Origin of the sequence: Streptomyces sp. NPDC002838, assembly GCF_040295365.1 — a bacterium.
Lineage (GTDB): Bacteria > Actinomycetota > Actinomycetes > Streptomycetales > Streptomycetaceae > Streptomyces.
This window is the reverse complement of the sequence record NZ_JBEOVF010000030.1, coordinates 1-54,829: the sequence shown is the minus strand read 5'-3', so window position 1 is coordinate 54,829 and position 54,829 is coordinate 1. Positions and strand designations below refer to the sequence as shown.

The following is a 54,829-nucleotide window of genomic DNA, read 5'->3' as shown; positions in this document are numbered from 1 at the left end:
CAGGACGTCCACACCCGCGCTGGCGAGGCCCGCGACCACCGCGGCCTCCAGGAACTCCCCGGACGCACGCGGGTCCCGCCCGACCACCGCGGTCGGCCGGTGCCCCTCGAAGGTGCCCGCCTCGGCCAGTACGTGCGCCGCGGCGACGGAGAGGCCGAGCGCCATCTCGGCCGTCAGATCCGCGTTGGCGACACCGCGCACGCCGTCCGTGCCGAAGAGTCGTCCCACTTGTCCTCCTGAGGAAGCGTCAGTTCCGGACGCGGTGCCGGTGCGCTCGTGACGCTCCGGGCGGCTCCCGCGTCCCAGGCATGCCATGCATTCCATGCCTGAACATCCGATAGCACAAGGCAATGAGCGTCTTGTGCCGTTATACGCCCAAGCCCCTGTGATAGACGAACGCCCCGGCGGCACTGTGGCGTGCCGCCGGGGCGTTCGGAGTACCGGAGTACGAGCAGAGGCAGCCGGCGCTTAGCGCTTGCTGTACTGCGGGGCCTTGCGGGCCTTCTTCAGACCGGCCTTCTTGCGCTCGACCGCACGGTCGTCGCGGCGGAGGAAGCCGGCCTTCTTGAGCGCGCCGCGGTTGTTGTCGACGTCGGCCTCGTTCAGCGCGCGGGCGACACCGAGACGGAGCGCACCGGCCTGACCGGAGACACCGCCACCGGAGATGCGGGCGATGACGTCGTAACGGCCCTCGAGCTCGAGCACCTTGAAGGGCTCGTTGACTTCCTGCTGGTGCACCTTGTTCGGGAAGTAGTCCTCGAGGGTGCGACCGTTGATCTTCCACTTGCCGGAGCCCGGAACGATCCGGACGCGGGCGATGGCGTTCTTACGGCGGCCCAGGCCGGCGGCCGGCTGGGGCTCGCCGAAGCGGGAGGCCATGGACTCCGAGGTGTACTCGCCCTCGACGGGCGTCTCGGACTCGGTGGTGTAGCTGTCGATGTCAAGCTCTTCGAGCGGCTGCTCGGCAGTGGTCTCGGCCACGATTCTCCTCAGATTCTGTTCAGTCTTAGGGGGTGGCCGGACTTACTGCGCGACCTGGGTGATCTCGAACGGCACCGGCTGCTGTGCGGCGTGCGGGTGCTGGTCACCCTTGTAGACCTTCAGCTTCGAGAGCATCTGACGGCCCAGAGTGTTCTTGGGGAGCATGCCCTTGACGGCCTTCTCGATGGCCTTCTCGGGGTTCTTGTCGAGCAGCTCGTCGTAACGGACGGAGCGCAGACCACCCGGGTAGCCGGAGTGGCGGTAGGCCATCTTCTGGGTCCGCTTGTTGCCGGACAGGTGCACCTTGTCGGCGTTGATGATGATGACGAAGTCACCGGTGTCGACGTGGGGCGCGTAGATCGGCTTGTGCTTGCCCCGCAGAAGGGACGCGGCGGTGGTGGCGAGACGACCCAGGACAACGTCCTGAGCGTCGATGACGTGCCACTGGCGCGTCACATCGCCGGGCTTGGGGCTGTACGTACGCACGGTTCGTAGCCTTCGCTTCGAGTGAATGGTCCTGACAGGTCACCGAAGCGATCACGACAGCCTTGACCGCACTGCGGTGACGCAAACCGCGTGCTGGTCGCTGGTCATCGGCCCGGTCGACCGGTGTAAGGGCCCGTCCCGTGAGAATGAGCAAGCCAATACACAACGAAAAGGCAGAATACCTGGGGTGCCCCGGACGGGTCAAAACGAGGCCACCGCCGTCGGCTGAGGCGAGTCTACGGGCATACGGCGCTCCCGTGCCCGCCCGTGACACAAGACCGTGCACGTCAGCACACACAACGTGAACGCGTCCTTGAAGGCTCTGCGCCGCACCGGCTCCAGATAGGGCCAGGTCAGCCCCGGGACCTGCGGGGTCAGGGCGAGCCAGAACCAGGGACCGCGGGCGACCGAACCGGCGTACGGCAGCCCGGCGAGCAGCAGCGGGACGACGACCAGGAGGTAGTGGTCGTACGACGGCCGGGAGACCATGAACGCCGAGAGCATGAGCGCCGCGGCCGTCTCGGGGAGCCGCAGCGGACCGGGACCGCCGCGGCACCAGCGCCGGTACGCGCACAGCACCCCGACGAGCGCGGTGACCGCGGCGGCCGCCCCGGCCAGCGGCTCCGGCACCCCCAGCCGCGGCAGCACCGCCGCCGGCGAGGCCTCATACAGCCGTACGAAGCCGTCGTCGCCGCGCAGCAGGAACGGCAGGGTGCGGGTGAAGAACCCGGCCGGGTCGGGCATCAGAAGCCCGGAAGCGGCGGACGCGACCACCGGCACCAGGACCAGCACGGCCAGCGCCCGCCACCGGCGCGCGAACAGGAACAACACCGCGAGGGGTGCGAGCAGGGGCTTCAGCGCGACCGCCGCGCCGACGACCGCGCCCGCCGCCACCCACCGGCCCCGGCTCGCCAGCAGCAGGGCGAGCGGCAGCGCCAGGGCCGCCGTGGCCGTCCAGTTGGCGAGCAGGACCAGATGCGAGAAGGGCGCGAAGCCGGCCGCGAGACCTGCCAGACCCAGGGCGGCGAATCGGCTGCACAGCGGTACGTCGTGCAGCCGCAGGGCGCAGGCCCAGCCGAGGGCGAGGCACCCGGTCACCGCGAGCGGCACCAGAACGCGCAGCGCGGACTGCGGCAGCAGGACCTGCCCGGCCGCCGCCAGCACCGCGCTCGGAAGATAGAGGAAGTGCGGATCGTCATACGGCGAGCCGCCCGCCAGCCAGGTGCGCGCGGCCCGCACGACGACCGCGTTGTCCATCCCTCCGTCCGAGGTCAGCCGCGCTGTGCGAGCCGCCGTCGCCGCCAGCACCACCCCCAGCACCACCCAGAGATGCCAGCTAGCCCTTCGTACCAACCACCCGGAGATGTCGCTTTTGCGCTCACTCATCGACCGAACGCTAGGTGCTCCAGAGCCTCTTGAGGCGGACCGGCACACCCCTTGTCCCGTCTAAGATGCGCCCCATGAGCTTTGGGCAGCAGGGGGGACCCCAGTCCCAGTGGGATCCCTGGAAACCGCATTCCCAGCAGCCGTGGTCCAGCGGGGCCGGGGACACCCCGGACTGGGCCGCGCTCGCCGAGGCGTCCGAGACGCGCAACAAGCGCCGTCGGCTGCTGTTCATCGGCGGCGGCGCGCTCGCCACGGTCGCGATCGGTACGGCCGTGGCGATGGGCGTGGTGTCGGCGAACGGCAGCGACGAGGCGTCGAACAAACCGTCCTCCCTGCCCGCGGGCGGGGACATCCCGAGCCCCACCGCGACCGGGGCGCCGTCCTTCGCGCCGACCAGTGCCCCGCCCCCGCTGGATCCGAAGGACTTCGTCTCCAGCAAGACCAAGGACACGGCCCCGCTCAGCCCACAGATCCTCTTCCCGGGCACGCAGCTGACCATGGGCTCGACCGTGTACAAGAAGGGCCCGACGGCCGACACGAAGAGCTGCGCGGCAGCCGCCAAGGGCACTCTCCCGAAGGTCCTCACCGACAACGACTGCACCCGTCTGATGCGCGTCACTTACACCAAGGACGGCATCGCCGTCACGGTGGGCGTGGCGGTCTTCGACACCGCGGCGCAGGCCACCAAGGCCAAGAAGGACGCCGACGACAAGAGCATCGTCGCGTCGCTGTCCGGGGACGGCGTCAAGGCCTTCTGCAACTCCGCGGTCTGCCGCACGACGACCAACTCCTACGGCCGCTACGCCTACTTCACCATCGCCGGCCTCACCAACGGCAAGGACGTGACGACGAAGGACACCCCCGTCTTCACCACCGGCGACGACCTGGCCGAGTTCGCCTTCCGCCAGATCCGTCGCCGGGGCGAGGCACAGGCCTCGGCAGCGGCGAACGAGTAGCACGCGACCGGGGGCCGGTTCAGCAGCAGCCGGCCCCGGGCAGCGACCGCTTGTTCCGCGCCTCCTTGTTCCGCGCGGCCAGCAGCTCGTCCGCCGGGTACCCGACCTCCTCCAGCGTCAGCCCGTGCGGCCGCACGACATGCACGGCCGAATCCCGTACGCCGGCCGCGAGCACCTTCCCCGGCCAGTCCGGCCCGCGATGCCCGTCCCCCACGAACAGCAGCGCCCCGATGAGCGAGCGCACCATGTTGTGGCAGAAGGCGTCGGCCCGCACGGTGGCGGTGATGATCCCGTCGGCGCCCTTACGGAGGCTCAGCTCCTGGAGCGTACGAATGGTGGTCGCGCCCTCCCGCCGCTTGCAGTAGGCGGCGAAGTCGTGCTCGCCGAGGAGCCTTTGGGCCGCCTCGTTCATGGCGTCGACGTCGAGGGGCCAGTCGTGCCACAGGACGTGGTTCCGCAGCAGCGGGTCCACTCCCCCGGGGTTGTCGGTGACGCGGTAGGCGTAGCGCCGCCAGACGGCCGAGAAACGGGCGTTGAAGCCACTGGGCGCCTCCCTGAGCGCCCACACCCGTACGTCCTTGGGCAGGCGCCCGGCGAGCCGCTTGAGCAGCTTCCCGTGGTGCTCGACCCAGACCTCGCGCGGCAGATCCACATGGGCGACCTGCCCCCGGGCGTGCACACCGGCGTCGGTACGCCCGGCCACGGTCAGCTCGTACGTCGTGTCCCTCGACCGCGTCACGGTCCGCAGGGCGTCCTCGATCTCACCCTGCACGGTCCTGCGCCCACCGGCCTGCTTGGCCCACCCGGAGAACTCGGTCCCGTCGTAGGAAAGATCGAGACGCACACGTACGTATCCGGGCTGTACTTCGTCACTCACCCCTGGATCCTCTCAGCAACGCAGAAGCGGGCCCGCCCCGCAGGGGGCGGACCCGCTCGACGCAGGGCGTCAGCCTCAGGCGTCCTTGGACTCTTCCGCCGGAGCCTCGGCAGCCTCGTCGGCCTTGGTCACGTCGACCTTGGTCTCCTCGGCCTTGGTCTCCTCGACCTTGGCCTCGTCGGCCTCCTTGACCGCCCGCTTGGTGGCGGCCTCGGCCTCACCGGTCGCCTGCTGCGCGACCGTCAGCGCCTCGACCAGCTCGATGACGGCCATGGGCGCGTTGTCGCCACGGCGGTTACCGATCTTGGTGATGCGGGTGTAACCACCCGGACGGTTCTCGTAGCGCGGGCCGATCTCGGTGAAGAGCGTGTGGACGACGCTCTTGTCCGTGATGACCTGGAGCACCTGGCGGCGGTTGTGAAGGTCGCCCTTCTTCGCCTTGGTGACCAGACGCTCGGCGTACGGGCGCAGGCGGCGGGCCTTCGCCTCGGTGGTGGTGATACGGCCGTGCTCGAAGAGCGACTTCGCGAGGTTCGCGAGCAGCAGCTTCTCGTGCGCGGCACTGCCGCCCAGACGGGCACCCTTGGTGGGCTTCGGCATTTCCTTCTCCTTGGTATCTGCCCCGGCCGTATTAGGTACCGAGGTCAGGACCCGATGAGCGGACGCTCATCGGCAACAACCACCGCGCCCCGTCAGGGGCGCGGGTCTGTATCAAATATGCGGCTCCGCCGCGTGGGCGCGACCAGCCACAACGGTCCCGCAGCCAAGAACCGGCAATCGGTCCCGAGCTCTTAGTACTGCTCGGTCTCGACGAAACCGGCGTCGGCGTCGTCATCCGCCCCGAAGGCGTCAGCCGCAGCCGTGGGGTCGAATCCAGGCGGGCTGTCCTTCAGGGCGAGGCCCATACCCGCCAGCTTCGCCTTGACCTCGTCGATCGACTTCGCACCGAAGTTACGAATGTCGAGCAGGTCCGCCTCGGAACGAGCCACGAGTTCACCCACGGAGTGGATGCCCTCACGCTTGAGGCAGTTGTACGACCGAACGGTGAGCTCCAGCTCCTCGATCGGCAGCGCCAGATCGGCGGCCAGGGCGGCGTCCGTCGGGGACGGACCCATGTCGATGCCCTCGGCGTCGATGTTGAGCTCCCGGGCCAGCCCGAACAGCTCGACCAGGGTCTTACCGGCAGACGCCATCGCGTCGCGCGGACGCATCGCCTGCTTGGTCTCGACGTCGACGATCAGCTTGTCGAAGTCGGTGCGCTGCTCGACACGGGTCGCCTCGACCTTGTACGTGACCTTCAGAACCGGCGAGTAGATCGAGTCGACCGGGATACGACCGATCTCCTGACCGACCTGCTTGTTCTGCACGGCGGAGACGTAACCACGGCCACGCTCGACCGTCAGCTCCATCTCCAGCTTGCCCTTGCCGTTGAGCGTGGCGAGGACGAGGTCGGGGTTGTGCACCTCGACACCGGCCGGGGGCGCGATGTCGGCGGCGGTGACGAGACCCGGGCCCTGCTTGCGCAGGTACATCACGACAGGCTCGTCGTGCTCCGAGGAGACGACCAGCTGCTTGATGTTGAGGATCAGGTCGGTGACGTCCTCCTTGACGCCCGGCACGGTGGTGAACTCGTGCAGGACACCGTCGATCCGGATGCTGGTGACAGCCGCACCGGGGATCGACGACAGGAGGGTCCGACGCAGGGAGTTGCCGAGGGTGTAGCCGAAGCCCGGCTCCAGCGGCTCGATCACGAACCGGGAGCGGAATTCGTCGACGACCTCTTCGGTCAACGAGGGACGCTGAGCGATCAGCATGTGTGGATCAGATCCTTCTTTCGTGGACGCCCGCTATTTGACGTCCGACGGAACCGTGCCTCAAAAGAGGACGGGTACTGCAAGGGTACGGGCGATACGGCCCTTTTACGGTGCCGTACCGCCCGAATCCCTCAAACCGACAAGCGGCCGTGCGTCAGACGCGACGACGCTTCGGCGGACGGCAGCCGTTGTGCGGGGTGGGGGTGACGTCCTGGATGGAGCCGACCTCGAGACCGGTCGCCTGAAGCGAACGGATGGCGGTCTCACGACCGGAACCCGGACCCTTGACGAACACGTCCACCTTGCGCATGCCGTGCTCCTGCGCGCGGCGGGCGGCCGACTCGGCGGCCATCTGCGCGGCGAAGGGGGTGGACTTGCGCGAGCCCTTGAAGCCGACGTGGCCGGCGGAGGCCCAGGAGATCACGTTGCCCGAGGGGTCCGTGATCGAGACGATGGTGTTGTTGAACGTGCTCTTGATGTGCGCGTGGCCGTGAGCGACGTTCTTCTTTTCCTTGCGGCGCACCTTCTTGGCAGCGCCCTGACGTCCCTTGGGGGGCATCTATTACTCCTACGGGAGGTGGTCGGTCCTACAGCGAAGACCGTGGACAGGTGTCCGCTGCGGACTACTTCTTGCCCGGCTTCTTCTTGCCGGCGATGGCGCGACGCGGGCCCTTGCGGGTGCGGGCGTTGGTGCTGGTGCGCTGACCGCGGACGGGCAGGCCGCGGCGGTGACGCAGACCCTGGTAGCAGCCGATCTCGACCTTGCGGCGGATGTCGGCCTGGATCTCGCGACGGAGGTCACCCTCGGTCTTGATGTTGTTGTCGACGTACTCGCGGATCGCGACGAGCTGCTCCTCGGAGAGGTCGCGAACACGGGTGTTCGGGTCCACGCCGGTCTCAGCCAGCGTCTGCTGCGAGAGGGTCCGGCCGATGCCGAACACGTAGGTGAGAGCGACCTCCACACGCTTTTCGCGCGGGATGTCAACACCGGAAACGCGTGCCATTCAATGGCTCCAGTTGATCCTCGGAGGTCTTCCACAGAACCGACTCCCGGCCGCCGTACCAGGTACGAACCGGGTCCCCGGCCTCCGAACCGGGGGTATCAGGCGCCTGAGCGCGCCTGGGTCCTGCGTATGAACATATTCAGCTCGCGTCGCGCGAAGTTCTGCGAATCGCAGAGGGTGGGTCGTGCGTCAGCCCTGGCGCTGCTTGTGGCGCGGGTTCTCGCAGATGACCATGACCCGGCCGTGACGGCGGATCACCCTGCACTTGTCGCAGATCTTCTTGACGCTCGGCTTGACCTTCATGGGGTGAGGTTCTCCGGGTCAGTTGCCGGCGGTCCCGCTCGCGCGGGACGTGGGCAAGATCTACTTGTACCGGTAGACGATCCGGCCACGCGTCAGGTCGTACGGAGACAGCTCCACCACGACCCGGTCGTCAGGGAGGATGCGGATGTAGTGCATGCGCATCTTGCCGCTGATGTGTGCCAGGACCTGGTGGCCGTTCTGGAGCTCGACCTTGAACATGGCGTTCGGAAGAGACTCGACGACAGTGCCCTCGATCTCGATGGCACCTTGCTTCTTGGCCACGCTTCGCCCTTCGAATCGACTACCTTGATCGACTCCTGTGTCCCACTGGCACATCCCCTACGAAGGGGCATGCGGACATGCGGGTGCACGAGAGCCGACGAGTCAGTCTACGTCAGGCCTCCCGGAAAGACGAATCGAGAGAGTCTGCCCCACGCTGGAGATCCTTAAGCGGCGAACTCGCCCGCTCGGCATTCGCGGCACCGGCCACGGCGATCCAGCCCGTCCGTCTTGGGGATCCCGCGGCAGCCCCCGGGACGGGAGGGCAGGGGCGGCGGGGGCGAGAAAAACCGAGCCCACCACCCGCGCCGGCGAACGTCAGGCCAGCGGATCCGGAGCAGCCACAACCCCGTGCTCCGCCAGCTTCGCCTTACCCCCGTCAGGCGCCGTCAGCACCAGCGGCCCTTCCTCCGTCAGCGCGACCGAGTGCTCCCAGTGCGAGGACCACGTGCCGTCCGTCGTGATGACCGTCCAGTCGTCCGACAGGACCTCGGTCTTCGGGGTGCCGAGGGAGACCATCGGCTCGATGGCGAGGCAGAAGCCCGGGACCAGCTTGGGGCCCTTGCCGCGGCGGCGGTCGACGTAGTTCAGCAGGTGCGGGTCCATGTGCATCTCGGTGCCGATGCCGTGGCCGCCGTAGTCCTCGATGATGCCGTAGCGACCGCCGCCGGGCTTCGGCTGGCGGCGGATGTACGTCTCGATGGCCCGGGAGACGTCGACCAGCCGGTTGCCCTGCTTCATGGCCGCGATACCGGCCCACATCGACTCTTCGGTGACCCGGGAGAGCTCGACCAGCTCCGGATCGTGACCGGAGCCCACGAAGGCCGTGTAGGCCGCGTCGCCGTGCCAGCCGTCGATGATCGCGCCGCAGTCGATGGAGATGATGTCCCCGTCCTTGAGGACGACCTCGTCGGACGGGATGCCGTGCACGACGACCTCGTTCACCGAGGTGCAGATCGTCGCGGGGAACCCGCCGTAGCCCAGGAAGTTCGGCTTCGCGTCGTGCTCCGCGAGCACCTTGCGCGCCACCTGGTCCAGATCCTTGGTCGTGGCCCCGGGCACCGCGGCCTCACGCGTCGCCGCGTGAATGGCGGCGACGACCAGCCCCGCCTCACGCATCTTGGCGATCTGCTCGGGGGTCTTGATCTGCACCATGGGGGCGAGGGCCTTTCTTGGAACCGGAGAGGGCCGGAGAGCGTACGGGTGCCTTCAACGATACGTGCCGTCACACAGCAGCCGCGGCCCCCTCAGGGAACCGCGGCTGCAGCGACGTACAAACGACTACTTGCCGTCGTCCTCACGCTTGAGCGCCTCCATGGCACGAGCCGTGACCTCTTCCACCTTGCCCAGCGCGGAGATGGTCACGACCAGCCCCTGCGCCTTGTAGTAGTCGATGATCGGCTCGGTCTGCGTGTGGTAGACCTCCAGCCGCTTGCGCACGGTCTCCTCGGAGTCGTCGTCCCGCTGGTACAGCTCCCCGCCGCAGACGTCGCAGACGCCTTCCTTCGCCGCCGGCTGGTACGACACGTGGAACACGTGCGCCGAGTCGTTCCGGCAGATGCGGCGGCCGGCGATCCGCTTGACGACCTCTTCCTCGGGGACCTCCAGGTCCAGCACCGCGTCCAGCTTCATGCTCTCGGACTGCAGCATCTCGTCCAGCGCCTCGGCCTGCGAGACATTGCGCGGGAAGCCGTCGAGCAGAAAGCCGTTCTCCGCGTCGGGCTGCTCCATGCGGTCCTTGGCCATGCCGATCGTGACCTCGTCCGGCACCAGGTTTCCCGCGTCCATGTAGGACTTCGCCAGTTTGCCGAGCTCCGTCTGCTGGCTGATGTTGGCGCGGAAAAGGTCGCCCGTGGAGATGTGCGGGATCGACAGGTTGTTGGCCAGGAACGCAGCCTGCGTTCCCTTACCGGCACCGGGCGGCCCGACGAGGACGATACGCATCAGCGGAGGAACCCTTCGTAATTGCGCTGCTGGAGCTGGCTCTCAATCTGCTTCACCGTCTCGAGACCGACACCCACGATGATCAGGATGCTGGTACCGCCGAACGGGAAGTTCTGGTTTGCCCCGAAACCAGCCAACGCCATCGTCGGGACGAGAGCGATCAGGCCCAGATACAGCGAACCCGGCCAGGTGATCCGGTTGAGTACGTACGACAGGTACTCAGCGGTCGGTCGGCCAGCCCGGATGCCCGGGATGAAGCCACCATACTTCTTCATGTTGTCCGCGACTTCCTCGGGGTTGAACGAGATGGCCACGTAGAAGAACGCGAAGAAGACAATCAGGAAGAAGTACAAAGTGATGTGCGCGGGCGCCGCCGTGTCGGCCAGGTTCTGCGTGATCCAGGTCGCCCATCCCGCTTGGGAATTGGAGAACTGGACGATCAGTGCCGGAATGTAGAGCAGCGACGACGCGAAGATGACGGGGATCACACCCGCCTGGTTCACCTTCAGCGGGATGTACGTCGACGTACCACCGTAGGAGCGGCGGCCGATCATGCGCTTCGCGTACTGCACCGGGATGCGGCGCTGGGCCTGCTCGACGAAGACGACCAGGCCGACCATGACCAGGCCGACGAGGATGACGGTGCCGAACTCGATCCAGCCGTCGGCCAGGGAGCCCTGCTGCTTGATGGCCCACAGCGCGGCCGGGAAGGTCGCGGCGATGGAGATGAACATGAGGATCGACATGCCGTTGCCGATGCCGCGGTCGGTGATGAGCTCACCCAGCCACATGACGACGGCCGTGCCGGCGGTCATGGTGATGACCATCGTGATGGTGACGAAGATCGACTGGTCCGGCACGATCTGGTTGCCGACCGGGCAGCCGGTGAACAGCGCACCGCTGCGGGCCGTGGCCACCAGGCCGGTGCCCTGCAGGATCGCGAGCGCCACCGTCAGGTAACGGGTGTACTGCGTGATCTTCGCCGTACCCGACTGGCCCTCCTTCTTGAGGGCTTCCAGACGTGGAATCACGACGGTCAGCAGCTGAAGGATGATGCTCGCCGTGATGTACGGCATGATGCCGAGCGCGAAGATCGTGATCTGCAGCAGCGCGCCACCACTGAACATGTTGACCAGACCGAACAGACCCTGGCTGGAGCTCGCCTGGTCGATACAGGTCTGTACGTTCCGGTAGTCGACACCCGGGATCGGGACATGCGTGCCTGCCCGGTAGACCACGATGATGCCGAGCGTGAAGAGCAGCTTCTTGCGCAGGTCGGGCGTCTTGAACGCCCGGGCGAACGCGGTGAGCACGGTGCCTCCTGCGACCCCCGCGCTACTGCGTCAAGGGTGACGGTCTTGAGGTTCGACGAATACGTAACGGTCAACTGCCGCTTCGAGTGCCCCGTAAAGAGCCCCCTGTGAAAGTTGGCAGTGCAGGCCACCTTACCCGCGAGACTGCCACCCTTGGAACGACCAACCGGGGATACCCCATTTGTGGGGCATCCCCGGTGGGATCATTCAAGTCATCGAGACGCCTGTGGTGTTCAGACGAGCTCGGTGACGGTACCGCCGGCAGCGGTGATCTTCTCCTTGGCGGAGCCGGAGACGGCGTCGACCGTCACCTGCAGCGCCACGGAGATCTCGCCCTGGCCGAGGACCTTGACGAGGCTGTTCTTGCGAACGGCACCCTTGGCCACCAGCGACTCGACGGTGACCTCGCCACCCTCGGGGTAGAGAGCGGCCAGCTTGTCGAGGTTCACGACCTGGTACTCGGTCTTGAACGGGTTCTTGAAGCCCTTCAGCTTCGGGAGGCGCATGTGCAGCGGCATCTGGCCACCCTCGAAGCGCTCCGGAACCTGGTAGCGGGCCTTGGTGCCCTTGGTACCACGACCGGCCGTCTTACCCTTCGACGCCTCACCACGACCGACACGGGTCTTGGCGGTCTTGGCGCCCGGGGCGGGACGGAGGTTGTGGATCTTGAGCGGGTTGTTCTCCGCCATGATCAGTCGACCTCCTCGACCGTCACGAGGTGGCGGACGGTGTGCACCATGCCGCGGAACTCGGGGCGGTCCTCCTTGACGACCACGGTGTTGATCCCCTTGAGACCAAGCGACCGCAGGGTGTCACGGTGGTTCTGCTTGCTGCCGATGTACGACTTCGTCTGCGTGATCTTGAGCTGAGCCATTACGCAGCACCAGCCCCGGCACGCGCACGCAGCAGAGCCGCGGGAGCGACGTCCTCGAGGGGCAGACCGCGGCGGGCCGCGATCTCCTCGGGACGCTGCAGACCCCTCAGGGCCTCCACGGTCGCGTGCACGATGTTGATCGCGTTGGACGAGCCGAGCGACTTCGACAGCACGTCGTGGATACCGGCGCACTCCAGGACGGCACGCACGGGACCACCGGCGATAACACCGGTACCCGGCGAAGCCGGCTTGAGGAGAACGACGCCGGCAGCCTTCTCACCCGTGATCGGGTGCGGGATGGTGCCCTGGATCCGGGGGACCTTGAAGAAGTGCTTCTTGGCCTCCTCAACGCCCTTGGCGATGGCGGCCGGCACCTCCTTCGCCTTGCCGTATCCGACACCCACGGTGCCGTCACCGTCGCCCACCACGACCAGCGCGGTGAAGCTGAAGCGACGACCACCCTTCACAACCTTGGCGACGCGGTTGATCGCGACGACGCGCTCAACGTAAGCGGTCTTCTCGGCGGCAGCTGCGCCGCCGTCACGGCCCTTCCGGTCCCGCCGCTCGCCGCCACCGGCACCGCTTCCGCGGCGCTGGGGTCCAGCCATTGGAATTACCTCTCTCTGTTTCCGCTAGCTACGGAACCGGCTCAGAACTTCAGTCCGGCTTCGCGGGCGGCGTCCGCCAGAGCGGCGATGCGCCCGGCGTACTGGTTGCCACCACGGTCGAATACGACGGCCTCGACACCGGCGGCCTTGGCGCGCTCGGCGACCAGAGCGCCGACCTGCTTGGCCTGCGCGGACTTGTCGCCCTCGGCACCGCGGATCGAGCTGTCCAGAGTGGACGCCGACGCCACGGTGTGGCCCTTCAGGTCGTCGATCACCTGCGCCACGATGTGGCGGTTGGAGCGAGTCACGACCAGACGGGGACGCTCCGCCGTACCGGCGACCTTCTTGCGGATCCGGATGTGGCGACGCTTGATGGCAGCACGCTTGTAGGCGTCACCCTTGAGGATCTTCTGCCCGTATGCCATGGCTTACTTACCCGCCTTTCCGACCTTGCGGCGGATGACTTCGCCCTCGTACTTGACGCCCTTGGCCTTGTACGGGTCGGGCTTGCGCAGCTTGCGGATGTTGGCCGCAACCTCGCCGACCTTCTGCTTGTCGATGCCCTCGACCGAGAAACGGGTCGGGGTCTCCACCTTGAAGGTGATGCCCTCGGGCGCCTCGACGGTGATCGGGTGGCTGTAGCCGAGCGCGAACTCGAGGTTCGAACCCTTGGCCTGCACGCGGTAACCGACACCGCTGATCTCGAGCTTCTTCACGTAACCCTGGGTCACGCCGGTGATCATGTTCGCCACCAGCGTGCGGGACAGGCCGTGCAGGGCCTTGTTCTGACGCTCGTCGTTGGGCCGGGTGACGTTCAGGACGCCGTCCTCGGCCTTGACGATCTCGATCGGCGCGGCGACGGTGTGGGTCAGCGAGCCCTTGGGGCCCTTGACCGCGACCGTGCGGCCGTCGATGGTGACGTCCACGCCGGCGGGAACCGCGATGGGGAGCTTGCCGATGCGCGACATAGCTGTTTCCTCCGTTCCCTTCCGTTACCAGACGTAGGCGAGAACTTCTCCGCCTACGCCCTTCTTGCCGGCCTGCTTGTCGGTGAGGAGCCCGTGGGACGTGGAGATGATCGCCACGCCGAGGCCGCCGAGCACCTTCGGCAGGTTGGTGGACTTCGCGTACACCCGGAGACCGGGCTTGGAGATCCGCTTGATGCCCGCGATGGAGCGCTCACGGTTGGGGCCGAACTTCAGCTCCAGGACGAGGTTCTTGCCGACCTCGGCGTCCTCGACCTTCCAGCCCGTGATGAAGCCCTCCTGCTGGAGGATCTCCGCGATGTGAGACTTGATCTTCGAGTGCGGCATCGCCACGGTGTCGTGGTACGCCGAGTTCGCGTTCCGCAGACGTGTAAGCATGTCTGCGATCGGATCAGTCATGGTCATGAATTGGCCTTCGGCCTCTCTCGCCGGGGTTTCCTGGTGCGCCATCCCTCTCCCCGATCCGAGACGGGACGGGTGCGGCGCGGTGGACCTACGGCGTAGTAAGTCGTATGGGCGTCAGGCGCCCAACCCCCCAAGCCTAAGCCATGGAGGGGCGGGCACCTGACCGAGCCCTTTACTTACCGAGAGCCTCTGGAATCCCTGATTAGGGGGATTACCAGGAGCTCTTGGTCACGCCCGGCAGCTCGCCACGGTGAGCCATCTCACGAAGGCACACGCGGCACAGGCCGAACTTGCGGTACACGGAGTGCGGACGGCCGCAGCGCTGGCAGCGGGTGTACGCACGCACACCGAACTTGGGCTTACGAGCAGCCTTGGCAATCAGAGCCTTCTTCGCCATCTCGCTTACGCCTCCTTGAAGGGGAAGCCGAGGTGACGCAGAAGGGCACGGCCCTCTTCGTCGTTGGTCGCCGTGGTGACCACGGTGATGTCCATACCCCGGACGCGGTCGATCTTGTCCTGGTCGATCTCGTGGAACATGACCTGCTCCGTGAGACCGAAGGTGTAGTTGCCACGGCCGTCGAACTGCTTGGGGGACAGACCGCGGAAGTCGCGGATGCGCGGCAGCGCGAGCGACAGGGTGCGGTCCAGGAACTCCCACATGCGGTCGCCACGAAGCGTGACATGGGCACCGATCGGCTGACCCTCACGCAGCTTGAACTGCGCGATGGACTTGCGGGCCTTGGTGACGGCCGGCTTCTGACCGGTGATCGTGGTGAGGTCGCGGATGGCGCCCTCGATCAGCTTGGAGTCGCGGGCGGCGTCGCCCACACCCATGTTGACCACGATCTTGACGAGGCCGGGAACCTGCATGACGTTCTCGTAGGAGAACTGCTCACGCAGCTTGCCCGCGATCTCCTCGCGGTACTTCGTCTTCAGACGCGGAGTGGTGGTGGTCGTCATCAGATGTCCTCACCCGTCCGCTTGGCAACGCGGATCTTGTTGCCCTCTTCGTCGAAGCGGTAACCGACGCGGGTCACGACCTTGTTGCCGTCCTTCTCCACGACGAGCTGAACGTTGCTCACGTGAATGGGGGCCTCGGTGGTGACGATGCCGCCGGCCTGCGAACCACGAGCCGTGGGACCGGCCTTGGTGTGCTTCTTGACCCGGTTGACACCCTCGACCAGGACGCGCTCCTCGCGCGGGAAAGCGGCAATGACCTTGCCCTGCTTGCCCTTGTCCTTGCCGGTGATGACCTGGACCAGGTCGCCCTTCTTGATCTTCATGCTTACAGCACCTCCGGCGCGAGCGAGATGATCTTCATGAACTTCTTCTCGCGCAGCTCACGGCCGACGGGGCCGAAGATACGGGTGCCGCGAGGGTCGCCGTCGTTCTTCAGAATGACGGCGGCGTTCTCGTCGAAGCGGATGTACGAGCCGTCCGGACGGCGGCGCTCCTTGACGGTGCGAACGATGACCGCCTTGACGACGTCACCCTTCTTCACGTTGCCACCGGGGATCGCGTCCTTGACGGTGGCGACGATGACGTCACCGATGCCCGCGTAGCGGCGACCGGAGCCACCGAGCACACGGATGCAAAGGATCTCCTTCGCCCCCGTGTTGTCGGCGACGCGCAGTCGCGACTCCTGCTGGATCACGTCTATCTCCTGTTTGTCTGCCGGTTCCCGCAGGGCCCTTTCGGACGAACCTGCGAGCCTGGCGGAACCGTCCTGCGGGTTGCTCCCGCAGGAATTACTTGCGCCTCTACAGGCGGAAACCCTTGCCGCCGGGGGCGTGCACCGCCCTGGGCCGAAGGGCCCGGAGCGGCGCCCCGTCGGGGGCCGCGGGACTTTCGTCCCGTCGGCCCGAGCCGCCGGGGCTTCACTCACCCGACCCGAGGGGGCGGGAGGGCGGAGCCCCCAGCGGGGGTCAGCGGGGGCGGAACCCCCGCTTGGTTACTTCGCCTTCTCGAGGATCTCGACGACGCGCCAGCGCTTCGTCGCGGACAGCGGCCGGGTCTCCATGAGGAGGACACGGTCGCCGACGCCCGCGGCGTTCTGCTCGTCGTGCGCCTTGAGCTTGTTCGTACGGCGGATGACCTTGCCGTACAGCGCGTGCTTGACACGGTCCTCGACGGCGACGACGACGGTCTTGTCCATCTTGTCGCTGACGACCAGACCCTCGCGGGTCTTGCGGAATCCGCGCGCCTCGGTCTTCTCTTCAGTCACGTTGCTCTCGCTCATCAGGCGCTCTCCACCGTCTCGATGCCCAGCTCGCGCTCACGCATCAGGGTGTAGATCCGCGCGATGTCCTTGCGGACGGCCTTCAGCCGACCGTGGTTCTCGAGCTGACCGGTCGCCGCCTGGAAGCGGAGGTTGAACAGCTCTTCCTTGGCTTCGCGGAGCTTCGCGAGAAGCTCCTCGTCACCCAGTTCGCGCAGCTCGGACGCCTTGGTACCGGCCGACATCACGCTTCACCTGCCTCGCGCTTGACGATCCGGCACTTCATCGGCAGCTTGTGGGCCGCACGAGTCAGCGCCTCACGGGCGATCTTCTCGTTGGGGTACGACAGCTCGAACATCACGCGTCCGGGCTTGACGTTGGCGATCCACCACTCCGGAGAACCCTTACCGGAACCCATGCGGGTCTCGGCGGGCTTCTTGGTGAGCGGACGGTCGGGGTAGATGTTGATCCAGACCTTGCCACCACGCTTGATGTGACGCGTCATGGCGATACGAGCGGCCTCGATCTGGCGGTTCGTCACATAGGCCGGGGTCAGCGCCTGGATGCCGTACTCGCCGAACGCAACCTGCGTGCCGCCCTTGGCAGCGCCGCTGCGCTTGGGGTGGTGCTGCTTGCGGTGCTTGACCCTACGGGGGATCAGCATTTCGGTCAGGCCTCCGTTCCGGTGCTCTCGGCCGGAGCTGCTGCTGCAGTGGACCCCGAAGACTCCGCCTTGGGGGCCTCGGCGCCGGCAGCCTGCTGCGGCTTGCGACCGCGCCGCTCGCCACCGCGGCCACCACGGGCCGGGCGGTCGGCGCCACCGCGGGCCGGGCGGTTACCCGCACGGGCGGCAGCGTTCTCGGCGCGGACCTCGGCGATGTTCTTGACGTCGCCCTTGTAGATCCAGACCTTCACACCGATGCGGCCGAAGGTCGTCTTGGCCTCGAAGAAGCCGTAGTCCACGTTCGCGCGGAGCGTGTGCAGGGGCACGCGGCCCTCGCGGTAGAACTCCGAGCGGGACATCTCGGCGCCACCGAGGCGGCCACCGCACTGGATCTTGATGCCCTTGGCGCCGGCCTTCATCGCCGACTGCATGCTCTTACGCATGGCGCGACGGAAGGAGACGCGGGAGGAGAGCTGCTCGGCGACGGCCTGGGCAACCAGCTGAGCGTCGGTCTCGGGGTTCTTCACCTCGAGGATGTTCAGCTGGACCTGCTTGCCCGTGAGCTTCTCGAGGTCACCGCGGATGCGGTCGGCCTCGGCGCCACGGCGGCCGATGACGATGCCCGGACGCGCGGTGTGGATGTCCACACGCACACGGTCACGGGTGCGCTCGATCTCCACCTTCGAGATGCCGGCGCGCTCCATGCCGGACGTCATCATCCGACGGATGGCGACGTCTTCCTTGACGTAGTCCTTGTACAGCTTGTCGGCGTACCAACGCGACTTGAAGTCGGTCGTGACACCGAGCCGGAACCCGTGCGGGTTTACCTTCTGGCCCATTACCGGGTTCCTTCCTTGCTGCTGACGACCACGGTGATGTGGCTGGTCCGCTTGCGGATCCGGTAGGCACGGCCCTGGGCACGCGGACGGAACCGCTTCAGGGTCGGGCCCTCGTCGACGTAGGCCTCGGCAATGTAGAGGCTGTCGACATCGGTGTGGTCGTAGTTGTGCGCGGCGTTGGCGATGGCGCTGTCCAGCACCTTGCCGACCGGCACGCTCGCGGCCTGCGGGGCGAAACGCAGGACCGCCTGAGCCTCCGTGGCGTCCATGCCACGGATGAGGTCCACCACGCGGCGGGCCTTCATGGGCGTGACGCGGATGTACCGCGCCTGGGCCCTGGCTTCCATGGTTGTCCCTTCAGTGTCTGTCATGGTCATTCACCCCGCCTTAGCGGCGCTTCGACTTCCGGTCGTCCTTGACGTGACCCCGGAAGGTGCGCGTCGGCGAGAACTCGCCGAGCTTGTGGCCGACCATGGACTCGGTGACAAACACCGGGATGTGGGTCTTGCCGTTGTGCACCGCGATCGTGTGGCCCAGCATGGCCGGGACGATCATCGAGCGGCGGGACCAGGTCTTGATGACGTTCTTGGAACCGGCTTCGTTCTGGGCGTCCACCTTCTTGATCAGGTGGTCGTCGACGAAGGGCCCCTTCTTGAGACTGCGCGGCATCTAAACCCGCTCCTAGCGCTTCTTGTTCGTCTTGCGGCGGCGGACGATGTACTTGTTGCTCGCCTTCTTGGGAGCTCGAGTACGACCTTCCTTCTGACCCCACGGCGAGACCGGGTGGCGACCACCGGAGGTCTTGCCCTCACCACCACCGTGCGGGTGGTCAACCGGGTTCATCGCCACACCGCGAACGGTCGGGCGAACGCCCAGCCAGCGCTTGCGGCCGGCCTTACCCCAGTTGATGTTGCTCTGCTCGGCGTTGCCGACCTCGCCGACGGTGGCGCGGCAGCGCACGTCGACCAGGCGGATCTCACCGGAGGGCATGCGGAGGTGGGCCATCTGGCCCTCCTTCGCGAGCAGCTGCACGGAGGCACCGGCGGAGCGGGCGAACTTGGCGCCGCCGCCCGGACGGAGCTCGATCGCGTGGATCGTGGTACCGACCGGGATGTTGCGCAGCGCCAGGTTGTTGCCCGGCTTGATGTCGGCCCCGGGGCCGTTCTCCACGCGGTCACCCTGCTGCAGGTTGCGCGGGGCGAGGATGTAGCGCTTCTCGCCGTCGGCGTAGTGCAGCAGCGCGATGCGCGCGGTGCGGTTGGGGTCGTACTCGATGTGCGCGACCTTCGCCGGCACGCCGTCCTTGTCGTGACGACGGAAGTCGATCACTCGGTAGGCGCGCTTGTGGCCACCGCCCTGGTGGCGGACGGTCACACGACCGGAATTGTTACGGCCGCCCTTGCTGTGCAGCGGGCGGACCAGCGACTTCTCCGGCGTGGACCGCGTGACCTCGACGAAGTCGGCGACGGAGGAGCCACGGCGGCCCGGCGTCGTCGGCTTGTACTTGCGGATTCCCATTTCTCAGTCCTCGTCCGATATCGGACGATCCGGACCTCCGTCAGGAGGTCGGACCGCCGAAGATGTCGATACGGTCGCCCTCGGCAAGGGTCACGATCGCGCGCTTGCTGTCGGCACGCTTGCCGAAGCCCGTGCGGGTCCGCTTGCGCTTGCCCTGGCGGTTGATCGTGTTGACCCCGGTGACCTTGACCGAGAAGACCGCCTGGACGGCCTCCTTGATCTGGGTCTTGTTGGCACGCGGGTCGACGACGAACGTGTACTTGCCCTCGTCGAGAAGCGCGTAGCTCTTCTCGGAGACGACCGGCTTGAGCAGCACGTCACGGGGGTCCGTGAAGGACTTGCTCAGCGGCGTCTCGACGGTGTTCTTGCCCTCGGTGGCGTGGCGGCGCGCCTTGGCGACGCGCGCGGCCTTGGCCGCCTTGGCAGCCTTCGAGGCGATGCTCGGGTGACGCGTAGCCATCAGGCCTCGCTCCCTTCGGTGTCAGCGGCCTTGGGGCCAGACACGAAGGACTCGAACGCGGCCTGGGTGAAGACCACGTCGTCCGAGACGAGAACGTCGTACGTGTTCAGCTGGCCCGGCTCCAGGATGTGGACCTGGGGCAGGTTGCGGGCGGACAGCCACGCGGCCTCGTCGGCGCGGTCGACGACCAGGAGCAGGTTCTTGCGCTCCGAGATCTTGCCGAACAGCGACTTGGCGGCCTTCGTGGAGGGGGTCTCGCCCTCGACCACGCCGGAGACGACGTGGATGCGGTTGTGGCGGGCCCGGTCCGTGAGGGCGTGGCGCAGGGCCGCGGCCTTCATCTTCTTCGGGGTCCGCTGCGAGTAGTCACGCGGCACGGGGCCGTGGACGACGCCACCGCCGGCGAACTGCGGGGCGCGGGTCGAACCCTGACGGGCGCGGCCGGTGCCCTTCTGGCGGTACGGCTTCTTGCCACCGCCGCGGACTTCACCGCGGGTCTTGGTCTTGTGGGTGCCCTGGCGGGCAGCGGCCAGCTGTGCGACGACGACCTGGTGGATCAGCGGGATGCTGACCTTCTCAACGTCGAAGATCTCCGCGGGGAGCTCGACGGAACCGGCCTTGTCGCCAGCCGGCGAAAGGATGTCAACAGTGCTCATTACCTCAGGCCCCCTTGGCCGCGGTGCGGACCAGGACGAGGCCGCCGTTCGGACCGGGAACCGCGCCCTTGATGAGCAGCAGACCCTTCTCCGCGTCAACGGCGTGGACGGTCAGGTTCTGGGTGGTGACCCGCTCGTTGCCCATACGACCCGCCATGCGGAGGCCCTTGAACACACGGCCCGGGGTGGCGCAGCCACCGATGGAACCGGGCGAGCGGTGCTTGCGCTGGGTGCCGTGACCGGCGCCGAGGCCACCGAAGTTGTGGCGCTTCATGACACCGGCGAAGCCCTTGCCCTTGCTCTTGCCGGTCACGTCGACCTTGACGCCGGCCTCGAACACCTCAGCGGTGATCTCCTGGCCGAGCGTGTACTCGGAGGCGTCCGCGGTGCGGATCTCGACGAGGTGGCGACGGGGGGTGACGTCGGCCTTGGCGAAGTGGCCCTTGAGGGGCTTGTTCACCTTGCGCGGGTCGATCTCGCCGAAGGCGATCTGCACCGACTCGTAGCCGTCACTGTCATTCGTACGGACCTGGGTCACGACGTTCGGGCCGGCCTTGACGACGGTGACCGGGACAACGCGGTTGTTCGCGTCCCACACCTGCGTCATGCCGAGCTTCTCGCCCAGGATGCCCTTGATCTGCTTAGCCATTCTCAGATCACCGGCCTCAGAGCTTGATCTCGATGTCGACACCGGCCGGGAGGTCGAGTCGCATCAGAGAGTCAACGGTCTTGGGGGTCGGGTCGAGGATGTCGATCAGGCGCTTGTGCGTGCGCATCTCGAAGTGCTCGCGCGAGTCCTTGTACTTGTGCGGCGACTTGATGACGCAGTACACGTTCTTCTCAGTGGGCAGCGGCACCGGGCCCGCGACCGACGCACCAGTACGCGTCACCGTCTCGACGATCTTCTTCGCCGAGCTGTCGATGACCTCGTGGTCGTAGGCCTTGAGCCGGATGCGGATCTTCTGTCCCGCCATGGCTACTCAGTAGTCCTGTCTCTCGTAACGCTCTGGAACCCGGTGTTCTCTTCGTTTTCTCCGACCCACGCGGTCGGGCGTGTCGCACTTCCACTGACACAGATGCCCTACGTTCGAACATCCCTCCAGGGAATGAACACGGCCCTTCCGGAACCGCAAGCCGGGACCGAAAGGCCACCGGGTGCCTGGCCGGTGCCGCACCAACACTTCCCGAAAGATTCCCGTACGTCCGCCCCAGCGCTGCCGTGTGGCAGTTAGGACGACGAGTACTGTGGGACTCGCTTCCGGTCCTCCCGGCGGGAGGCGCGCAGCATCAACACTCGACCGAGCAACTCGGACAGTCTGCCATATGGGGCAGGGGCCTGGCCAATCGAGCCGGAGAGAATACCCCCAGCGTGACGCAGGTCAAACCCAAGGCGGCCGGAACCATCGTCAGCGCATGCTGGCATACGTGAAGCGAACCACGATCAAGATCGACGACACGCTGGACGCCAGGATGCGCCACGAGGCGGCTCGGCGCGGCATGACGGTCTCCGAGTGGACACGTGAGGCCATCACGGCCCATCTGCCGGGCGGGGAGCAGGAAGGCGACACGGTCCGACGCCGGACCTTCCACTCCGCGGGCGCGGGCGACAGCGGCCACAGCGACATCTCCGAACGTATGGAAGAGCTGCTGGCCGGGCTCGCCGAGGAGGAGGGCACGCCTCAGCGCCGTCTCGGCGCATGAGCGCCCTGCTCGTCGACGCGGGGCCGCTCTACGCACTACTGGACCGCCGTGACGCCTGGCACGCGGCCTGCCGCCGCCTGCTCGAGTCCCACCCCGGCCCGCTGCTGGTGCCCACCTTCGTCATCGCCGAGGTGGCCCACCTCGCCCCCAGCGTCGCCGCCTGGCTGGAACGCGACCTCACCCCCACCGCCGTACGACAGGCCCTCACCACCGACCTCCCACCCCAAGGCCCACGCCGCCACGCCGCCCTCCTCGCCCACCGCCTCACCACCCAACTACCACCCCCACCCCCCTTCCGCGCCCCCACCCCCGGCCACTGCCGCGACTGCCGATCCGATCTTCCGGAGGCCACATAGCGATGTCGACGACTCCTTCGCCCCACGGACACTCGTCGCCGCGATCGAGGTCGTTTCCCGCTCCAATCCCGACAATGACTGGGTCACGAAGATGCGCGATTACCCGCTGATCGGGATCCCCGTCTACGCGATCTTCGACCCCCGCACCGGCACCGGTGCCGTCCTCACAGACATCCACTCCACGCCCGACGGCCCGCGCTATGCCGCCCGCAAGGACTTCGTGTACGGCGAAGACGTCACCATCGGCGAATGGACGATCTCGACGAACGACCTCCCCCGGTACAACGACCTCCCCAGGTACGGGGAGAAGGGCACCGAAGAGCCCACCCCCTGAACGCCCCGCAGGAGAGCCCGAAGGGTGAACACGGTCGAGTGCGCCACGACACGGTCATCGCACCGCCCCCACCCTCCCCCACACCCCTACCCCGCATTCCGCAGCCGCGCGAACGACGTGTCCAGCCCCCGCTTCATGAGCCCTGCCACCGGCCGCTCCACGAACCGGTGCACCACCCAGCTCAGCACCATGAAGCCGGCGATCACGACCACGACCAGCAGCCGGGCGTCCATCGTGTCCCGCAGCCTGTTGATCAGGGTCGTACCGGCCACGTAGTGCGTGAGATACAGCGGATACGTCAGCGCGCCGGCCGTCACCAGCCACTTCCACCGAACCCGGTCCGTCGCACCCAGCGCGATCGCCACCATCACCAGCAGGAACACGGTGAAGATCACCACGCTGCCTCGCCACCCGGACACATGCTCGACCTCGTCGATCCGGTGCCCCAGCTCCAGCTGCCCCATCAGCCAGGCCATGCCGAGGATGCCCCACAGCAACAGATCCTGGCCGAAGCGGTGCATGAGGTAGAGGGCGAGGCCCGCGATGAAGTACCAGGCGCCGTCCGGGTTGGCGACCAGCTCCAGCAGATGGAAGTCGGCCACCGGCGCGAGCATCGCGGCCGCGCCCCACACGCAGCAGAACACCACGACCTTGCGGTACGTCAGCCCCGTGGCGACGACGAGCAGGAAGAGCAGGTAGAAGCGCAGCTCGGACCAGAGGGTCCAGTACACGCCGTCGACGTTGGTCACGCCCGAACCGGCCTGCAGCATCGTGAGGTTGAGCAGGATCTCACGCAGGCGCAGGCGGTCCCACACGCCCGGGACGGCCACCAGGACGGCCGTGGTGAAGGCGATGGCGAACCAGTACGCCGGGTAGAGCCGGATCACCCGGGAGACGAAGAACTGCCGCGGGGTACGGCCCCAGCACGACATGCAGATCACGAAGCCGCTGATCACGAAGAAGATCTCGACGCCGATCCAGCCGTAGGCGGCGAACCGGAACACCGTGGGCATGATGTCGGACACCGGCCGGTCCCAGATCGCGTTGTCCGGCTGGTTGACGCGGTTGGTGCCGGCGAAGTGGTGTACGGCCACCATCAGGGCGGCGAGCAGGCGGATGCCGTCGATGGCGTACAGCCGGCGGCCCACCCGCTCGGGGACGGCCGCGTGCTTCGGTATCCGAAGGGGCCGCGTCGGCATGTCGGGCGCGGTGAGCGGGGGAAGCGGCTGCTGCAGTCCGCCGACGACCTGTCGCGGTATCGACGTCCTGCTGTCCGCGCCGTACATCGGCACCTGTCCGTCCTCATGAGGTGATCCCGGGCCGGGGCGGCCACCGGACAGCTCACGCTACGGCTGCCCCAACCACCCCACAGCGAACAGACAAGAACATTCCGCGCGCACAGGTGGGGAATTTGCCGCAACTCTCGCCGAGACGCCTTCCAGCGTTTTCCAACACTTCATCCGACGGGGAAGAGGGCCCCCGGACATGACGAAGGGACCCGCACGACCGAAGTCGTACGGGCCCCTTCAGGAGCTCGCAGTCGGAGCTACCAGGTCAGATCGACAAGCTCACTTGTTGATCTTGGTGACCTGGCCGGCGCCCACGGTCCGGCCACCCTCACGGATGGCGAACTTCAGGCCCTCTTCCATGGCGATGGGCTGGATGAGCTCCACCTTCATCTCGGTGTTGTCACCCGGCATGACCATCTCGGTGCCCTCGGGGAGGGTCACGACGCCGGTCACGTCCGTCGTACGGAAGTAGAACTGCGGGCGGTAGTTGTTGAAGAACGGCGTGTGGCGGCCACCCTCGTCCTTGGACAGGATGTAGGCCTGGGCCTCGAACTCGGTGTGCGGGGTCACCGTGTTCGGCTTGATGATGACCTGGCCGCGCTCGACGTCCTCACGCTTGATACCGCGGAGAAGCAGACCGACGTTCTCACCGGCCTGACCCTCGTCCAGCAGCTTACGGAACATCTCGATGCCCGTAACCGTGGTCTTGGTCTTCTCTTCCTTGATACCGATGATCTCGACTTCCTCGTTCACCTTGAGGATGCCGCGCTCGATACGGCCGGTGACGACCGTACCGCGACCGGTGATCGTGAAGACGTCCTCGATCGGCATGAGGAACGGCTTGTCGACGTCGCGCGCCGGCTCCGGAATGGCGGTGTCGACGGCGTTCATCAGGTCCAGGACGGACTGCGTCCACTCCTTGTCGCCCTCGAGCGCCTTCAGAGCGGAGACCTTCACGACCGGGAGGTCGTCGCCCGGGAACTCGTACTCGGAGAGGAGCTCACGGACCTCGAGCTCGACGAGCTCCATGATCTCCTCGTCGTCCACCATGTCGGCCTTGTTCAGGGCGACGACGATGTACGGCACGCCGACCTGGCGGGCCAGAAGCACGTGCTCCTTGGTCTGCGGCATCGGGCCGTCGGTGGCGGCCACCACCAGGATCGCGCCGTCCATCTGCGCGGCACCGGTGATCATGTTCTTGATGTAGTCCGCGTGACCCGGGCAGTCGACGTGGGCGTAGTGACGCGCCTCGGTCTGGTACTCGACGTGCGCGATGGAGATGGTGATACCGCGCTGGCGCTCCTCGGGCGCCTTGTCGATGTTGTCGAACGGGGTGGCCTCGTTCAGGTCCGGGTACGCCTCGTGCAGCACCTTGGTAATAGCCGCCGTGAGGGTGGTCTTACCGTGGTCGATGTGACCGATGGTGCCGATGTTGACGTGCGGCTTAGTCCGCTCGAACTTCGCCTTCGCCACTGGGGTCCTCCTGTGGAGTGGTTCTGGTACGCCTTACTTCATCGGCGCCAGGTGATCTTTGCTGGAAAGCCCGGGCCCCGGGGCATTCTCACCATGATTGCGGTGGAATGCCCCACGAGGCTCCGGAGTCAAGCCTACGGCGTGCAGACGCTCTGCGTTACTCGCCCTTGGCCTTCGCGATGATCTCCTCGGCGACGTTCCGCGGAACCTCGGCGTAGGAGTCGAACTGCATCGAGTAGCTTGCGCGACCCGACGTCTTGCTGCGGAGGTCTCCGACGTAGCCGAACATCTCCGAGAGGGGCACGAGGCCCTTCACGACGCGGGCACCGGCCCGCTCCTCCATGGCCTGGATCTGGCCACGGCGGGAGTTGATGTCGCCGATGACGTCACCCATGTAGTCCTCGGGCGTGGTGACCTCGACGGCCATCATCGGCTCGAGCAGCACGGGGCTGGCCTTGCGCGCGGCCTCCTTGAAGGCCTGCGAACCGGCGATCTTGAACGCGAGCTCGGAGGAGTCGACCTCGTGGTAGGCACCGTCGAGCAGCGTGACGCGGACGCCGGTCATCTCGTAACCGGCGAGGATGCCGAACTGCATGGCCTCCTGGCAGCCGGCGTCGACCGAAGGGATGTACTCCTTCGGGATACGACCACCGGTCACCTTGTTCACGAACTCGTACGACGTGTCGCCGCCCTCGAGAGGCTCGATCGCGATCTGCACCTTGGCGAACTGACCGGTACCACCGGTCTGCTTCTTGTGGGTGTAGTCCACGCGCTCGACGGCCTTGCGGATCGTCTCACGGTAGGCGACCTGCGGCTTACCGACGTTGGCCTCGACCTTGAACTCACGGCGCATACGGTCGACCAGCACCTCGAGGTGCAGCTCGCCCATACCACCGATGATGGTCTGGCCGGTCTCCTCGTCCGAGTGGACCTGGAAGGACGGGTCCTCCTCGGCCAAGCGCTGGATCGCGACGCCCAGCTTCTCCTGGTCGCCCTTCGACTTGGGCTCGATGGCGACCTGGATGACCGGCGCCGGGAAGTCCATGGACTCCAGGATCACCGGCTGCTTGTCGTCGCACAGCGTCTCACCGGTCGTGGTCTGCTTCAGACCCATCACGGCGATGATGTCGCCGGCGCCCACCGACTCGATCTCCTCACGCTTGTTCGCGTGCATGCGGTAGATCTTGCCGATGCGCTCCTTCTTGCCCTTGACCGAGTTCAGCACCGCGGTGCCGGACTGCAGGCGGCCCGAGTAGACCCGGACGAAGGTGAGCTTGCCGAGGTGCGGGTCGCTCATGATCTTGAACGCCAGCGCGGACAGCGGCTCCTCGTCGGACGGCTTGCGCTTGATGACCTCGTCCGGGTCGTTGACGGCGCGGCCCTCGATGGCCTCGACGTCAAGCGGGGTGGGGAGGTAGCGCACAACCGCGTCGAGCAGGGGCTGGACGCCCTTGTTCTTGAACGCGGTGCCACAGAACACCGGGGTGACCGTGGTGTCGCTGGACTTGCCGGACGCGATGGTGATGCGACGGATCGCGGCGTACAGCTGCTCCTCGGTGGGCTCCTCGCCCTCCAGGTACAGCTCCATGATCTCTTCGTCGTTCTCCGCGACGGCCTCGAGCAGCTTGCCGCGCCACTCCTCGGCGGCCTCGGTGTGCGTGGCCGGGATGTCGACGGTGTCGTACATCTCGCCCTTGGCGGCCTCGGCGGACCACACGAGCGCCTTCATGCGGACCAGGTCCACGACGCCCTTGAAGTCGGCCTCGGCACCGATGGGCAGCTGCATGACGATCGGCTGCGCGCCCAGGCGGTCGCTGATCATGTCGACGCAGCGGTGGAACTCGGCACCCGTGCGGTCGAGCTTGTTCACGAAGCAGATGCGCGGCACGCCGTAGCGGTCCGCCTGACGCCACACCGTCTCGGACTGGGGCTCGACGCCGGCAACGCCGTCGAACACCGTCACGGCACCGTCGAGCACACGCAGGGAGCGCTCCACCTCGACGGTGAAGTCCACGTGCCCCGGCGTGTCGATGATGTTGATGGTGTGGTCGACGTTGTCCAGCGGCCAGTGGCAGGTGGTGGCAGCAGAGGTGATCGTGATGCCACGCTCCTGCTCCTGCTCCATCCAGTCCATGGTGGCGGCGCCGTCGTGGACCTCACCGATCTTGTACGAAACGCCGGTGTAGAACAGGATCCGCTCGGTGGTGGTCGTCTTGCCCGCGTCGATGTGGGCCATGATCCCGATGTTGCGGACCCTGGCCAGGTCAAGTGAAGTGGTAGCCATAAGGCTTCAGTCTTCTCTCGGTCTCGATGTGGGTAGCGACTACCAGCGGTAGTGCGCGAAGGCCTTGTTGGACTCGGCCATCTTGTGGGTGTCCTCGCGCTTCTTCACGGCCGCGCCGAGGCCGTTCGAGGCGTCGAGAAGTTCGTTGAGCAGACGCTCGGTCATGGTCTTCTCGCGACGGGCGCGGGAGTAACCGACCAGCCAGCGCAGCGCCAGGGTGTTGGCGCGGCCGGGCTTGACCTCGACCGGCACCTGGTAGGTGGCGCCACCGACACGGCGGGACTTGACCTCGAGGGTCGGCTTGATGTTCTCGAGAGCGCGCTTGAGCGTGATGACCGGGTCGTTGCCGGTCTTCTCGCGCAGGCCCTCCATGGCGCCGTACACGATGCGCTCGGCGGTGGAGCGCTTGCCGTTCAGCAGCACCTTGTTGATGAGCGACGTGACAAGAGGAGAGCCGTAGACCGGGTCGATGATGACCGGGCGCTTCGGGGCGGGGCCCTTACGAGGCATTCTTACTTCTCCTTCTTGGCGCCGTAGCGGGAACGGGCCTGCTTGCGGTTCTTGACACCCTGGGTGTCGAGGGAGCCACGGATGATCTTGTAGCGAACACCCGGCAGGTCCTTCACACGGCCGCCGCGCACGAGCACGATGGAGTGCTCCTGCAGGTTGTGTCCCTCACCCGGAATGTAAGCGGTGACCTCGATCCCGCTGGTCAGACGCACACGCGCGACCTTACGCAGGGCCGAGTTCGGCTTCTTCGGGGTGGTCGTGAACACACGCGTGCAGACGCCACGACGCTGAGGGGAACCCTCGAGTGCGGGCGTCTTGTTCTTCTCGACCTTGTCCTGCCGGCCCTTGCGGACCAGCTGCTGGATCGTAGGCACTACTTCTCCGGTTTCTGTGTGCCGAATGGTGAAGCTAACCTGGAACATCGCCGACCCACGCGGTCGGGTGTGTCGAACCTGCTGACTCCCGCCGCCAGGCAGAAAGAGGCACAGATTACGGTGGCCGTTCTCGGCCCCCTATGCGGTGTGATGGCACGCACGAGAGCCAGGGCACACCCCAGGCACAAGGTCTGAGCGTACCTAGCTCAAACGCTGCGGTCAAAACAAATGGGCCGCACTCGCATCGCCGGACGGAACATGTCAAGCCCCGAGACCGTCCGTGATCTTCAAATCCACGCCATGGGCGCGTCGGACCAGCCCTCTCAATGATCTACGACACGCGGCTCCCGTCACCCCGACACGAGCCCCACCATGAACACCAGCGTCAGCATGAGCGCCCAGCCGGCGGTGGACAGCCACCCGAGCACGAGCCCGATCAGGGCCAGCCCGTCACCGCCCTGCCCCGTGTGCCGGATCTCCGACCGCGCCGCATGCCCGAGGACCACCGCCGGAATACCGGTGAGCCCGAAGGTCGGCACACACAGCAGCCCGCACACGGCGGACCCGACCGCCTTCCCGTTCGTCTGCGGCCGCGGCACCGGCAGAAACGTCCGCGGCACGGCCACGACGGGCGCAGGCTGCGGTACGGGGCCCGCGGGCAGGTCGGCGACGAGCAGAGCCAGCTCCCCCACCGTACGGGCCGCGTAGGCCCGCTCCACCCGCCTGTCGAACTCCCCCTTCTCCAGCCGCCCCTCCCCGAACCCGGCTCTGAGCACATCCACGGCCCGCTCGCGGTCGGCGTGCGAGGCGAGCATGGCCGAGGCGCTGTGCGCTTGCCAGGGCTGTGAGTAGGGCTTGGGACCACCCGCGTCCTGCCAAGGCTGGGGCTGAGGGCCACCCCGGCCCTCCCAGGGCTGAGGCTGAGGGCCACCCCGGCCCTCCCAGGGGTGCGGCGCACCACCCGCGCCCTGCCAGGGCCGCGGAACACCCTGCCCCGGCTGCGGAGCTTCACGCCCCGGCTGAGGCTCGTCCTGCCCCGGCTCCCAGGGCTGCCACGACGGATTGGACACGGAGCACCTCCCCGAACCCCCGAGTCCCTCCATGATGCGCCGAACCGGCGATTCCGGCACAGACCACATCGCCGGACACGCCGAGGGGCGGCCACCCCGAAAGGTGACCGCCCCTCGACTCAAGCGGACGCTCGCTTACTGGTTGTACGGACCGTAGTCGTAGTCCTCCAGCGGAACGGCCTGGCCGGAGCCCGTGCCGAACGGCGAGTAGTCGATGTCGTCGTAGCCGACGGCCGAGTACATCGCGGCCTTGGCCTCCTCGGTCGGCTCGACCCGGATGTTGCGGTAGCGGGACAGGCCCGTACCGGCCGGGATGAGCTTACCGATGATGACGTTCTCCTTGAGGCCGATCAGGGAGTCGGACTTGGCGTTGATCGCCGCGTCCGTAAGGACCCTGGTCGTCTCCTGGAAGGACGCCGCCGACAGCCACGACTCGGTCGCCAGCGAGGCCTTGGTGATACCCATCAGCTGCGGACGACCGGAGGCCGGGTGACCGCCCTCCTGGACCACACGACGGTTCTCGGTCTCGAACTTCGAGCGCTCGACCAGCTCGCCGGGCAGCAGCTCGGCGTCGCCGGACTCGATGATCGTCACGCGGCGCAGCATCTGCCGGATGATGATCTCGATGTGCTTGTCGTGGATCGACACACCCTGCGAGTTGTAGACCTTCTGGACCTCGCCGACCAGGTGGACCTGGACGGCACGCTGGCCCAGGATGCGCAGCACATCGTGCGGGTTGGTGGCACCCACGGTGAGCTTCTGGCCCACCTCGACGTGCTCGCCCTCGCTGACCAGGAGACGGGCACGCTTCGAGATCGGGAACGCCGTCTCGTCGCTGCCGTCGTCCGGCGTGACGACGATCTTCTTGGTCTTCTCGGTCTCCTCGATCCGCACGCGGCCCTGGGCCTCGGAGATCGGGGCGACACCCTTCGGGGTACGGGCCTCGAAGAGCTCGACGACACGCGGCAGACCCTGGGTGATGTCGTCACCGGCCACACCACCGGTGTGGAAGGTTCGCATCGTCAGCTGGGTACCGGGCTCACCGATGGACTGGGCGGCGATGATGCCGACCGCCTCACCGATGTCGACCAGCTTGCCGGTGGCCAGCGAGCGGCCGTAGCACATCGCGCAGGTGCCGACGGCGGACTCGCAGGTCAGGACCGAGCGGGTCTTGACCGTCTCGATGCCCGCGGCGACCAGCTGGTCGATGAGGACGTCACCGAGGTCGACGCCCGCCGGGGCGAGCACCTTGCCGTCGACGACGATGTCCTCGGCGAGGCAGCGCGCGTACACGCTGGTCTCGGCGTTGTCCGCCTTGCGCAGGACGCCGTCGGCGCCACGCTCGGCGATCGCCAGCTTGAGGCCGCGCTCGGTGCCGCAGTCCTCCTCGCGAATGATGACGTCCTGGGAGACGTCGACCAGACGACGGGTGAGGTAACCCGAGTCGGCGGTACGCAGAGCGGTGTCCGCCAGACCCTTACGGGCACCGTGCGTGGAGATGAAGTACTCCAGCACGGACAGACCCTCACGGAACGACGCCTTGATCGGACGCGGGATCGTCTCGTTCTTCGCGTTCGACACCAGACCACGCATACCGGCGATCTGACGCATCTGCATCATGTTGCCTCGTGCACCCGAGTTCACCATCATGAAGATCGGGTTGGTCTTCGGGAAGTTGTCGTTCATCGCCTCGGCGACCTCGTTGGTCGCCTTGGTCCAGATCGCGATGAGCTCCTGCGTGCGCTCGTCCTTGGTGATCAGACCGCGCTCGTACTGCTTCTGGACCTTCTCGTCCTGCGCCTCGTACCCGCGGACGATCTCCTTCTTCGCCTCGGGAACGACGACGTCGGAGATGGCCACGGTGACGCCGGAACGGGTCGCCCAGTAGAAGCCGGCCGCCTTCAGGTTGTCGAGCGTCGCCGCCACGATGACCTTCGGGTAGCGCTCGGCGAGGTCGTTGACGATCTCGGAGAGCTGCTTCTTGCCGACCTCGTAGTCGACGAACGGGTAGTCCTCGGGCAGCAGCTCGTTGAAGAGCGCACGGCCCAGGGTCGTCCGCAGCCGGAACGAGTCACCCTGCTGCCACTCCGGCTCGCCCTCCTCCTGCGCCGGCGGCGTCCAGCCGCGCGGCGGGATGGTGCCCACCGGGAAGCGGATGTCGATCTTCGACTGGAGCGAGAGCTCGCCCGCGTCGAACGCCATGATCGCCTCGGCGACGGACGAGAAGGAGCGGTCCTCACCCTTGATGTCCCGCATCTCACCGTCGGTGGTGAGGAAGAACAGACCGAGGACCATGTCCTGGGTCGGCATCGTCACCGGACGGCCGTCGGCGGGCTTGAGGATGTTGTTCGAGGACAGCATCAGGATGCGGGCCTCGGCCTGCGCCTCCGCGGACAGCGGCAGGTGCACGGCCATCTGGTCACCGTCGAAGTCCGCGTTGAACGCGGTGCAGACGAGCGGGTGGATCTGGATGGCCTTGCCCTCGACCAGCTGCGGCTCGAAGGCCTGGATGCCGAGTCGGTGCAGCGTGGGCGCACGGTTCAGCAGAACCGGGTGCTCCGCGATGACCTCTTCCAGAACGTCGTACACGACCGTGCGGCCGCGCTCGACCATCCTCTTCGCGCTCTTGATGTTCTGCGCGTGGTTCAGGTCGACCAGGCGCTTCATCACGAACGGCTTGAAGAGCTCCAGCGCCATCGCCTTCGGCAGACCGCACTGGTGCAGCTTCAGCTGCGGACCGACGACGATCACGGAACGCGCGGAGTAGTCCACACGCTTACCGAGCAGGTTCTGACGGAAGCGACCCTGCTTGCCCTTGAGCATGTCGGACAGCGACTTCAGCGGACGGTTGCCGGGGCCCGTCACCGGGCGACCACGACGGCCGTTGTCGAAGAGCGCGTCGACGGCCTCCTGAAGCATGCGCTTCTCGTTGTTCACGATGATCTCGGGCGCGCCGAGGTCGAGGAGTCGCTTCAGGCGGTTGTTGCGGTTGATCACACGGCGGTACAGGTCGTTCAGGTCGGAGGTCGCGAAGCGGCCACCGTCCAGCTGCACCATCGGGCGAAGGTCCGGCGGGATGACCGGGACGCAGTCGAGGACCATGCCCTTGGGGCTGTTGGAGGTCTGCAGGAACGCGGACACGACCTTCAGCCGCTTCAGCGCACGGGTCTTCTTCTGGCCCTTGCCGGTGCGGATGATCTCGCGGAGCCTCTCGGCCTCCTCGTCGAGGTCGAAGGACTCCAGGCGCTTCTGCAGCGCCGCGGCACCCATCGAACCGTCGAAGTACGTGCCGAAGCGGTCCCGCAGCTCGCGGTAGAGCAGCTCGTCACCCTCGAGGTCCTGGACCTTGAGGTTCTTGAACCGGGTCCACACCTCGTCGAGCCGGTCGATCTCGCGCTGCGCACGGTCGCGCAGCTGCTTCATCTCACGCTCGGCGCCCTCACGGACCTTCCGGCGTACGTCGGCCTTGGCGCCCTCAGCCTCCAGCTCGGCCAGGTCGGTCTCGAGCTTCTTGGCGCGGGCCTCCAGGTCGGCGTCCCGGCGGTTCTCGATCTGCTGCCGCTCGACGGAGACGTGCGCCTCCAGGGAGGGCAGGTCGCGGGTACGGCGCTCCTCGTCCACGTACGTGATCATGTACGCGGCGAAGTAGATGACCTTCTCGAGGTCCTTCGGGGCGAGGTCGAGCAGGTAGCCCAGCCGCGACGGAACGCCCTTGAAGTACCAGATGTGCGTGACGGGGGCAGCCAGCTCAATGTGGCCCATCCGCTCACGGCGCACCTTGGCGCGAGTGACCTCGACGCCGCAGCGCTCGCAGATGATGCCCTTGAATCGGACGCGCTTGTACTTGCCGCAGTAGCACTCCCAGTCCCGGGTCGGACCGAAGATCTTCTCGCAGAAGAGTCCGTCCTTTTCGGGCTTGAGCGTGCGGTAGTTGATCGTCTCGGGCTTCTTGACCTCGCCGTGGCTCCACTGACGGATGTCGTCAGCGGTAGCCAGACCGATCCGGAGCTCGTCGAAGAAGTTGACGTCGAGCACTATGCGTCAATCCCTCTCAGGGTTGTAAGTCATCGGGTCTGATACGGGGGTCCTGGGGCCGGAGGCCTTCATGACGAAGGCCTCCGAACTCCCGTCAGACCTCTTCGACGCTGCTCGGCTCGCGCCGGGACAGGTCGATGCCAAGCTCCTCCGCAGCGCGGAAGACGTCCTCGTCGGTGTCGCGCATCTCGATGGACATGCCGTCCGAGGACAGCACCTCCACGTTGAGGCACAGGGACTGCATCTCCTTGATGAGCACCTTGAAGGACTCGGGGATGCCGGGCTCGGGGATGTTCTCGCCCTTGACGATGGCCTCGTAGACCTTCACGCGGCCGGTGACGTCGTCGGACTTGATGGTCAGCAGCTCCTGGAGGGCGTACGCGGCGCCATAAGCCTCCAGCGCCCACACCTCCATCTCGCCGAACCGCTGGCCACCGAACTGGGCCTTACCACCCAGCGGCTGCTGGGTGATCATCGAGTACGGGCCGGTCGAACGGGCGTGCAGCTTGTCGTCGACCAGGTGGTGCAGCTTCAGGATGTACATGTAGCCGACCGAGATCGGGTCCGGGAACGGCTCACCCGAACGGCCGTCGAACAGCCGCGCCTTGCCGGACGGGAGGACCATGCGGTCGCCGTCGCGGTTCGGGACGGTGTGCTCCAGCAGGCCGGCGAGCTCGTCCTCACGGGCACCGTCGAAGACCGGCGTGGCCACGTTGGTACGCGGCTCGACCCGGTCGGCGCCGATGACCTGGAGGCGCTGGGCCCACTCGTCCGCGAGGCCGGAGACGTCCCAGCCCTGGCTGGCGAGCCAGCCGAGGTGGATCTCCAGAACCTGTCCCGGGTTCATTCGGGACGGCACACCCAGCGGGTTGAGGATGATGTCGACCGGGGTGCCGTCCTCCAGGAACGGCATGTCCTCGATCGGCAGGATCTTCGAGATGACACCCTTGTTGCCGTGACGGCCGGCGAGCTTGTCACCGTCGGTGATCTTGCGCTTCTGCGCCACGTACACGCGCACCAGCTGGTTCACACCGGGGGGAAGCTCGTCGCCCTCCTCGCGGTCGAAGACGCGCACGCCGATGACCTTGCCGGTCTCGCCGTGCGGCACCTTCAGCGAGGTGTCACGGACCTCACGGGCCTTCTCACCGAAGATCGCGCGCAGCAGACGCTCCTCGGGGGTCAGCTCGGTCTCACCCTTGGGCGTGACCTTGCCGACGAGGATGTCACCGGCGATGACCTCGGCACCGATACGGATGATGCCGCGCTCGTCGAGGTCGGCGAGGACCTCCTCGGAGACGTTCGGGATGTCCCGGGTGATCTCCTCGGGGCCGAGCTTGGTGTCACGGGCGTCGACCTCGTGCTCCTCGATGTGGATCGAGGAGAGGACGTCGTCCTGCACGAGGCGCTGCGACAGGATGATCGCGTCCTCGTAGTTGTGACCCTCCCACGGCATGAACGCCACGAGCAGGTTCTTGCCCAGCGCCATCTCGCCCTGCTGGGTGGCCGGACCGTCGGCGAGGACCTGGCCCTCGATGATCCGGTCGCCCTCGTGGACGATGACCTTCTGGTTGACCGAGGTGCCCTGGTTGGAGCGGGCGAACTTGGCCAGGCGGTACGTGATGTACGTGCCGTCGTCGTTGGCGGTGGTGATGTAGTCCGCGGAGACCTCCTGGACCACACCGGACTTCTCGGCCTTGACGACGTCGCCGGCGTCGACCGCGGAGCGGTACTCCATGCCGGTGCCGACGAGCGGGGACTCCGCCTGGATCAGCGGAACGGCCTGGCGCATCATGTTCGCGCCCATGAGGGCACGGTTGGCGTCGTCGTGCTCCAGGAACGGGATCATCGCGGTCGCGACCGACACCATCTGGCGCGGCGAGACGTCCATGTAGTCCACGTCGTCACCGGCGACGTAGTCGACCTCACCGCCACGGCGGCGGACCAGGACGCGGTTCTCGGCGAACCGCATGTCGTCGTTGAGCGTGGCGTTGGCCTGCGCGATGACGAACCGGTCCTCTTCGTCGGCCGTGAGGTAGTCGACCTCGTCGGTGACGACACCGCCGGTGACCTTGCGGTACGGCGTCTCCACGAAACCGAACGCGTTGACGCGGCCGTAGGAGGCGAGCGAGCCGATCAGACCGATGTTCGGGCCTTCAGGGGTCTCGATCGGGCACATACGGCCGTAGTGCGACGGGTGCACGTCACGGACCTCGAAGCCGGCCCGCTCACGGGAGAGACCACCCGGGCCAAGAGCCGACAGACGGCGCTTGTGGGTGAGACCCGACAGCGGGTTGTTCTGGTCCATGAACTGCGACAGCTGGCTGGTGCCGAAGAACTCCTTGATGGAGGCGACGACCGGCCGGATGTTGATCAGGGTCTGAGGCGTGATCGCCTCGACGTCCTGAGTGGTCATCCGCTCGCGGACGACACGCTCCATACGCGCCAGACCCGTACGGACCTGGTTCTGGATGAGCTCGCCGACGCTGCGCAGACGGCGGTTGCCGAAGTGGTCGATGTCGTCGGTCTCGACGACGATCGTCTGACCGCTGTCGCCGACCGTCTCGGTCTCGCCCGCGTGCAGCTTCACCAGGTACTTGATCGTCGAGATGATGTCCTCGACGGTCAGGATGCCCGCGTCCAGCGGAGCGTCCGCACCCAGCTTCTTGTTGACCTTGTAGCGGCCGACCTTGGCGAGGTCGTAGCGCTTGGGGTTGAAGTAGAGGTTCTCGAGCAGCGTCTGCGCGGCCTCACGCGTCGGGGGCTCACCCGGACGCAGCTTGCGGTAGATGTCCAACAGCGCGTCGTCCTGGCCCTGGGTGTGGTCCTTCTCCAGGGTGGCGCGCATGGACTCGTACTCGCCGAACTCCTCGAGGATCTGCTCGGTGGTCCAGCCGAGCGCCTTCAGGAGGACGGTGACGGACTGCTTGCGCTTGCGGTCGATGCGCACACCGACCATGTCGCGCTTGTCGATCTCCATCTCCAGCCAGGCGCCCCGGGAGGGGATGATCTTGGCGGAGAAGATGTCCTTGTCGGACGTCTTGTCGATGGAGGAGTCGAAGTAGACACCCGGCGAACGGACCAGCTGCGACACCACGACACGCTCGGTGCCGTTGATGACGAAGGTGCCCTTGTTCGTCATGAGCGGGAAGTCGCCCATGAAGACGGTCTGGGACTTGATCTCGCCGGTCTCGTTGTTGGTGAACTCAGCCGTGACGAAGAGCGGAGCGGCGTACGTGAAGTCGCGCTCCTTGCACTCGTCGATGCTGTTCTTCGGCGGCTCGAAACGGTGGTCGCGGAAAGTCAGCGACATCGACCCGGAGAAGTCCTCGATCGGAGAGATCTCCTCGAAGATCTCCTCCAGGCCGGACTTGGTGGGGACGTCCTGACCGGACTCCAGAGCCGCCTCGACCCGACTCTGCCAGGCGGTGTTGCCGAGCAGCCAGTCGAAGCTCTCGGTCTGCAGCGCGAGCAGGTTCGGAACCTCGAGGGGCTCCTTGATCTTTGCAAAGGAGATGCGCAGCGGGGCGGTGCTGGCGCCGTTGTTCGTATTCGCGGTCGAGGCAGTGCGCGAGGCGGCCAAGAGGGGGTCCTTCCGAGGGCTCGGACTCACTACGCGCGTACCGGTCCCTCTCCCGCACACAGAGACAGAGATCCCAGGTCGGGGATATCTGATCGTCGGTGTCCAAGCGAGGGCATGCCCCTGGTGACGGGCAGGAGGCAGCTAACAGGCAGCGCAAAGGGTCAGTGTAGCCACTTGGCACACTGATGTCCAGTCCGGGTTTTTGAGACCCTCGTTGTTCTCAACACCTTCGGCAAGCCCACGTCCTCAACGCACGTTGATACTGCCCTCTTCGCCGTCGATCCATGCCTCGGATTCGGATCCTTGTGACGACGCGTCCTGAGAATTGCGCGCTGCGTGCGGTTCGTCAAGGCCCCCCTTGCTCGGACCGGGTGCTGCGCTCGTCACTTGCGGCCTGCACCGGGGACGCCCGGAGACACGACGAAGATCACCATACTCCGCACGAACGTCGGTGCAAGGCAGCCACCGCCGAACCCCGGAACGCCGAAGAGCGACCACCCGGATGGATGATCGCTCTTCGGCGCTTGAGCGTTACAGGGTCCGTACGACCCCGAAGGTCTTACTTGACCTCGACGGAGGCGCCGGCGCCCTTGAGGGCCTCGGCGGCCTTGTCCGCGGCCTCCTTGGCGACCTTCTCGAGAACGGGCTTCGGGGCGCCGTCCACGAGGTCCTTGGCCTCCTTCAGGCCCAGGGAGGTCAGCTCACGCACGACCTTGATGACCTGGATCTTCTTGTCACCGGCGCCGGTGAGGACGACGTCGAACTCGTCCTGCTCGGCCTCGGCCTCGGCCGGGGCACCCGGGGCACCCGGGGCGACGGCGATGGCGGCCGGGGCGGCAGCGGTGACGTCGAACTTCTCCTCGAACGCCTTCACGAACTCGGAGAGCTCGATGAGGGTCATCTCCTCGAACTGCGCGAGCAGGTCTTCCTGGCTGAGCTTCGCCATGAGGGGCGATCCTTCCACTAATTCGGCAGGTGCCGGATGTACATGTCTGGCGGGCGTACGTTCGGCCCGCTACGACCACTGCCTCGGGCGAGCCGCCTCGAGGCCGCGGTCATTTCGCGAGCCGAATTACTCGGCACCGCCCTGCTCGTCCTGCTTGGCGCGAAGAGCGTCCACGGTACGGACGAGCTTCGACGGCAGCGCCTGGAAGACAGCGGCAGCCTGCGACTGCTTGCCCTTCATGGCACCGGCCAGCTTGGAGAGCAGAACCTCGCGGGACTCGAGGTCCGCAAGCTTCTTGATGTCGTCGGCGGACAGCGCCTTGCCGTCAAGGACACCGCCCTTGATGACGAGGTTGGGGTTGTCCTTGGCGAAGTCACGAAGACCCTTCGCCGCCACGACCGGGTCACCGGTCACGAAGGCGACGGCCGACGAACCCGTGAAGAGGTCGTCGATCGTGGTGATCCCGGCCTCATTGGCCGCAATCTTGGTCAGCGTGTTCTTCGCCACGCGGTAGTGAGCGTTCTCACCGAGTGAACGACGCAGCTGTTGGAGCTGCGCGACGGTGAGACCGGTGTACGCGGTAACGACGGCGCCGTTGGAGTTGCGGAACTTGTCCCGCATCTCCACGACAGCATCGACCTTGTCAGGCCTCGCCATGAGCCTCAGCCTCCTTCCGGGTGATGACGACCGCTCGGAAGGGGCTGGGACAAACGAAACGCCCCGGCGCAGGCGCACGGGGCGTAGCTCGACCGGCAATCGCTGCGCGAGCAGCGAACTGACGGGAGCACTTCCACAGTCACCTGCGCGGGTCGTCCGCGGATTTCAGCGGATCCTTCGGCCACCGGGCACTCTCACGAGCGCACGGCAACGACCAGCGGTCTTTGGCTTCTTTAGGAGAGTACGCGACCGAATCGCGGTCAAGCAAATCCGGTCGTACGACGCTCAGCTCTGCGTTTCCTCCATCATCTCGGCGAGGTCCATCGTGTCCTTGGCGGGCGGGGCCGTGACCGTCACCGGCTCGTTGACGTCGAGGAAGGTGATGGTCATGTCGAGCGGGCCCTTGTCGCCGTCGCCCCGCATGCGGAACTGCCTGGTCTGGTCGTCACCGTCGACCCACATGTCCATCGTGACCGCGTCGACGCCCAGCTTCGTGAACTGGTCGAAGCGCCGCTCCCGGGTGGCGTCGTCCTCGCCCTTCAGGGACTCCCGGAGCTCCTTCATGGTGACCGTCCCCTTGTAGTGGGTGGTCTTCACTCCGTCGACGGTCTCGGTGCCGACGTCTTCCACATCCTTGGAGCCGGTGAGGAAGGTGGACTGATCGGCCGGGTTCCTGTCGGCCTGGCCCGCCCCCAACGACGGATCATTGAGTCCCTCGGCGCCCAGCTCGGACAGGTCGAACTTGAGCCAGCTCTTGCCGTCCATCTCCTCGGCGGCCGCGGCACCCCCACCGATGTACATGGCCTTGTCGACGAGCCGGATCTCCGCGGTGCCGTCCGCACCCTGGTCGAGCGCCGTCATCTTCATGCTCATGGCCACGGTGGGCTTCATACGCATCGCGGCGTCGGCCTTGACCCGGCCCTGCTCCGGCACCTTGCCGGTCATCCGGTACCGGAAGGACGTGATGTCCTCCGCGTTCTTGGCCGCCTTGGCGACGGCCGCCGCCGGCGTCATCTTCGGCGAGTCCTCGCCCATCGCACACCCCACCGCGCCGACGGCGAGGAGCAGTGCGGTCAGCCCGGCACCCGCTGCTCGGCGGCGCACGGAACGGCGTAAGGAAGCCCCCATAGTTTCCCCCCAAGGAACACACGGATTGTTCACAGCAATGCCGCGAGCGTATCCCAGGACACGGGAGCACACCCCTGAATTCCCAAGAGCCTCAGGAGGCTCAAGAGGTCGGCCCACCCTGCTTCTCCAGCAGTTCTCTGAAGTCCTCGGTGTCACCGGCCGGAGGCCGCTCGGCGGAGACCTTCACGCCGTAGTCGCTGTAGTGGGCCGTCTGGGTCAGCTCGCCGCTCGCCGTCCGTCCCTTCTCGACCTTCTTGACCAGCAGATCCTGGTCGTTGACCCAGATGTCGACGGTCTCGGTGGTGACACCGGCGTGTTGGAGCTGCTTCCTCAGCTCCGCGTCGGCGACGTCCGCCACCGTCACCGTGCCGGAGTAGTGGGTGGTGGCCTGTCCGTCCACCGTCTCCTCTCCGACCTTCCGCACGTCATCGGAGTCCAGCAGCAACTTCACCGACTGGTTCGGCGTGGTGTTGCGCAGTTGGTCCGCGAGGTTCGCGCCGCCACCGCCGAGGGCCTCGAGATCGTCGTACGCGTACTTGATCCAGTGCTTGCCGCCGGCCTTCTCGGCGAACGCGTCGCCCATCCGCGCGTAGTAGGCGTCGGACAGATAGCGGGCCTCCATCGACGTGATGCCGAGTCGGCGCATCGCCTCGGCCGTGGTGCCGCCGGTGTACGTGATCGTCAGGTCGCCGGTGAGGCCGTGGCCCCAGCCGAGGGCGCCGTCGGCCTCGATGGACAGCTCGGTGCCCATGACCGTCGTGGACCGCACCCGGGCCGACTCGGCGCGGTCGGTGGACCGCTCGGCGGACCGCAGAGCCGTCCGGGAGACGGAGGTCGCCCCGCGGTCCCCGTCGGGCTCTTGGGAGGAGCCGGAGGAGGTACCGGAGGTACACCCCGCCAGCGTGGCCGCCACCGCGGCCGCGAGGGCGACGCGGCGCCCGCCCGTGCACTTCATACGTCCCCCTGTGCCATCGCCCTGTCCGCACGCTAACCCAGGGCACGGCACCCACACATGGGAACGGGCCCCGCACCTCGGAAGGTGCGGGGCCCGTCGCCGACAGGGCGAGCCGTCAGGCTCAGACCGCGGCCGGGTCCTCCTCGACGAGGAGGTTGCGGGTGCGGTTCGGGTCGACCGGGATGCCGGGGCCGATCGTGGTGCTGATCGCGGCCTTCTTGATGTAGCGACCCTTGGCGGCGGACGGCTTCAGACGGAGGATCTCCTCCAGCGCCGCGCCGTAGTTCTCCACCAGCTTGGTGTCGTCGAAGGACGACTTGCCGATGATGAAGTGCAGGTTCGAGTGCTTGTCGACGCGGAACTCGATCTTGCCACCCTTGATCTCGGTCACGGCCTTGGCCACGTCCGGGGTCACGGTGCCCGTCTTCGGGTTCGGCATCAGACCACGCGGGCCGAGGACACGGCCGAGGCGGCCGACCTTGCCCATGAGGTCCGGGGTGGCGACGACGGCGTCGAAGTCCAGACGGCCCTTCGACACCTCGTCGATCAGCTCGTCGGCGCCGACGATGTCGGCGCCCGCGGCACGAGCGGCCTCGGCACGGTCACCGGTCGCGAAGACCAGGACCCGGGCGGTCTTACCGGTGCCGTGCGGGAGGTTCACGGTGCCACGGACCATCTGGTCGGCCTTGCGCGGGTCGACACCCAGACGGAAGGCGACCTCGACGGTGCCGTCGAACTTGGTCGTGGAGGTCTCCTTGGCGAGACGGACGGCCTCGAGCGGGGCGTACAGCTTCTCCCGGTCGATCTTGGCGTCCGCAGCGCGGAGAGCCTTGCTGCGCTTGCTCACAACTGCTCCTGTGGGTTCTGAAAGGAGTCGTGGTACGGGCCGAGCAGGCCCTGCCACGTGCGGCCTCGCGAGCCGCATGGTTCTACGAAGGTGGGGTTCAGCCCTCGACCGTGACGCCCATGGAACGCGCGGTACCGGCGATGATCTTCGCGGCGGCGTCCAGGTCGTTGGCGTTGAGGTCGGGCATCTTGGTGGTGGCGATCTCGCGGACCTGCGCCTCGGTGATCTTGGCGACCTTGGTCTTGTGCGGCTCGCCGGAGCCCTTCTCCACGCCCGCGGCCTTGAGGATCATCTTGGCGGCCGGCGGCGTCTTGGTGATGAAGGTGAAGGAACGGTCCTCATAGACCGTGATCTCCACCGGGATGACCCAACCGCGCTGCGACTCGGTCGCGGCGTTGTAGGCCTTGCAGAACTCCATGATGTTGACGCCGTGCTGACCCAGCGCCGGGCCGACCGGCGGGGCCGGGTTGGCGGCGCCGGCCTGGATCTGGAGCTTGATGAGCCCCGTGACCTTCTTCTTCTTGGGAGGCATTGCTCTCCGGGTCCTTTCGATTCGGGTCTACCCCCACCCGGGTCGCGTCCCGGCTGAAGGCATACCGCACAACGATAACGGGTATAGATGCGCGGCCAAAAACCGAGCAGGTCAGACGAGCTTTGACAGCCCGCCTGACCTGGTCGGAAGCGTACGTCCAGTGAGAACTAGTTCTTCTGGATCTGGTCGAAGGAGAGCTCGACCGGCGTCTCGCGGCCGAAGATCTCCACGAGACCCTTGACCTTCTTCGAGTCGGCGTTGATCTCGTTGATGGTGGCCTGCAGCGTGGCGAACGGGCCGTCGGTGACGGTGACCGAGTCGCCCACCTCGAAGTCCAGCACCTGGACCTCGACCTTGCGCTGCGGAGCCGGCTTGCCCTCGGCCTCGGCGGCCTCGCGGGCGGCCTTCTCCTCGGCCTCCGGGGCGAGCATCTTGACGATCTCGTCCAGGGTCAGCGGGTACGGGTCGTAGGCGTTGCCCACGAAGCCGGTGACGCCGGGGGTGTTGCGGACGACGCCCCAGGACTCGTTCGTCAGGTCCATGCGCACCAGCACGTAGCCGGGGAGCTTGTTCTGGCGGATAGTCTTGCGGTCGCCGTTCTTGATCTGGACGACCTCTTCCTGCGGCACCTCGGCCTGGAAGATGTAGTCCTCGACGTTCAGCGAGACTGCGCGCTGCTCGAGGTTGGTCTTCACTCGGTTCTCGTAGCCGGCGTAGGTGTGGATGACGTACCACTCGCCGGGCAGGGTCCGCAGTTCCTCGCGCAGGGCGGCGACGGGGTCGACGGGCTCGGCCTCTTCTTCCTCTTCGGCCTCTGCCTCGTCCTCGACGTGTACGGCGGCTTCCTCGGCGGGCTCGCTCGCCTCGGCGTCCGCAGCCTCGACCTCGTCCAGGTCCTCGTCCGCACCTTCGACGATGTCGAGCTCGTCTTCCACGGACTCGACGTCCTGCCCGCGTGGCTCAACGGCGTCGTTCAGGTTCTGGTCAGACACGGTGGCTGCTTCTTCCTGGATACATAGGGGTGGAACATGCGAAAGGGGCGCCGGTAACCCGCGGCGCCCTTCGCTCTTTGCTCAGCCGAAGACGTACTTGGCGGCGTGGTCGAATCCATAGTCAATCAGGGTCACCAGGCCGATCATGATGATGACGAAGATGATCACCACGGTCGTGTATGTCGTCAGCTGGTTGCGCGTGGGCCAGACAACCTTGCGGAGCTCCGCAACGATCTGGCGGTAGAAGAGCGCGAGGCGCTTCAGCGGGCCCTTCTTGGCGCGCTTGCCACCCTTACGAGTCTTCTTCTTGGACTCCGGCGCCTCGTCCTGGGCATCAGGCATGTCGATGGAGCCCACGGCGTCCGTCACTCGTCCTCACCTGATTCCGGGTCGTGGCCGTGCCGCGCCCGGTCTGAGCCGCACGGCGGTGCATTGCTGTACGTACATGCGCACACACACATTCTGGCTAAGAAGTGTGTAGCAGGGCCGGAGGGACTTGAACCCCCAACCGCTGGTTTTGGAGACCAGTGCTCTACCAATTGAGCTACGACCCTTTGTGTGCCCCCCAACGTACCGCATCCAACCGGGTGCTCGGTGTGCACCGGTTCAGCGCGAGCTGTTGAAGGCCAACGAGGTGAGAGTGTACGTGTTCCGGGGCCGGTCGTCGAACAGAAAGTGCCCGTAGGGGCTGTGCGGAGGGAAGAACGGCGGCGGAACGGCATCAGATCGGCCGAAGATCGCCCTGGCCGCGAGCGGGTTCCGGACGGGTGTTCTGGGGTTTGCCCGCACATGTTCAGTCTGTGAAACCCGCGTGCCGGGTGAGTTTCCGGTCTGAAACGATGGGCCCCATGAGCGCTGCAATCCCTCCCACCGAGCGCCGGGTCTCCGCCCGAGTCGGCGCGATCTCCGAGTCCGCCACCCTCGCCGTGGACGCCAAGGCCAAGGCCCTCAAGGCCGCCGGGCGTCCGGTGATCGGCTTCGGCGCCGGCGAGCCCGACTTCCCGACCCCGGACTACATCGTCGAGGCCGCCATCGAGGCCTGCAAGAACCCGAAGTACCACCGCTACACGCCGGCCGGCGGCCTGCCCGAGCTGAAGGCCGCGCTCGCCGCGAAGACCCTGCGTGACTCCGGCTACGAACCGGACGTCTCGCAGATCCTGGTCACCAACGGCGGCAAGCAGGCGATCTACGAGGCCTTCGCCGCGATCCTGGACCCGGGCGACGAGGTCATCGTCCCGGCCCCGTACTGGACGACCTACCCCGAGTCGATCCGTCTCGCGGGCGGCGTCCCCGTCGAGGTGGTCGCCGACGAGACGACCGGCTACCGCGTCTCGGTCGAGCAGCTGGAGGCCGCCCGTACGGACCGGACGAAGGTCGTCCTCTTCGTGTCGCCGTCCAACCCGACGGGCGCGGTCTACAGCGAGGCCGAGACCGAGGCGATCGGCCGCTGGGCCGTCGAGCACGGCCTGTGGGTGCTGACCGACGAGATCTATGAGCACCTCGTCTACGGCGACGCGGTGTCCGTCTCCCTGCCGGCCCTCCTGCCCGAGCTGCGCGACAAGTGCATCGTGGTCAACGGCGTGGCGAAGACGTACGCCATGACGGGCTGGCGCGTGGGCTGGATCATCGGCCCGAAGGACGTCGTGAAGGCGGCCACGAACCTGCAGTCGCACGCCACGTCGAACGTCTCGAACGTGGCCCAGGCCGCCGCCCTCGCCGCCGTCTCCGGCAACCTGGACGCGGTCGCGAAGATGCGCGAGGCCTTCGACCGGCGCCGCAAGACGATCGTGCGGATGCTGAACGAGATCGACGGCGTCCTCTGCCCCGAGCCCGAGGGCGCCTTCTACGCCTACCCCTCGGTGAAGGGCCTGCTGGGCAAGGAGATCCGCGGCAAGCGCCCGCAGGACACGGTCGAGCTGGCCGCGCTGATCCTGGAGGAGGCCGAGGTCGCGGTCGTCCCGGGCGAGGCCTTCGGCACGCCGGGCTACCTGCGGCTGTCGTACGCCCTGGGCGACGAGGACCTCGTCGAGGGCGTGAGCCGGATCCAGAAGCTGCTGGCGGAGGCTCGCGACTGAAGTCTGGCGGGAGGACCACCCCTGAACGTCGAGGGGTGGTCCTCTGTCGTTTGTGCGAGCAAGACCACGTTCGGGGAAAGCGCTACCGGGACGACAGCAACGTACGGCAGGATCCTGGAATGGAGCGTGTACGTGATGTCTCTGAGCTGCCGAAAGCCCATCTGCACCTGCACTTCACCGGGTCGATGCGACCGACCACCGTGCTGGAGCTCGCCGACAAGTACGGCGTACGGCTGCCCGAGGCGCTGACCGAAGCACTGACCAGTGGGGAGCCGCCGAGACTGCGGGCGACGGACGAGCGCGGCTGGTTCCGCTTCCAGCGCCTGTACGACGCGGCGCGCTCGTGTCTCAGGGAACCGGAGGACATCCAGCGCCTGGTCCGGGAGGCGGCCGAGGAGGACCTCAGGGACGGCTCGGGCTGGCTGGAGATCCAGGTCGACCCGACCTCGTACGCCCCACGCCTGGGCGGTCTGATCCCGGCCCTGGAGGTCATCCTCGACGCGGTGGACACGACGATGCGGGAGACCGGCCTGGGGATGCGTGTCCTGGTGGCCGCGAACCGTATGAAGCACCCGCTGGACGCGCGCACGCTGGCCCGGCTGGCGGTGCGGTACGCGGACCGGGGCGTGGTCGGTTTCGGTCTGTCGAACGACGAACGCCGGGGCATGGCACGGGATTTCGACCGGGCCTTTGCGATCGCCCGCGAGGGGGGTCTGTTGTCGGCGCCGCACGGCGGCGAGCTGACCGGCCCGTTGTCGGTCCGGGACTGTCTGGACGACCTGGACGCGCACCGGATCGGGCACGGGGTGCGGGCGGCCGAGGATCCGCGGCTGCTGAAGCGCCTGGCCGACCGGGGCGTGACCTGCGAGGTGTGCCCGGCCTCGAACGTGGCCCTGGGCGTGTACGAGAAGCCGGAGGACGTGCCCCTGCGCACCCTCTTCGAGTCGGGCGTCCCGATGGCCCTGGGCGCGGACGACCCGCTCCTGTTCGGGTCCCGGCTGGCGGCCCAGTACGAGATCGCCCGCCACCACCATGACTTCACGGACGCCGAGCTGGCGGAACTGGCCCGCCAGTCGGTACGGGCCTCGGCGGCGCCGGAGGAGATGAAGACCAAGCTGCTGGCCGGGGTGGACGACTGGCTCGCCTAGCTCCTCACGAGCCCTGCCGGTCTACAGGCTGACGCCGACCGTCACCGGCTCGTTGACCAGTGTGATCCCGAAGGCGTCGCGGACGCCGGCGACTACCTCGCGGGCCAGTGCGAGCAGGTCCTCGGTGCTCGCCCCGCCCCGGTTGGTGAGGGCGAGCGTGTGCTTCGTGGAGATCCGGGCCGGTCCGGTGCCGTAGCCCTTGGTGAAGCCCGCCTTGTCGATCAGCCAGGCGGCGGAGGTCTTGGTGTGCCCCTCCCCCGCCGCGTACGCCGGCGGCCGCACGCCGTCGCCCAGCCGCTCCCGCACGCGCGCGTGGAAGGCGGCGAACTCCTCGTCGGTGAGGATCGGGTTGGTGAAGAAGGACCCGGCCGACCAGGTGTCGTGGTCCTCGGGGTCCAGGACCATGCCCTTCCCGGAGCGCAGCTTCAGGACGGTGTCGCGGGCGTCGGCGAGCGGCACGCGGTCGCCGGCTTCCACGCCCAGCGCCCGGGCCGTCTCGGCGTACTTGAGGGGCCCTGACAGGCCCCTCGCGTCCTCCAGTTCGAAGCGGACGCGCAGGACGACGTACCGCTCGGGGTCGGCCTTGAAGCGGCTGTGGCGGTAGGAGAAGGCGCATTCCGCGTTCGTCAGCGTGACCGTTTCCCGCGCATGGCGGTCGTAGGCGACGACCTCGGTGATCGTCGACGAGACCTCCTGGCCGTACGCCCCCACGTTCTGGATGGGGGTCGCGCCCGCCGAGCCCGGGATGCCGGCGAGGCACTCGACGCCGGCGAGATCCGCCTCGACGGTCCGGGCGACGGCGTCGGTCCACACCTCGCCGGCGGCCAGCTCCAGCCGGGTGCCGTCGAGCGTGAAGCCCTTGGTGGCGATGACGAGCGCGGTGCCCGCGAAGCCCTCGTCGCCGATGACCAGGTTCGAGCCGCCGCCGATGAGGAGCAGCGGTGTCCCGCTGTCGTCGGCCTCGCGGACCACGGCGATGACCTCGGCGTCGGTCGTCGCGTAGACCAGCCGGGTCGCCGGTCCGCCCAGCCGGAAGGTGGTCAGTGGGGCGAGGGGGGCGTCGTGGAGTTCCTGCACGCGCCCAAGACTACGAGACGGCACTGACAGCACCGTCACGGTCGAACGGCCCGGCAGCCGGCCGAGCCGTTCCCCGCGGTCGGCGCTCAGGCCAGTCGTACGACGGCCCGCGACATCCCCAGCACCTTCTGCCCGGCGCTGGTCGCCGTGAGGTCCACGCGGACCTTGTTGTCGTCGAGCTTGGCCGCGACCTTGCCGGTGACCTCGATCGTGGCGCCCTGGTCGTCGTTGGGGACGACGACGGGCCTGGTGAAGCGGACGCCGTACTCGACGACCGCACCCGGGTCGCCGGTCCAGTCGGTGACCAGACGGATCGCCTCGGCCATGGTGAACATGCCGTGCGCGATGACGTCCGGCAGCCCGACCTCCTTGGCGAACTTCTCGTTCCAGTGGATCGGGTTGAAGTCCCCGGAGGCGCCCGCGTACCGGACGAGGGTGGCGCGGGTCACGGGGAAGGACTGCCCGGGCAGCTCGGTGCCGACCTCGACGTCGTCGTAGGAGATCTTCGCCGTCATGTCAGGCCTCCTCGGCCGCGCGGGCGACCAGCTTCGTCCAGGCGGTCACGACGTGCTCGCCGGCCTCGTCGTGCACCTCGCCCCGGACGTCCAGGATGTCGTTGCCCGCCATGGACTTGATGGCCTCGATGGTCGTGGTGACGGTGAGCCGGTCACCGGCGCGCACCGGGCGGACGTAGGCGAACTTCTGGTCGCCGTGCACGACGCGGCTGTAGTCCAGGCCGAGCTGCGGGTCTTCGATGACCTGTCCGGCCGCCTTGAAGGTGATCGAGAAGACGAAGGTCGGCGGGGCGATCACATCGGGGTGGCCGAGCGCCTTGGCGGCCTCCGGGTCCGTGTACGCCGGGTTGGGGTCCCCCACCGCTTCCGCGAACTCACGGATCTTCTCCCGGCCCACCTCGTACGGGTCGGTGGGCGGATAGGTCCGCCCTACGAAGGACTGGTCGAGCGCCATGGCTCGGTACCTCCTGGATGTGTGCTGTGGTTGACCTGTAGTCGACCGGAACCGGACGGTAACCGGGGACCAAACGACGTGAGGCCGCCCCCCGACTGCGGGGGCGGCCTCACGTACGAGCCTGATTTATCGCGTCTCGCGGTGCGCGGTGTGCGCATTGCAACGCGGGCAGTGCTTCTTCATCTCAAGACGGTCCGGGTTGTTACGCCGGTTCTTCTTGGTGATGTAGTTCCGCTCCTTGCACTCCACGCAGGCCAGCGTGATCTTCGGGCGGACGTCGGTGGCAGCCACGTGAGTGCTCCTTGACGAACGGATAGAAATGGATTAACGCAAGAAAGAGTAGCCGATCGAAGGACCGACCCCACAATCGGCTACTGTCAGTAGCGGTGACCGGACTTGAACCGGTGACACAGCGATTATGAGCCGCTTGCTCTACCGACTGAGCTACACCGCTGTGATGCGATCGGGTCCCGCCTCGCGGCGGGAACCTCTCACACCAGAGCCCCAATACGGAATCGAACCGTAGACCTTCTCCTTACCATGGAGACGCTCTGCCGACTGAGCTATTGGGGCGAGCGATGAAGACATTACACGCTCGGCCGCCGTTCACCCAAATCCGTTTCGCGGCCTCCACCGGGCCCTGCGGCCCGGTCCTCCCATGAGCCACGGAGGCCTCTCGCGCAGGACGGACCACACCGGTACGACTATTGCGCTCCTCCGCGTCGCGAGCATGTCGTCACCCTAGGCTCGGACTCACTCTGAGTGATCTTCCGTCCCCTCGCGCGGTCCCCGAGCCCCGCAGCCCCCGAGCCCCTGGAACGCGATGCCCGACAGTCAGCCGCAGCCGTCCCACTCGTCGTCCTCGTCGTCAGGCCCGGCCGACCCCGCCTCGCTGCTGCTGTGCGGGGCGCGGCTCACCGATGGCCGGACCGTGGACGTACGGCTGGGCGGTGGGCGCATCGAGGCCGTCGGGACGGCCGGGAGCCTCGCGGTGGACGGCACGCGCGCGTGTGGCGCGCACGTGGACCTCAGTGGCTATCTGCTCCTGCCGGCTCCGGCCGAGCCGCACGCCCACGCCGACACCGCGCTGTCGGGCGAGGGTGAGGGACCGGTGTCGTACGACGTCCAGGACGTCCAGCGCCGGGCCACCGAGGCCGCTCTGCTGCAGGTGGGGCACGGGGCGACCGCGCTGCGGGCACACGTGCGCGTGGGGGACGTCCAGGGGCTCGGCGCGCTGGCCGCCGTACTGCAGGCGCGGCGGGCGCTGCGCGGGCTCACCGAGCTCGCGACGGTGGCGATGCCGAGGGTGCTGACCGGGGTGGCCGGGGCCGACAGTCTCGCGATGCTGCGGGACGCGGTGAAGATGGGCGCCTCCGTGGTGGGCGGTTGTCCCGATCTCGACCCCGATCCGACGGGCTACGTCCAAGCGGTCCTCGAGGTCGCCTCGGAGCATGGCTGCCCCGTCGACCTGCACACCGACGCCACCGACCCCGCGCGTCTGTCCCGTCTCGCGGCGATGGCGGGCGGGCTGCGCCCCGGGGTGACGCTCGCCCCGTGCGGCGGCCTGAGCCGGCTGCCCGCCGAGACGGCCGGCCGCACCGCCGACCAGCTCGCGGCCGCCGGCGTGGCGGTGGTGTGCCTGCCGCAGGGCGGCTGCGGGGGCGTCGAGCGCCGGGGCACCGCACCGGTACGACTGCTGCGCGCGGCCGGGGTGCGGGTGACCGCGGGCAGCGGCGCCCTGCGTGACGTGTCGAACCCGGTGGGGCGCGGCGATCCGCTGGAGGCGGCTTATCTGCTGGCGTCCCGTCACGGGCTGCGCCCCGAGGACGCGTACGACGCGGTGAGCACGTCGGCGCGGGCGGTGCTGGGCCTGCCGGAGGTGCGGGTGGAGGCGGGATTCCCGGCCGAGTTGCTGGCTGTGCGCGGCGACCGGCTGGCGGGGGCGCTGTCGCTGGCGTACAGCCGGATCGTGGTGCACCGGGGGCGCGTGGTGGCACGCACGAGCGCGGTGCGGGAGTACTGCAACTCGGCGGCCACTGGGGAGCTGGGGTTGCCTCGGCAGGGGCGGGGAGAGGTGTCGTAAGGGGCGGATTGGGCGTGCGGCTTCTTGGCGGCGTGCGCCGGGGGCGTGCATCTGGAGCTTGGGCGCCCCGTGTACGCCCCGACGCCCGTGAGCGCGTGGTTCCTGGGGCCTGGCCGAAGTCGTGCGGCGGATGCGGCCGTCCGGGCGTACGGTCGAAGGCATGCGCATTGTCATCGCTGGTGGTCATGGTCAGATCGCGCTGCGGCTGGAGCGGCTGCTCGCCGCGCGCGGGGACGAGGTCGCGGGGATCATCCGCCGCGCCGAACAGGGCGACGATCTGCGGGAGGTCGGCGCCGAACCGGTCCTGCTGGACCTGGAGTCGGCCTCGGTCGAGGAGGTCGCGGCGCAGCTGCGGGGCGCCGACGCGGCGGTCTTCGCGGCGGGCGCGGGCCCGGGCAGCGGGGTGGCCCGCAAGGACACGGTGGACAAGGGCGCGGCGGTGCTGTTCGCGGACGCGGCGGTCCAGGCGGGCGTACGGCGGTTCCTGGTCGTGTCGTCCATGGGCGCCGACCCGGCGCACGAGGGCAGCGAGGTCTTCGACGTCTACTTGCGCGCCAAGGGCGAGGCCGACGCGTACGTGACCGGCCTGGACGCCCTGGACTGGACGATCCTGCGCCCCGGCGCGCTGACGGACGACGCCGGCACCGGCCTCGTACGCCTGGAGGCGCACACGGGCCGCGGCCCGATTCCGCGCGACGACGTGGCCGCCGTACTCGCGGAGTTGCTGGACACTCCGGCGACGGCAGGTCTGACCCTGGAGCTGGTCGCCGGGAAGACGCCGGTGTCGGTGGCGGTCAAGTCGGTGGCGGGGAACTGAGGGTGGGCGCCGAGGGGGGTTCCGGCCGCGCGGGAGGCGCTGCTGCGGCGGATGTACGAGGTCTTCTCCACTGACGAGCGGGACGCCTTCGTCCCGCACTGCCTGTCCCCGGACGTGGACTGGCCGAACATGCTGGACGGGGTCCGGGTGCACGGCCGCGAGGCGGTACGCGCGTACCGGGCACGGCAGTTCGCGGCCGGGCATCCCCTCGTACGGCTGGAGGGGCTGCGGCTCGACGGGGACGGCGAAGCGGTCGTGGCGACCGTACGGACCGGGATGCGGGACGCGTCGGGCGAGCGGTGGGCGAAGGGGACCGTCGAGCACGTGTACCGGTTCGCCGGGGACGGGTTGGTGACGCGGATGGACGTAAGGCCTTAGGGGCTGGGGCGGTCTAGAACAGAGGCAACTGTCCGGGGAATTCGGGGACGGCGTACCCGTCCAACGACGGCTGGGCCGCCCCGAGTTCCGCCAGTCTCCGGGATCCCGGGCACGAGACGAGTTGCCCGCTCTCGCGTGCGCCGGGCGGGTCGTGCCGGGCGAAGCGTCCGGCGACAACGGCGATCTCGCGACGGCATTCGGGGCAGTGTCTGCGGCGCGTGGACATGGGGTCAGTGTGCCCCGGCAGGCGCACGGCTCCCCTCACCTCCAGCCCTTCACGGGGCGGCCACAGAATCCAACCATGCTTACTTAAGTCAATCAACTGACTTGGTTGGGCGTGTCGCGCTGCCACCGACGCCCACCGGAGGCTCGACCCATGTCCCATCCTCTTCCTCGACCCGTCGACGACCCGGAAGCCACGGCACCACGGCCCGGTGTCATCGTGGCGGTACTGGCCTTCGACGGGATCGTCGTCGCACTGATGCAGACGCTGGTGATCCCGATCGTCCCGGAGCTCCCACAGCTCCTGAACGCCCCCGCGTCTGACACCGCCTGGGCCGTCACCGCCACCCTGCTCGCCGCTGCCGTCGCCGTCCCGATGATGGGGCGGCTCGGTGACATGTACGGCAAGCGCCGCATGCTCCTGCTGAGCCTGGTCCTCCTGGTGGCCGGATCGATCGCCGCCGCCCTCAGCGACTCCCTGACCCCGATGATCGTCGGCCGACTGCTCCAGGGCACGGCGGGCGGTGTGATCCCGCTCGGCATCAGCATCATGCGGGACGAACTGCCCGCCGAACGGCTCGGTTCCGCGACCGCCATGATGAGCGCCTCCCTGGGGGTCGGCGCCGCCCTCCGCCTGCCTGCCGCCGCACTGATCGCCGACAACTTCGACTGGCACATGCTGTTCTGGAGCTCGGGCGCCATGGGCGCCGTCGCCCTCCTCCTGGTCCTGCTTCTCGTGCCCGAGTCCAAGGTGCGCACGGGCGGCCGATTCGATCTGATCGGCGGCCTCGGCATGGCGGCCGGCCTGGTCTGCCTGCTACTGGCCATCTCCAAGGGCGGCGACTGGGGCTGGGGCAGCGGCACGATCCTCGGTCTCTTCGCGGCGGCCGTCGTGATCCTGCTCGTGTGGGGCTGGCGGGAATTGCGCACGCAGCAGCCGCTGGTGGACCTGCGCACCACCGCCCGCCGCCAGGTGCTGTTCACCAACCTCGCCTCGATCGCCCTCGGCTTCGGCATGTTCGCGATGTCCCTGGTTCTTCCGCAGCTCCTACAGTTGCCTGAGGCGACCGGCTACGGTCTGGGCAAGTCGCTGCTCACCGCCGGTCTTGTCTTGAAGCCGTTCTCCGAGGGCAGGGCGACCGGACCGAGGTTGGTGGTCATCTGCGCCAGGATGACGCCCGCGACGGCGTCCTCGCCATCGGCGGCGGCGCGGCACTGCTGGCTTTCGCGCTCGCGGCGTTCATTCCGCGACGGGAGCCTGCGTCGGCGGACGGGGCGTCGGAGGGCGTGGGCGTGTTCAGCGAAGGGCCTGCGGCGGAGGACGTGGCCGGGGAGCCGTTGCCCGTGGGCGCGGTCGGCATGGGAGCCGTCGGCGTGGGTACGGAGGGCCCCAGGGCCGCGACCGCGCAGCTGGGACCCGGTCGCTACGGAGCCGGAGCCGACACGCCGGCACGCACCCTCTCTCACGTCGCCGACGGCCCTGCCGGGCGAGGGCGACGAGTACATCGCGGGCGTCGTCGAGGGCGGCGCCGTCGCCGACGGCATCCCGGTGAGCGGCCACGTCCTGGGCGCGGAGCGGGCCCCGGTGGCCGGCGCCGCGGTGACGTTGATCTCACTCGGCGGGAAGCAACTGGGCCGGTCGGTCTCGGGCGGCGACGGCACGTACGGCGTGGACGCGCCCGCTGCCGGTTCGTACGTCCTGATCGCCTCCGCCGACGGCTACCAGCCACAAGCCTCGACGATCGTCGTCGCCGGGGACGCGCCGGTGTCGTACGACGCCCTGCTGAGCGGCACCAGCGGCCTGGCCGGTGTGGTGCTGTCCGTCGACAGCGGGGCTCCGGTCGCGGAGGCCGTGGTCATCGTGACCGACGTCCGCGGGGACGTGCTGGCCACCGGACGCACCGGCGTCCTGGGCGAGTTCACCGTCACCGACCTGGTGCCGGGGACGGTGACCCTCGCGGTCAACTCCCCCAAGCACCGGCCGCTGGCCCTGCCCGTCGAGATCGGCGGCACCGGGATCACGCGCATCGAGGTCGAGCTACGGCCCGGCGCCCATGTGCGGGGCACGGTCCGCGGAGCGGGCACCCCGCTGGGAGACTCGCTGGTGACGCTGGTGGACGCCGCGGGCAACGTGGTCGCCACGACCACGACCGACCTCGACGGCGCATACGCCTTCTCCGACCTGGACGGCGGCGCGTACACGGTCACCGCGACGGGCTACCCGCCGCAGGCGACCACGGTGACGATCTCCGGCACCGGCGTGGACGACCACGACATCGAACTGGCCCACGCAGGCGAGTAGTTCGCGGCCGTACACACGAAGAAACCCCCCTTAGATTCAACCGGTCAAGGCAACACTCTCGGCTGGTGTGCGAAATCCCAGGCACTTGCGCGGACGGTTGTTGAGTTTCGTCGCGATGGCATCA

At 67.6% G+C, this 54,829-nt stretch carries 64 protein-coding genes, 3 tRNA genes and 2 pseudogenes (1 of these 69 cut by a window edge); 10 read left to right on the top strand and 59 right to left on the bottom strand.

Annotation, left to right across the window (positions count from 1 at the left end; genetic code table 11):
• The 4 genes from glmM to ABT063_RS31930 form a co-directional block, all read right to left on the bottom strand.
• Positions 1–228, bottom strand: partial view of a phosphoglucosamine mutase gene (gene glmM, locus ABT063_RS31945; protein WP_351063125.1) — the start only. 1,131 nt of this gene lie to the left of the window's left edge; only the first 228 of its 1,359 coding nucleotides appear in the window; the start codon lies at positions 226–228; its stop codon lies off the left edge, out of view.
• Between the two features lie 240 nt (positions 229–468).
• Complete coding sequence (gene rpsI / locus ABT063_RS31940; protein WP_124439887.1) at positions 469–981, bottom strand: 30S ribosomal protein S9; 513 nt, start codon at positions 979–981, stop codon at positions 469–471.
• Positions 982–1,023: 42 nt separating this feature from the next.
• A complete protein-coding gene (rplM, locus tag ABT063_RS31935) occupies positions 1,024–1,467 on the bottom strand; it encodes a 50S ribosomal protein L13 (RefSeq protein ID WP_124439888.1) in 444 nt (147 codons plus the stop codon).
• 201 nt (positions 1,468–1,668) lie between these two features.
• Complete coding sequence (locus ABT063_RS31930; protein ID WP_351063122.1) at positions 1,669–2,853, bottom strand: glycosyltransferase 87 family protein; 1,185 nt, start codon at positions 2,851–2,853, stop codon at positions 1,669–1,671.
• Positions 2,854–2,927: 74 nt separating this feature from the next.
• Here ABT063_RS31930 and ABT063_RS31925 point away from each other — a divergent pair, with 74 nt between their 5' ends.
• Positions 2,928–3,809, top strand: a complete 882-nt coding sequence (locus ABT063_RS31925; protein WP_351063121.1) for a hypothetical protein — start codon at positions 2,928–2,930, stop codon at positions 3,807–3,809.
• 19 nt (positions 3,810–3,828) lie between these two features.
• On the opposite strand, the gene truA is transcribed toward ABT063_RS31925, so the two are convergent.
• The 31 genes from truA to rpsJ form a co-directional block, all read right to left on the bottom strand.
• On the bottom strand, positions 3,829–4,686 hold the full coding sequence (gene truA / locus ABT063_RS31920; RefSeq protein ID WP_351063119.1) for a tRNA pseudouridine(38-40) synthase TruA: 858 nt from the start codon (positions 4,684–4,686) through the stop codon (positions 3,829–3,831).
• A 75-nt stretch (positions 4,687–4,761) separates the two neighbouring features.
• Positions 4,762–5,286, bottom strand: coding sequence for a 50S ribosomal protein L17 (rplQ, locus tag ABT063_RS31915; RefSeq protein WP_351063117.1), 525 nt, complete (start codon positions 5,284–5,286; stop codon positions 4,762–4,764).
• A 191-nt stretch (positions 5,287–5,477) separates the two neighbouring features.
• A complete protein-coding gene (locus ABT063_RS31910) occupies positions 5,478–6,500 on the bottom strand; it encodes a DNA-directed RNA polymerase subunit alpha (RefSeq protein ID WP_003966937.1) in 1,023 nt (340 codons plus the stop codon).
• 154 nt (positions 6,501–6,654) lie between these two features.
• Positions 6,655–7,059 carry a 30S ribosomal protein S11 gene (gene rpsK, locus ABT063_RS31905; protein WP_003956432.1) on the bottom strand — a complete coding sequence of 135 codons (405 nt, stop codon included), beginning with the start codon at positions 7,057–7,059 and terminating at the stop codon, positions 6,655–6,657.
• Between the two features lie 64 nt (positions 7,060–7,123).
• Positions 7,124–7,504 (bottom strand): 30S ribosomal protein S13, encoded by a 381-nt coding sequence (gene rpsM / locus ABT063_RS31900; protein WP_016434638.1) that lies wholly within the window; start codon positions 7,502–7,504, stop codon positions 7,124–7,126.
• 189 nt (positions 7,505–7,693) lie between these two features.
• Positions 7,694–7,807, bottom strand: coding sequence for a 50S ribosomal protein L36 (gene rpmJ / locus ABT063_RS31895; RefSeq protein ID WP_003998809.1), 114 nt, complete (start codon positions 7,805–7,807; stop codon positions 7,694–7,696).
• A 60-nt stretch (positions 7,808–7,867) separates the two neighbouring features.
• Positions 7,868–8,089 (bottom strand): translation initiation factor IF-1, encoded by a 222-nt coding sequence (gene infA / locus ABT063_RS31890; protein ID WP_003948620.1) that lies wholly within the window; start codon positions 8,087–8,089, stop codon positions 7,868–7,870.
• 315 nt (positions 8,090–8,404) lie between these two features.
• On the bottom strand, positions 8,405–9,241 hold the full coding sequence (map, locus tag ABT063_RS31885; RefSeq protein WP_351063114.1) for a type I methionyl aminopeptidase: 837 nt from the start codon (positions 9,239–9,241) through the stop codon (positions 8,405–8,407).
• A 126-nt stretch (positions 9,242–9,367) separates the two neighbouring features.
• Positions 9,368–10,030 carry an adenylate kinase gene (locus ABT063_RS31880; RefSeq protein ID WP_351063112.1) on the bottom strand — a complete coding sequence of 221 codons (663 nt, stop codon included), beginning with the start codon at positions 10,028–10,030 and terminating at the stop codon, positions 9,368–9,370.
• The gene (gene secY / locus ABT063_RS31875) at positions 10,030–11,343 is read right to left on the bottom strand and encodes a preprotein translocase subunit SecY (RefSeq protein WP_351063111.1); all 1,314 of its coding nucleotides are present in this window, start codon (positions 11,341–11,343) and stop codon (positions 10,030–10,032) included. Before secY ends, ABT063_RS31880 begins: the two co-directional genes overlap by 1 nt.
• 233 nt (positions 11,344–11,576) lie before the next feature.
• On the bottom strand, positions 11,577–12,032 hold the full coding sequence (gene rplO / locus ABT063_RS31870; RefSeq protein ID WP_030601181.1) for a 50S ribosomal protein L15: 456 nt from the start codon (positions 12,030–12,032) through the stop codon (positions 11,577–11,579).
• Positions 12,033–12,034: 2 nt separating this feature from the next.
• On the bottom strand, positions 12,035–12,217 hold the full coding sequence (gene rpmD / locus ABT063_RS31865) for a 50S ribosomal protein L30 (protein ID WP_095748087.1): 183 nt from the start codon (positions 12,215–12,217) through the stop codon (positions 12,035–12,037).
• Entirely contained in the window at positions 12,217–12,825 is a 609-nt protein-coding gene (gene rpsE / locus ABT063_RS31860) for a 30S ribosomal protein S5 (protein WP_351063108.1), read from the bottom strand. Before rpsE ends, rpmD begins: the two co-directional genes overlap by 1 nt.
• 41 nt (positions 12,826–12,866) lie before the next feature.
• The gene (rplR, locus tag ABT063_RS31855) at positions 12,867–13,250 is read right to left on the bottom strand and encodes a 50S ribosomal protein L18 (protein WP_351063106.1); all 384 of its coding nucleotides are present in this window, start codon (positions 13,248–13,250) and stop codon (positions 12,867–12,869) included.
• A 3-nt stretch (positions 13,251–13,253) separates the two neighbouring features.
• The gene (gene rplF / locus ABT063_RS31850; protein ID WP_351063104.1) at positions 13,254–13,793 is read right to left on the bottom strand and encodes a 50S ribosomal protein L6; all 540 of its coding nucleotides are present in this window, start codon (positions 13,791–13,793) and stop codon (positions 13,254–13,256) included.
• 24 nt (positions 13,794–13,817) lie between these two features.
• Positions 13,818–14,216: a 30S ribosomal protein S8 gene (gene rpsH, locus ABT063_RS31845; protein WP_015658459.1), complete on the bottom strand. Its 399-nt coding sequence runs from the start codon at positions 14,214–14,216 to the stop codon at positions 13,818–13,820.
• Between the two features lie 211 nt (positions 14,217–14,427).
• On the bottom strand, positions 14,428–14,613 hold the full coding sequence (locus tag ABT063_RS31840; protein ID WP_003956452.1) for a type Z 30S ribosomal protein S14: 186 nt from the start codon (positions 14,611–14,613) through the stop codon (positions 14,428–14,430).
• Between the two features lie 5 nt (positions 14,614–14,618).
• Positions 14,619–15,176, bottom strand: coding sequence for a 50S ribosomal protein L5 (gene rplE, locus ABT063_RS31835; protein ID WP_006130773.1), 558 nt, complete (start codon positions 15,174–15,176; stop codon positions 14,619–14,621).
• Positions 15,176–15,499 carry a 50S ribosomal protein L24 gene (gene rplX / locus ABT063_RS31830; protein ID WP_031167085.1) on the bottom strand — a complete coding sequence of 108 codons (324 nt, stop codon included), beginning with the start codon at positions 15,497–15,499 and terminating at the stop codon, positions 15,176–15,178. The genes rplE and rplX overlap by 1 nt, the downstream gene beginning before the upstream one ends.
• A 2-nt stretch (positions 15,500–15,501) precedes the next feature.
• Positions 15,502–15,870, bottom strand: a complete 369-nt coding sequence (rplN, locus tag ABT063_RS31825) for a 50S ribosomal protein L14 (protein ID WP_003998823.1) — start codon at positions 15,868–15,870, stop codon at positions 15,502–15,504.
• Positions 15,871–16,167: 297 nt separating this feature from the next.
• Complete coding sequence (gene rpsQ / locus ABT063_RS31820; protein WP_351063101.1) at positions 16,168–16,455, bottom strand: 30S ribosomal protein S17; 288 nt, start codon at positions 16,453–16,455, stop codon at positions 16,168–16,170.
• Complete coding sequence (gene rpmC / locus ABT063_RS31815; protein WP_003998824.1) at positions 16,455–16,679, bottom strand: 50S ribosomal protein L29; 225 nt, start codon at positions 16,677–16,679, stop codon at positions 16,455–16,457. Before rpmC ends, rpsQ begins: the two co-directional genes overlap by 1 nt.
• A complete protein-coding gene (gene rplP, locus ABT063_RS31810) occupies positions 16,679–17,098 on the bottom strand; it encodes a 50S ribosomal protein L16 (protein ID WP_009327094.1) in 420 nt (139 codons plus the stop codon). The genes rpmC and rplP overlap by 1 nt, the downstream gene beginning before the upstream one ends.
• 5 nt (positions 17,099–17,103) lie before the next feature.
• A complete protein-coding gene (gene rpsC / locus ABT063_RS31805; protein ID WP_351063099.1) occupies positions 17,104–17,937 on the bottom strand; it encodes a 30S ribosomal protein S3 in 834 nt (277 codons plus the stop codon).
• Positions 17,937–18,284, bottom strand: coding sequence for a 50S ribosomal protein L22 (gene rplV, locus ABT063_RS31800; RefSeq protein ID WP_030936396.1), 348 nt, complete (start codon positions 18,282–18,284; stop codon positions 17,937–17,939). Before rplV ends, rpsC begins: the two co-directional genes overlap by 1 nt.
• A 40-nt stretch (positions 18,285–18,324) precedes the next feature.
• Positions 18,325–18,606, bottom strand: coding sequence for a 30S ribosomal protein S19 (rpsS, locus tag ABT063_RS31795; RefSeq protein WP_007384069.1), 282 nt, complete (start codon positions 18,604–18,606; stop codon positions 18,325–18,327).
• Between the two features lie 12 nt (positions 18,607–18,618).
• Positions 18,619–19,455, bottom strand: a complete 837-nt coding sequence (gene rplB, locus ABT063_RS31790; protein ID WP_037887002.1) for a 50S ribosomal protein L2 — start codon at positions 19,453–19,455, stop codon at positions 18,619–18,621.
• Positions 19,456–19,495: 40 nt separating this feature from the next.
• The gene (gene rplW, locus ABT063_RS31785) at positions 19,496–19,915 is read right to left on the bottom strand and encodes a 50S ribosomal protein L23 (protein WP_351063096.1); all 420 of its coding nucleotides are present in this window, start codon (positions 19,913–19,915) and stop codon (positions 19,496–19,498) included.
• A complete protein-coding gene (gene rplD, locus ABT063_RS31780) occupies positions 19,915–20,571 on the bottom strand; it encodes a 50S ribosomal protein L4 (protein ID WP_351063094.1) in 657 nt (218 codons plus the stop codon). Before rplD ends, rplW begins: the two co-directional genes overlap by 1 nt.
• A 4-nt stretch (positions 20,572–20,575) precedes the next feature.
• Positions 20,576–21,220: a 50S ribosomal protein L3 gene (gene rplC / locus ABT063_RS31775; protein WP_124439903.1), complete on the bottom strand. Its 645-nt coding sequence runs from the start codon at positions 21,218–21,220 to the stop codon at positions 20,576–20,578.
• A 16-nt stretch (positions 21,221–21,236) separates the two neighbouring features.
• Positions 21,237–21,545: a 30S ribosomal protein S10 gene (gene rpsJ / locus ABT063_RS31770; protein ID WP_003948644.1), complete on the bottom strand. Its 309-nt coding sequence runs from the start codon at positions 21,543–21,545 to the stop codon at positions 21,237–21,239.
• Between the two features lie 439 nt (positions 21,546–21,984).
• Here rpsJ and ABT063_RS31765 point away from each other — a divergent pair, with 439 nt between their 5' ends.
• From ABT063_RS31765 to ABT063_RS31755, 3 genes and pseudogenes are all read left to right on the top strand, one after another.
• Entirely contained in the window at positions 21,985–22,272 is a 288-nt protein-coding gene (locus tag ABT063_RS31765; RefSeq protein WP_351063092.1) for a ribbon-helix-helix domain-containing protein, read from the top strand.
• Positions 22,254–22,628: pseudogene (locus ABT063_RS52370) on the top strand (helix-turn-helix domain-containing protein); the annotation flags it as partial. The gene ABT063_RS31765 and the pseudogene ABT063_RS52370, both read left to right, overlap by 19 nt.
• A gap of 1 nt (position 22,629) precedes the next feature.
• A pseudogene (locus tag ABT063_RS31755) lies at positions 22,630–22,962 on the top strand (Uma2 family endonuclease); the annotation flags it as partial.
• 86 nt (positions 22,963–23,048) lie between these two features.
• Here the strand turns inward: ABT063_RS31755 and ABT063_RS31750 are convergent.
• The 17 genes from ABT063_RS31750 to ABT063_RS31670 all read right to left on the bottom strand — a co-directional run bounded on the left by ABT063_RS31750 (position 23,049) and on the right by ABT063_RS31670 (position 44,188).
• Positions 23,049–24,248, bottom strand: coding sequence for an acyltransferase family protein (locus ABT063_RS31750; protein ID WP_351063226.1), 1,200 nt, complete (start codon positions 24,246–24,248; stop codon positions 23,049–23,051).
• 282 nt (positions 24,249–24,530) lie between these two features.
• Positions 24,531–25,724: an elongation factor Tu gene (gene tuf / locus ABT063_RS31745; protein ID WP_095748108.1), complete on the bottom strand. Its 1,194-nt coding sequence runs from the start codon at positions 25,722–25,724 to the stop codon at positions 24,531–24,533.
• A gap of 157 nt (positions 25,725–25,881) precedes the next feature.
• Positions 25,882–28,008: an elongation factor G gene (fusA, locus tag ABT063_RS31740; protein ID WP_351063089.1), complete on the bottom strand. Its 2,127-nt coding sequence runs from the start codon at positions 28,006–28,008 to the stop codon at positions 25,882–25,884.
• 39 nt (positions 28,009–28,047) lie between these two features.
• Positions 28,048–28,518 (bottom strand): 30S ribosomal protein S7, encoded by a 471-nt coding sequence (gene rpsG / locus ABT063_RS31735; RefSeq protein ID WP_003998848.1) that lies wholly within the window; start codon positions 28,516–28,518, stop codon positions 28,048–28,050.
• A 2-nt stretch (positions 28,519–28,520) separates the two neighbouring features.
• Positions 28,521–28,892 (bottom strand): 30S ribosomal protein S12, encoded by a 372-nt coding sequence (gene rpsL, locus ABT063_RS31730; RefSeq protein WP_003948652.1) that lies wholly within the window; start codon positions 28,890–28,892, stop codon positions 28,521–28,523.
• Between the two features lie 350 nt (positions 28,893–29,242).
• On the bottom strand, positions 29,243–29,707 hold the full coding sequence (locus tag ABT063_RS31725) for a DUF1707 and DUF4190 domain-containing protein (RefSeq protein ID WP_351063087.1): 465 nt from the start codon (positions 29,705–29,707) through the stop codon (positions 29,243–29,245).
• 390 nt (positions 29,708–30,097) lie between these two features.
• Positions 30,098–33,997, bottom strand: a complete 3,900-nt coding sequence (locus ABT063_RS31720; RefSeq protein WP_351063085.1) for a DNA-directed RNA polymerase subunit beta' — start codon at positions 33,995–33,997, stop codon at positions 30,098–30,100.
• Between the two features lie 94 nt (positions 33,998–34,091).
• Entirely contained in the window at positions 34,092–37,577 is a 3,486-nt protein-coding gene (rpoB, locus tag ABT063_RS31715; RefSeq protein WP_351063083.1) for a DNA-directed RNA polymerase subunit beta, read from the bottom strand.
• A gap of 559 nt (positions 37,578–38,136) precedes the next feature.
• Positions 38,137–38,523, bottom strand: a complete 387-nt coding sequence (gene rplL, locus ABT063_RS31710) for a 50S ribosomal protein L7/L12 (protein ID WP_351063081.1) — start codon at positions 38,521–38,523, stop codon at positions 38,137–38,139.
• Between the two features lie 126 nt (positions 38,524–38,649).
• The gene (gene rplJ, locus ABT063_RS31705; RefSeq protein WP_351063079.1) at positions 38,650–39,180 is read right to left on the bottom strand and encodes a 50S ribosomal protein L10; all 531 of its coding nucleotides are present in this window, start codon (positions 39,178–39,180) and stop codon (positions 38,650–38,652) included.
• A 285-nt stretch (positions 39,181–39,465) separates the two neighbouring features.
• The gene (locus ABT063_RS31700; protein ID WP_351063077.1) at positions 39,466–40,308 is read right to left on the bottom strand and encodes an SCO4651 family lipoprotein; all 843 of its coding nucleotides are present in this window, start codon (positions 40,306–40,308) and stop codon (positions 39,466–39,468) included.
• 100 nt (positions 40,309–40,408) lie between these two features.
• A complete protein-coding gene (locus ABT063_RS31695) occupies positions 40,409–41,263 on the bottom strand; it encodes an SCO4651 family lipoprotein (RefSeq protein WP_351063075.1) in 855 nt (284 codons plus the stop codon).
• 121 nt (positions 41,264–41,384) lie between these two features.
• Entirely contained in the window at positions 41,385–42,110 is a 726-nt protein-coding gene (gene rplA / locus ABT063_RS31690; RefSeq protein ID WP_351063073.1) for a 50S ribosomal protein L1, read from the bottom strand.
• Between the two features lie 97 nt (positions 42,111–42,207).
• Positions 42,208–42,642, bottom strand: coding sequence for a 50S ribosomal protein L11 (rplK, locus tag ABT063_RS31685; RefSeq protein WP_053846805.1), 435 nt, complete (start codon positions 42,640–42,642; stop codon positions 42,208–42,210).
• Between the two features lie 167 nt (positions 42,643–42,809).
• Entirely contained in the window at positions 42,810–43,634 is an 825-nt protein-coding gene (gene nusG, locus ABT063_RS31680) for a transcription termination/antitermination protein NusG (protein WP_351063071.1), read from the bottom strand.
• 81 nt (positions 43,635–43,715) lie between these two features.
• Entirely contained in the window at positions 43,716–44,003 is a 288-nt protein-coding gene (gene secE, locus ABT063_RS31675; protein ID WP_351063069.1) for a preprotein translocase subunit SecE, read from the bottom strand.
• A gap of 112 nt (positions 44,004–44,115) precedes the next feature.
• A tRNA-Trp gene (locus tag ABT063_RS31670) sits at positions 44,116–44,188 on the bottom strand.
• A 294-nt stretch (positions 44,189–44,482) separates the two neighbouring features.
• On the opposite strand from ABT063_RS31670, the gene ABT063_RS31665 reads away from it, so the two are divergent.
• Together ABT063_RS31665 and ABT063_RS31660 are read left to right on the top strand one after the other, a co-directional pair.
• Positions 44,483–45,709 (top strand): pyridoxal phosphate-dependent aminotransferase, encoded by a 1,227-nt coding sequence (locus ABT063_RS31665; RefSeq protein ID WP_351063067.1) that lies wholly within the window; start codon positions 44,483–44,485, stop codon positions 45,707–45,709.
• 119 nt (positions 45,710–45,828) lie between these two features.
• Positions 45,829–46,857: an adenosine deaminase gene (locus ABT063_RS31660; protein ID WP_351063065.1), complete on the top strand. Its 1,029-nt coding sequence runs from the start codon at positions 45,829–45,831 to the stop codon at positions 46,855–46,857.
• Between the two features lie 21 nt (positions 46,858–46,878).
• On the opposite strand, the gene ABT063_RS31655 is transcribed toward ABT063_RS31660, so the two are convergent.
• The 6 genes from ABT063_RS31655 to ABT063_RS31630 form a co-directional block, all read right to left on the bottom strand.
• Entirely contained in the window at positions 46,879–47,934 is a 1,056-nt protein-coding gene (locus ABT063_RS31655) for a UDP-N-acetylmuramate dehydrogenase (RefSeq protein ID WP_351063063.1), read from the bottom strand.
• 86 nt (positions 47,935–48,020) lie between these two features.
• On the bottom strand, positions 48,021–48,449 hold the full coding sequence (locus ABT063_RS31650; protein WP_351063061.1) for a MaoC family dehydratase: 429 nt from the start codon (positions 48,447–48,449) through the stop codon (positions 48,021–48,023).
• A 1-nt stretch (position 48,450) separates the two neighbouring features.
• Positions 48,451–48,903 (bottom strand): FAS1-like dehydratase domain-containing protein, encoded by a 453-nt coding sequence (locus tag ABT063_RS31645; protein WP_351063059.1) that lies wholly within the window; start codon positions 48,901–48,903, stop codon positions 48,451–48,453.
• Positions 48,904–49,029: 126 nt separating this feature from the next.
• Positions 49,030–49,194 (bottom strand): 50S ribosomal protein L33, encoded by a 165-nt coding sequence (rpmG, locus tag ABT063_RS31640; RefSeq protein ID WP_003948671.1) that lies wholly within the window; start codon positions 49,192–49,194, stop codon positions 49,030–49,032.
• 90 nt (positions 49,195–49,284) lie between these two features.
• Positions 49,285–49,357: transfer RNA gene (locus tag ABT063_RS31635), tRNA-Met, on the bottom strand.
• A 46-nt stretch (positions 49,358–49,403) separates the two neighbouring features.
• A tRNA-Thr gene (locus ABT063_RS31630) sits at positions 49,404–49,476 on the bottom strand.
• 250 nt (positions 49,477–49,726) lie between these two features.
• On the opposite strand from ABT063_RS31630, the gene ABT063_RS31625 reads away from it, so the two are divergent.
• The 3 genes from ABT063_RS31625 (at position 49,727) to ABT063_RS31615 (ending at position 52,181) form a co-directional block, all read left to right on the top strand.
• Positions 49,727–50,986, top strand: coding sequence for an amidohydrolase family protein (locus ABT063_RS31625; protein WP_351063057.1), 1,260 nt, complete (start codon positions 49,727–49,729; stop codon positions 50,984–50,986).
• Between the two features lie 160 nt (positions 50,987–51,146).
• Entirely contained in the window at positions 51,147–51,803 is a 657-nt protein-coding gene (locus tag ABT063_RS31620) for an SDR family oxidoreductase (RefSeq protein ID WP_351063055.1), read from the top strand.
• Positions 51,804–51,854: 51 nt separating this feature from the next.
• Positions 51,855–52,181 (top strand): nuclear transport factor 2 family protein, encoded by a 327-nt coding sequence (locus tag ABT063_RS31615; RefSeq protein WP_351063054.1) that lies wholly within the window; start codon positions 51,855–51,857, stop codon positions 52,179–52,181.
• A 13-nt stretch (positions 52,182–52,194) separates the two neighbouring features.
• Here the strand turns inward: ABT063_RS31615 and ABT063_RS31610 are convergent, their stop codons facing one another.
• On the bottom strand, positions 52,195–52,407 hold the full coding sequence (locus ABT063_RS31610) for a hypothetical protein (protein WP_351063052.1): 213 nt from the start codon (positions 52,405–52,407) through the stop codon (positions 52,195–52,197).
• A 150-nt stretch (positions 52,408–52,557) separates the two neighbouring features.
• Between ABT063_RS31610 and ABT063_RS31605 the strand changes: the two genes are divergently transcribed.
• Positions 52,558–54,705, top strand: a complete 2,148-nt coding sequence (locus tag ABT063_RS31605; protein WP_351063050.1) for an MFS transporter — start codon at positions 52,558–52,560, stop codon at positions 54,703–54,705.
• Positions 54,706–54,829 lie beyond the last annotated feature (124 nt).

Bases quoted from the DNA above. Each gene is read 5' to 3' on its own strand.
- ABT063_RS31660 (WP_351063065.1), top strand. From the start codon at position 45,829: ATGGAGCGTGTACGTGATGTCTCTGAGCTGCCGAAAGCCCATCTGCAC.
- ABT063_RS31725 (WP_351063087.1), bottom strand. From the start codon at position 29,707: ATGCTCGCCTCGCACGCCGACCGCGAGCGGGCCGTGGATGTGCTCAGA.
- rplL (WP_351063081.1), bottom strand. From the start codon at position 38,523: ATGGCGAAGCTCAGCCAGGAAGACCTGCTCGCGCAGTTCGAGGAGATG.
- ABT063_RS31645 (WP_351063059.1), bottom strand. From the start codon at position 48,903: ATGGCGCTCGACCAGTCCTTCGTAGGGCGGACCTATCCGCCCACCGAC.
- ABT063_RS31620 (WP_351063055.1), top strand. From the start codon at position 51,147: ATGCGCATTGTCATCGCTGGTGGTCATGGTCAGATCGCGCTGCGGCTG.
- rplK (WP_053846805.1), bottom strand. From the start codon at position 42,642: ATGCCTCCCAAGAAGAAGAAGGTCACGGGGCTCATCAAGCTCCAGATC.
- rpsM (WP_016434638.1), bottom strand. From the start codon at position 7,504: ATGGCACGCGTTTCCGGTGTTGACATCCCGCGCGAAAAGCGTGTGGAG.
- rplP (WP_009327094.1), bottom strand. From the start codon at position 17,098: ATGCTGATCCCCCGTAGGGTCAAGCACCGCAAGCAGCACCACCCCAAG.
- ABT063_RS31695 (WP_351063075.1), bottom strand. From the start codon at position 41,263: ATGAAGTGCACGGGCGGGCGCCGCGTCGCCCTCGCGGCCGCGGTGGCG.
- rpsK (WP_003956432.1), bottom strand. From the start codon at position 7,059: ATGCCCCCCAAGGGACGTCAGGGCGCTGCCAAGAAGGTGCGCCGCAAG.
- ABT063_RS31665 (WP_351063067.1), top strand. From the start codon at position 44,483: ATGAGCGCTGCAATCCCTCCCACCGAGCGCCGGGTCTCCGCCCGAGTC.
- rplW (WP_351063096.1), bottom strand. From the start codon at position 19,915: ATGGCTACGCGTCACCCGAGCATCGCCTCGAAGGCTGCCAAGGCGGCC.
- rplV (WP_030936396.1), bottom strand. From the start codon at position 18,284: ATGGAAGCCAGGGCCCAGGCGCGGTACATCCGCGTCACGCCCATGAAG.
- rplC (WP_124439903.1), bottom strand. From the start codon at position 21,220: ATGGCTAAGCAGATCAAGGGCATCCTGGGCGAGAAGCTCGGCATGACG.
- ABT063_RS31765 (WP_351063092.1), top strand. From the start codon at position 21,985: ATGCTGGCATACGTGAAGCGAACCACGATCAAGATCGACGACACGCTG.
- rplB (WP_037887002.1), bottom strand. From the start codon at position 19,455: ATGGGAATCCGCAAGTACAAGCCGACGACGCCGGGCCGCCGTGGCTCC.
- rplF (WP_351063104.1), bottom strand. From the start codon at position 13,793: ATGTCGCGCATCGGCAAGCTCCCCATCGCGGTTCCCGCCGGCGTGGAC.
- rplX (WP_031167085.1), bottom strand. From the start codon at position 15,499: ATGAAGATCAAGAAGGGCGACCTGGTCCAGGTCATCACCGGCAAGGAC.
- rpsH (WP_015658459.1), bottom strand. From the start codon at position 14,216: ATGACCATGACTGATCCGATCGCAGACATGCTTACACGTCTGCGGAAC.
- ABT063_RS31615 (WP_351063054.1), top strand. From the start codon at position 51,855: ATGTACGAGGTCTTCTCCACTGACGAGCGGGACGCCTTCGTCCCGCAC.
- fusA (WP_351063089.1), bottom strand. From the start codon at position 28,008: ATGGCTACCACTTCACTTGACCTGGCCAGGGTCCGCAACATCGGGATC.
- rpsQ (WP_351063101.1), bottom strand. From the start codon at position 16,455: ATGAGCGAGAGCAACGTGACTGAAGAGAAGACCGAGGCGCGCGGATTC.
- ABT063_RS31840 (WP_003956452.1), bottom strand. From the start codon at position 14,613: ATGGCGAAGAAGGCTCTGATTGCCAAGGCTGCTCGTAAGCCCAAGTTC.
- ABT063_RS31650 (WP_351063061.1), bottom strand. From the start codon at position 48,449: ATGACGGCGAAGATCTCCTACGACGACGTCGAGGTCGGCACCGAGCTG.
- ABT063_RS31880 (WP_351063112.1), bottom strand. From the start codon at position 10,030: ATGCGTATCGTCCTCGTCGGGCCGCCCGGTGCCGGTAAGGGAACGCAG.
- rpsE (WP_351063108.1), bottom strand. From the start codon at position 12,825: ATGGCTGGACCCCAGCGCCGCGGAAGCGGTGCCGGTGGCGGCGAGCGG.
- ABT063_RS31700 (WP_351063077.1), bottom strand. From the start codon at position 40,308: ATGGGGGCTTCCTTACGCCGTTCCGTGCGCCGCCGAGCAGCGGGTGCC.
- ABT063_RS31610 (WP_351063052.1), bottom strand. From the start codon at position 52,407: ATGTCCACGCGCCGCAGACACTGCCCCGAATGCCGTCGCGAGATCGCC.
- ABT063_RS31605 (WP_351063050.1), top strand. From the start codon at position 52,558: ATGTCCCATCCTCTTCCTCGACCCGTCGACGACCCGGAAGCCACGGCA.
- rplE (WP_006130773.1), bottom strand. From the start codon at position 15,176: ATGACGACCACCACCACTCCGCGTCTGAAGACGAAGTACCGCGAGGAG.
- map (WP_351063114.1), bottom strand. From the start codon at position 9,241: ATGGTGCAGATCAAGACCCCCGAGCAGATCGCCAAGATGCGTGAGGCG.
- rpsS (WP_007384069.1), bottom strand. From the start codon at position 18,606: ATGCCGCGCAGTCTCAAGAAGGGGCCCTTCGTCGACGACCACCTGATC.
- rpmC (WP_003998824.1), bottom strand. From the start codon at position 16,679: ATGTCGGCCGGTACCAAGGCGTCCGAGCTGCGCGAACTGGGTGACGAG.
- rpmD (WP_095748087.1), bottom strand. From the start codon at position 12,217: ATGGCTCAGCTCAAGATCACGCAGACGAAGTCGTACATCGGCAGCAAG.
- rpsC (WP_351063099.1), bottom strand. From the start codon at position 17,937: ATGGGCCAGAAGGTAAACCCGCACGGGTTCCGGCTCGGTGTCACGACC.
- rpsG (WP_003998848.1), bottom strand. From the start codon at position 28,518: ATGCCTCGTAAGGGCCCCGCCCCGAAGCGCCCGGTCATCATCGACCCG.
- rplO (WP_030601181.1), bottom strand. From the start codon at position 12,032: ATGGCGGAGAACAACCCGCTCAAGATCCACAACCTCCGTCCCGCCCCG.
- rplR (WP_351063106.1), bottom strand. From the start codon at position 13,250: ATGGCATACGGGCAGAAGATCCTCAAGGGTGACGCCTACAAGCGTGCT.
- rpmJ (WP_003998809.1), bottom strand. From the start codon at position 7,807: ATGAAGGTCAAGCCGAGCGTCAAGAAGATCTGCGACAAGTGCAGGGTG.
- rplD (WP_351063094.1), bottom strand. From the start codon at position 20,571: ATGAGCACTGTTGACATCCTTTCGCCGGCTGGCGACAAGGCCGGTTCC.
- ABT063_RS31925 (WP_351063121.1), top strand. From the start codon at position 2,928: ATGAGCTTTGGGCAGCAGGGGGGACCCCAGTCCCAGTGGGATCCCTGG.
- rplQ (WP_351063117.1), bottom strand. From the start codon at position 5,286: ATGCCGAAGCCCACCAAGGGTGCCCGTCTGGGCGGCAGTGCCGCGCAC.
- rpsJ (WP_003948644.1), bottom strand. From the start codon at position 21,545: ATGGCGGGACAGAAGATCCGCATCCGGCTCAAGGCCTACGACCACGAG.
- ABT063_RS31910 (WP_003966937.1), bottom strand. From the start codon at position 6,500: ATGCTGATCGCTCAGCGTCCCTCGTTGACCGAAGAGGTCGTCGACGAA.
- ABT063_RS31750 (WP_351063226.1), bottom strand. From the start codon at position 24,248: ATGTACGGCGCGGACAGCAGGACGTCGATACCGCGACAGGTCGTCGGC.
- ABT063_RS31625 (WP_351063057.1), top strand. From the start codon at position 49,727: ATGCCCGACAGTCAGCCGCAGCCGTCCCACTCGTCGTCCTCGTCGTCA.
- rplJ (WP_351063079.1), bottom strand. From the start codon at position 39,180: ATGGCGAGGCCTGACAAGGTCGATGCTGTCGTGGAGATGCGGGACAAG.
- ABT063_RS31930 (WP_351063122.1), bottom strand. From the start codon at position 2,853: ATGAGTGAGCGCAAAAGCGACATCTCCGGGTGGTTGGTACGAAGGGCT.